Source organism: Frateuria sp. Soil773 (assembly GCF_001428405.1).
GTDB lineage: Bacteria > Pseudomonadota > Gammaproteobacteria > Xanthomonadales > Rhodanobacteraceae > LMSL01.
In genome coordinates this window covers 1-44,205 of sequence record NZ_LMSL01000040.1, presented here as the reverse complement: position 1 = coordinate 44,205, position 44,205 = coordinate 1, and the positions used below count along the sequence as shown (strand labels likewise).

Here is a 44,205-nt window from a genome sequence, read left to right as displayed (position 1 = left end):
CCACTCAGCTTGACCATACCGGACTTCGCTGCAGCAAGCCTCGAACATCGCCTCCCAAGCCCGATCATCCGCCGCTCCAAGTATGTCATCCCGGCAAAAGCCGGGATCCAGTGACTTTCGCCCCCAGTCTGTCGAAGTACCAAGACGCCGGATCCCGGCTTTCGCCGGGATGACGGTCCGGAGCGGGAACGTTCCGATGCCTCACCGAAGGCTTCACCGAATGCCCCGACCGCCGCGCGGCTTGCGTCGCATGGCGGCCATCCCCATGCTTGGGGTTCCCCAGCCCGCCGTGACGAGCGCATGAGCCTTCCCGAAATCGACGTAGCCCCGCCATCCGCGCTCGACGGCCAGCCGATCGAGCGCATCGAGCGCGATGGCGTGGAGTACGTGGTGCTGGGCACGGCGCACGTGTCGCGCGCCAGCGTGGCTGCGGTCGAGGCCCTGCTGGCACAGGAGCGGTTCGATGCGGTCGCGGTGGAGCTGTGCCCCAGCCGCGCGCAGGGCATGCGCGATCCCGAGGCGTTCAAGCAGATGGACCTGTTCCAGGTGATCCGCCAGGGCAAGGTCGGCATGGTGGCGGCGAGCCTGGTGCTGTCTTCGTTCCAACAGCGGCTGGCCGAGCAGTACGGCATCCAGCCGGGCGCCGAGATGAAGGCGGCGATGGACGGTGCCGAGCAGCGCGGCCTGCCGTTGTGGCTGGTGGACCGCGAGGTCGGCACCACCTTGCGCCGGGCCTGGCGCAGCGTCGGCTTCTGGCAGCGCTTCGGCCTGCTCGGCGGCCTGCTCGCCAGCGTGTTCGAGCGCGAGCAGATCGACGAGAAGGAGATCGAGAAACTCAAGCAGGGCGACCTGATGGAGAGCGCCTTCAGCGAGTTCGCCAGCAATTCGTCGGCGCTGTACGGCAGCCTGATCAGCGAACGCGACACGTTCATGGCCGCGCGCCTGCGCGAGGAAGCGATGCGTTCGGCCACGCCCGAACCGCGCCGCGTGCTGGTGGTGATCGGCGCCGGGCACCTGAAGGGCATGGGCGAGGCCCTGCGCAGCCAGCAGGACGACCCGGCCGCCAAGGTGGCCGAGCTGGCGCGGACGCCGGCTAAATCGCGCTGGCCGAAATGGCTGGCGCTGGCCCTGGTGCTGCTGGTGTTCGCCGCGATCGCCTACGCCTTCCACCGCGACACCACGCTGGGCACGCAGGCGCTGCGCGACTGGGTGCTGTTCACCGGCGGCTTCGCCGCGCTGGGCGCCATCGTGGCCGGCGGCCACCCGTTGAGCATCGCCGCGGCGTTCGTCGCCGCGCCGATCAAGCCGTTCCGCCCGGGCATCCCGGCCGGCGGCATCAGCGCGATGGCCGAGGCGTGGATACGCAAGCCGCGCGTGGCCGACTTCGAAACCCTGCGCAACGACATCGGCCACTGGAGCGGCTGGTGGAAGAACCGCGTGGCGCGCACCCTGCTCAACTTCATCCTGGTCAGCGTGGGCACGGTGATCGGCGAATACAGCGCCGGCATCCACATCTTCAAGAGCCTGTTCTAGGCGCCGTTCCGGGCTCCGGCCCCCGGCCGCGGCGGTGGCCGATGTTGTCCCTGCTCCGACGCAGCCACTATACTTCCGCGACTTTGCACCGTACCGACCGTCCGTGGGAATGATCTCGATGACTCGACTGCAACTGTTCGGCCTGATCGCGGCCGCAGCCCTGTTCGCCGCTGGCAGCGCGCACGCCGATGGCGACAAGGCCGCCGGGCGCAAGCTGGTTTACACCTGCAACGGCTGCCACGGCGTGACCGGTTACACCAATGCCTACCCGAACTACCCGGTTCCGAAGATCGCCGGCCAGAACGAGCAGTACATCGCCAACGCCCTGCATGGCTACAAGAGCGGCGAGCGCACGCACCCGACCATGATGGCGCAGGCGGAGAGCCTGTCCGACAAGGACATCGCCGACATCGCCGCCTATCTCTCCAGCCTCGCCAAGTAAGCCTTGAAGGACTCTCGCATGAAACGTGCGCTCACCCTGCTCTCGTTCGGCGCCGTGCTGGCGTTCGCCTCCACCCAGTCGATGGCCTCGTCGGGCAGCATCGAGAACGGTAAGACCAAGGCGGCCGCCTGCTTCGCCTGCCACGGTGCCGACGGCAACTCGGTCGATCCGCAGTACCCGCGCCTGGCCGGCCAGTACAACCTGTACCTGCAGCAGGTGCTGCACGAGTACAAGGACGGCCGCCGCAACAACGCGATCATGAAGGGCTTCGTGGCCACCCTGTCCGACCAGGACATCGAGGACGTCGCCGCCTACTTCTCCAGCCTGCCGACCAAGCTCGACACGCTCGAGGGCCACATCCAGGGCGAGAAGTAATCGTCACCGCCAGCGGTTGATCGCCCGACGAAATGCCCGCAACCTGCGTTGCGGGCATTTTCTTTTGAGGAGCGCGCGTGGGCTGCCTGCCGTTGCCATTGCTGTTCGTGTTCGGCGTCGTGGTCGGCAACGCCTTCGGCGGCGATGCCGGCGCCCTGTGGGGAGCCGGCATCGGCCTGTCGCTCGGGCTGGTCTTCACCGCCGCCTTCGTGACGCTGCTGCGCCGCCGGAAGTGACCGCCGGGCCGCCCCGTTGCGTCAACCCATCGCCGACCGGCCCTCGGGCTTGCTGTAGTAGGGGTTGCTGCCGCGCGAGTGGTCGGTGGCGTCGCGCACCTCGGTGATCTCCGGCACGCGCTCGCGCAGGGTCTTCTCCACGCCGTGCTTGAGCGTCACGTCGGCCATGCCGCAGCCGTGGCAGCCGCCGCCGAACTGCAGCACCACCACGCCGTCGGCGCTCACTTCGAGCAGGCTGATGCGGCCGCCGTGGGCGGCGATCCGGGGGTTCACCTCGGCCTCCAGCACGTAGCGCACGCGCTCGACCAACCCCGCCTCCGCGCCGGGCAGCTCGCCCTTGATCCGCGGCGCGCGGATGTTCAACTGGCCGCCGGTCTTGTTCGGCTCGTAGTCGATGCTGGCGCCTTCCAGCCACGGCGCGCTGTCGCCGTCGAGGTAGAAGTTGAAGCCGTCGCACTCGACCAGCCACTCGCTGCCGTCCAGTTCGCCCGGCTCGCAGAACTCCAGCCCGCAGTTGGCGGCGGCCGTGCCCGGCGAGGTGACCCGCAGCAGGATGCCGAAATCCTCGTTGCCCTGTTGTGCCAGCAACCGCCGGAAGTGGTGCTGCGCGCGTTCCGAAATATCGATCATGCCTCGACTCCATGCGCCGGAGGGGATGCCCGCGGGGGTGCCCGCCAAGGGTCCGGCGAAAACAGCACCATTTTAGTCCTGTTTTGCCGCGAATGCTCGGCTTTGACATTTTCGCGCGCAACTTCGACGCTTCGCATCTTTGCCCGGACAGCGGAGAGCAGCATGAGCCACACCGACCTCGCCACCCAGCACTGCCAGCCGCGCAAGGGTCCGGAACACGCGGTCGCGCCGGCCCAGATCGCGCAGTGGCTGCGGCAGTTGCCCGGCTGGCAGCTCAGCGACGACGGCAAGGCGATCGCCAAGGATTTCCGCTTCGGCGATTTCCACCGCACGCTCGGCTTCATCAACGCGGTCGGCTTCATGGCCAACCACGAGGACCATCATCCGGACATCGAGGCCGGCTACGGCCATTGCCGGCTGCTGTGGTCCACCCACGACGTCGGCGGGCTGTCGCTGAACGACTTCATCTGCGCCGCCCGCGTCGAGGCCCTGCTGGCACGCTGATTCCTCCGTGCGCACGCCGGCGCAACGCCTCGTCGCGATCCTCGGCACCGGCCTTGCCGTGGGCCTGCTCCTGCTCGGCCTGCGCCAGCTCGCCTCCACCCTCACCGCCAGCCACCTGCGCCACCGGTCGGAGCAGATGCTGGCCGCCGCGCAGGCCGGGCAACCGCTGTGGCAGTGGCGGCTGCACAAGCCCGGCGACCTGGTCGCGGGGCGCGCCTTCGGCGCCGCCGACGTGCGCGCCGGCAACGACGGGCTGCGCATCGCCAGCCGCGACGGCTCGCCGTTCGAGCTGGGCCTGCCGCTGGCGCAGACGATCGACCTGCTGCACTGGCCATTGCTGCGGGTACAAGGCCATGGCAGCGCCGCCGGAACCCTGGACCTGACGTGGCGCGACAGTGCGGAACGCGCCTGCCTGGCGACCGGGGCCACACTGCCGGCCGGCGACCTGGATCTCACCATCGACCTGCGCGCCCTGCGCGGGCATTCCGCGCAAGGCGGCTGCACGGCGCCTTCCGTCGCCACCATGCTGCGCCTGCGCCCACGGATACCGGCAGGCGCCCGCCTGGAACTGCGCCGGGTAGCCTTGCTTGCCGCACCGCCTGGACCTGCGATGGCCGCGCCCGCGCCTCCCGGCCAAGCACCCTCGATGAATGCGTCCGGCGGCAACCCGCAGGCGGACCCGGCGATGCCGCGCGTCCGCCTGCCCGGCCATGCCTCGGCGGAAAGCCTGCTGCAACGGCGCGACATGGCACGCGCCCGCTGGCCGGCGGCCCTGCTGCAACCGGGTGAGCAGCCGTTGTCGGCATCGCCGCCTGCCCCCTCGCCCGCATGGATGCCGACCACGGCCAGCGGGCTCTATCTCCTGGGCCTGCTGTGGCTGTGGCGCCGCCGGCCGCAATCGGACGGCCGGGCCGGCCGGCTGCTCGAACTTTCCGCCATCCTGGTCGGGCCGTTATGGCTGATCGCCGGCCTTCAATGGGGATCGGACCGGCCCTTGCCTGCCCTGGCGGCCTTCGTCGGCGCCCTGCTGTTCGCCTTCGCCAGGCGGGACGGCGCCCGCCCATGGCGCTGGTTCGGACGCTGGCAGGATGCGGCATGGGCGGGCTGGCCCGTGCTGGCCGCGGTCGCGCTGGTGCTGGCCTGGGGCCATTCCCTGCAGGCACCGGGGTGGCGCGGGGCCTTGGTCTACCTGCTCTGGGCGACGTTGCAGCAATGGCTGATGCTGACCGTGGTCCTGCCGCGGCTGGAGAGACTCCTGCCCTGGTCCGGGATGGCCGTACTGGCTGCGGCTACCCTGTTCGCCCTGCTGCATACCCCGAACGGCGCCCTGATGCAGCTTTGCCTGCTGGCCGAAGCCTGGTGGGCCTGGGGTTTCCTGCGCGGGCGCAGCCTGTTGTCGGTCGCCGTCGCCCACGCGGCCTGCGCCTTGCTGGTACAGGCCGGGCTGGCTGGCGGAGCCTTGCGCTCACTCGAGGTCAGCGCGCGTTTTTTCCAATAGATAGACGAGTCTTTTCCCTTTGACGGCAAGCACATCCAGGAAATTCTTCAAGTCGTCCGGCAAGGTGGCCGAAAAACTGTAGTCGCGCCCGTCCAGTTCGAAGCTGAGGTGCGAGGCATGCAGGAACATCCGCTGCAAGCCCAGCTCCCGGTAGCGCTTGTTCATCTCCTTGTTGCCGTATTTCGGGTCGCCGGCCAGTGGGTAGCCGACGTGGGCGGCGTGCACGCGGATCTGGTGGGTGCGCCCGGTGCCCAGGGTCGCCTGCATCAGCCGGGCACTCGGATACTGCTCGACCTCGCGGAAAAAAGTGAGCGATGGCTTGCCGTTATCGGACACTCTTACCATGCGTTCTCCGCCCTGAAGCACCGATTTCAGCAGCGGCGCGTTGACGTCGAACCTGGCCTTGGGCGGATGTCCGGTCATCAGGCACAGGTACTGCTTGGTGACCTGCCCCGCGCGGATCGCCGCCTGCAGCCCGACCAGCCCGGCCCGGGTCCGGGCGAACACCAGCACCCCGCTGGTATCCCGGTCCAGCCGATGGACCAGTTCCAGGTGCTCGTTGGGGCGTGCCGCCCGCAGCAGCTCGATCGCGCCGTGGCTGACACCGCTGCCGCCATGGCTGGCGATGCCGGCCGGCTTGTCGATGACCAGGAAGTGCTTGTCCTCGAAGATCACCGCCTCGGCCACCTGGGCCACCAACCCGGCGGACGGCCCCTGGCCTTCCGGCCGCTCGGCCACCCGGATCGGCGGGATGCGCAGCATATCGCCGGCCGTGAGACGCGTATCCGGCTTCGCCCGCTTGCCGTTAACGCGTACCTGGCCGGTGCGCAAAATGCGGTAGATCATGCTCTTGGGAACGCCCTTGAGCAGGGTCGCCAGGGCATTGTCGATGCGCTGTCCGTCCCGCTCCGGGCCGATCTCGACTTGACGTACACCTTGAGGTGCGTCACGGGAAGTTGCCGTCTGCATTGAAAAAAACCTGGCGAAATAGGATACTCGGCGGGCGCTACGCCCGGCCCGTCGAAGTTCTTGGAGGGGATCGGGCGCCCGCCCGTGACGTCGGCGAGGATTGCGCCGGCCGCCATCCCCGGCAGCCGGTCGCGGCTCCCTTTCATCGTAACGGTTCGGGTTGCCGTTGTCCGGTATCGAGCGATGCCGGAACGGCCGATGCGCATGCCACGAATCACCCCGGGACCGGAAACGGTACCGTTTATTTGCCGCTTTACCGCAGCGGCGCGATCCCCGGCAGGCCGCCCCCAAGGCGCCACCGCGGCACGCGACGCGCGGCAATGCCGAGGAAAACTACAATGAAGCGCATGTTGATCAACGCAACTCAGCGTGAAGAGTTGCGCGTGGCCATCGTCGATGGCCAGACCCTCTACGATCTCGATATCGAAATCCCCTCCCGCGAACAGAAGAAGGCCAACATCTACAAGGGCCGGATCACCCGCGTCGAGGCCTCGCTGGAAGCCTGCTTCGTCGACTACGGCGCCGAGCGCCACGGCTTCCTGCCGCTGAAGGAAATCTCCCGCGACTATTTCACCCCGGGCCTGGACCCGAACAAGTCGAACATCCGCGACCTGCTCAAGGAAGGCCAGGAACTGGTCGTCCAGGTCGAGAAGGAAGAGCGCGGCAACAAGGGCGCGGCGCTGACCACCTTCATCAGCCTCGCCGGCCGCTACATGGTGCTGATGCCGAACAACCCGAAGGCCGGCGGCGTCTCGCGCCGGATCGAGGGCGAGGACCGCCAGGCGCTGAAGGAAGCGCTGGACCACCTCACCGTGCCGGACGACGTCGGCCTGATCGTGCGCACCGCCGGCATGGGCCGCGACGCCGAAGAGCTGCAGTGGGACCTGGACTACCTGCTGACCCTGTGGCGCTCGATTTCCGAGGCGGCCAGCAAGCAGCGCGCGCCGTTCCTGATCTACCAGGAATCGAAGCTGTTCATCCGCGCCCTGCGCGACTACCTGCGCAACGACATCGGCGAGATCCTCATCGACGAGGAATCGCTGTACAGCGACGCCCGCGAGTTCATGCAGCAGGTGATGCCCAACGCCCTGCGCAAGCTCAAGCTCTACAAGGACGACACCCCGCTGTTCTCGCGCTACCAGATCGAGACCCAGATCGAGAGCGCGTTCGACCGCCAGGTGCGCCTGCCCTCCGGCGGCTCGATCGTGATCGACCAGACCGAGGCGCTCACCGCGATCGACATCAACTCCTCCAAGGCCACCAAGGGCTCGGACATCGAGGAGACCGCGTTCAACACCAACTGCGAGGCGGCGGTGGAGATCGCCCGCCAGTTGCGCATCCGCGACGCCGGCGGCCTGATCGTGATCGACTTCATCGACATGGACAGCCCGCGCCACCAGCGCGAGGTGGAGGAAAAACTCAAGGACGCGCTCAAGCTCGACCGCGCCCGCGTGCAGATCGGCCGCATCAGCCGCTTCGGCCTGCTGGAGATGTCGCGCCAGCGCCTGCGCCCGTCGCTCGGCGAGGCCACCCAGGTCGTCTGCCCGCGCTGCGAGGGCCACGGCCACATCCGCGGCGTGGAATCGCTGTCGCTGTCGACCCTGCGCCTGATCGAAGAGCACGCCATGAAGGACAACACCGGCCAGGTGCTGGTGCAGGCGCCGCCGACCGTCGCCAACTTCATGCTCAACGAGAAGCGCGCCAGCGTGGTCGAGATCGAGCTGCGCAACAAGGTGCACGTGGTCATCGTCGCCGACGACAAGCTGGAAACGCCGCACATCGAGATCCAGCGGATCAAGGAAGCGGACATGGGCGAGCACAGCAAGCCCAGCTACGAGCGGCTCACCGCCGTCGAGGCCTCGCCGGTCCCGAAGATGGGCCAGGCGCTGGGCAGCGGCGAGCAGCCGGCAGTCAGCGGCATCGTGCCGGCCACCCCGGCCCCGGTACGCGAGGAAACGGCCGCGCCGGTCACCACCGCGCCCCAGCGCAGCAAGCCGGCGGCGGTACCCGCCGCCGCGCCGGCCCCGCAGGGCGGCGTGATCGCGCGCCTGCTCGGCTGGTTCCGCGGCCCGGCCGAGGCTCCGGCCAAGCCGGCGGCCGCACCGCAACGCAACAACGAAGCCGGCCAGGCCGGCCGCGGCCCGCGCCGCGACGAGCGCGGCCGCCCGGGCCAGCAGCAGGCCAATGCCGCGCGCCAGTCGCGCCGCGAGCCGTCGCAGCCGCAAGGCCAGGGCCAGAGCCAGGGCAAGAACAGCCAGTCGCGGAACGACCGGAACGACCGCCAGCGCAACGCCGGCCAGGGCGCGAACCGCCAGGCGCAGGCGTCGCAATCGGCCAAGCCGGAGCGGCAGCCCAAGCCGGCGTCCGTCGCCGTCGAGCAGGCAGCGCCGGCCGAGCAACGCGTCAAGCCCGCCGCCAACAAGCCCGAACGCCAGCCGAAGCCCGCCCAGAGCGAGCGTCCCGCCAATGAACGCCCGGCGGCCGTTGTCGCGACCCCGGCCGCCGTTGCGGCGGTTCCTGCCGCCGATCCCGCCAAGGAGGCCGAGCTGGCCAAGTTGCCCGCCGCCGCAGAAGCCCCGGCCGGCGACGACGCCAAGCTCGATGGCGAAGGCGGCCAGGGCCGCCGCCGTCGCGGCCGTCGCGGCGGTCGCCGCCGCCGTCGCCACGACGAGGCCGGCGCCGTCGAGAACGGCATCGACGACCAGCAGGCGCAGGAGCTGGACGACGAGGACCGCGAGCCCGCCGGCGATGCCGTCGAAGCCAGGACCACCTCGGCCCGCGAGCCCCGCTCGCCGGCATCCGCACCGGTTGCTGCGCCCACCGTCGCCGCCGCCGCGGAGTCCAGGCAGGACGTCGCCGCTCCCGCCGAAAAACCCACGCAGCCCGTCGATCCGCTCGACGAAGCGCCCGTCGCCGCCCCGATGAGCGCGCCGGTTGCATTCAACCTGCCACCGCTGCCGCCGATTCCGGAGGCGACGACGGCGCAGGAACAGGTCGAGGCCAAGGCGCCTGCGGACGTCGAGCCGGTCTCGGCGCCGCCCGTGTCGGTGACCGTCCAGCAGCCTGCCGAACCGGCAGCGCCGCTCGTCGCGACGGCCGCGCCCGTCGAAGCGATCGCGCCAGCCGAGGAAATCGCCGAACCGGCAGCCCCGGCAACCGAACCGGCGCCCGCCACGCGCGAGGAGCCCGCTCCCGTAGCGGCCAGCGTCGTGCCGGTGGAAGCGGAGCCGGCTTCGACCCTTCCACTGCCCAAGCAGGGAGACCTGCTTGCGCAAGCCGCATCGGAGCCCTCGGTCGAGAAGAACGAGACGGCCGAGGCCGAGGAAGACAAGGTCGAACCGGCTCAGCCGTACAGGGATGCCTCGCAGGGCTGACCTGACGGCATCGCCGGACCACGAAAAAGCCGGGCGGATGCCCGGCTTTTTCGTGGCTCCTGGAACTCCTGGCTCCTGGAATGGCCGCTCAGCCGCCGACCTGGTGATTGGGCGTGTCGATCAGGCCGTGCACCGTCATCAGGTGGGCCAGCCCGATGACGTGCTCGACGTGCAGCTTTTCCATCAGCCGCTGCTTGTAGGTCGAGACCGTCTTCGGGCTTAGGTTGAGCTGCTCGCCGATCACCGTCAGCGGCTTGCCGCGCACCAGCATCATCGCCACCTCCAGCTCGCGGCTGGACAGCGCGTCGAACGGCGAGCCGTCGTTGCCGTCCAGCGTGGCCAGCGCGAGCTGCTGCGCGACCGCCGGCGCGAGATAGCGCCGCCCGCCGGCCACCTGCCGCACCGCTGCCAGCAACTCGTCCGCCGAGCATCCCTTGGTCAGGTAGCCCAAGGCGCCCGCATCCAGCAGGCGCTTGGGAAAGCGCGCGTCATCCACCACGGTGACGATGACGATGTGCGTGTTGAGCTTGGCTCGGCACACGCGTTCGGTCAGCTCGATGCCGCTCATGCCCGGCATGTGTACGTCGACCAGGGCGATGTCCGGCGCCAGCGTGCGGATCAGCCGCAGCCCCTCCTCCGCCGTCCCCGCCTCGCCGCTGATGGCGATGTCCGGCTGCTGCTGCAGGATCATCCTGAAGCCGGTACGCACCAGTTCATGGTCGTCCACCAATACGACATTGATCACTTCGTTCCCTCCTTGGATGAGAAAGAAGAAAGTAGGTGAGGCTGCCACGGCAATGCAAGATAGGACATAACACCTTTTGGCATATCGAAACGAAAAAACCCGCCATCGGCGGGTTTCTCGAACGGGCTGCGGCATGGCCGAACCCGGTATTGGTGCCCAAGGGGGGACTCGAACCCCCACGCCTCTCGGCGCTACCACCTCAAGGTAGTGCGTCTACCAATTCCGCCACCTGGGCAGGTGTCTTGCTTACTGCTTCTTCGCCGGATCCGTCGCCGCCGGCACGTCGCCCTGGCTCTTGGCCGGAGCGGTGCTGGCCGCCGGCACGTCGCCGTTCGCGGCGGCCGGCGTGGCCTGCGGCACTTCGGCGTTGGCCGGTGCCGCGGGCTGCGCATTCTGGGTTGCCGCAGGCTTGTTGGCAAGACCCGACATCACGCCGAGATCCGCATCCGAAGCCTTATGCGGCGCGCCGTGATGGCTCAGGTACATGCCCATGCCGAGGCTGAGCAGGAAGAACAGCCCGGCCAGCGTCGCCGTGGCGCGGGTCAGGAAGCTGGAGGAGCCGCGCGCGCCGAACACGGTGGCCGAGGCGCCGCCGCCGAAACCGGAGCCCGCGTCGGCGCCGGCGCCGCGCTGCATCAGGATCAGCACGATCATCGCCGCCGCGATCAGGATGTAGAACACGCTGAAGATGACGAACATGGTTTATGGGTCCGTAGCGCTTTAGTGCGCCGCGGCGCAGATTCCAAGGAAGTCGGCCGACGTCAGGGAGGCGCCGCCGATCAGCCCGCCATCCACGTCCGGCTGCGCGAACAATTCCGCGGCATTCGCCGCCTTGACACTGCCGCCGTAAAGCAGCCGGGTCAGACGGGCAATCATAGCATCTTCCTTTTCGAGTTGGCTACGAATGAAGGCATGTGCCTGCTGCGCCTGGTCCGGCGTGGCGGTGCGGCCGGTGCCGATCGCCCAGACCGGCTCGTAGGCGATTACCGCGGTGTCGAAACTGCCGATGCCGTTGGCCGCGATCACCGCCGCGAGCTGGCGCGCGATCACCGCCTCGGTCTGGCCGGCCTCGCGCTGCTCCAGCGTCTCGCCGACGCACAGGACCGGGGTCAGCCCGCCGGCGCGCGCCGCGGCGAACTTGCGCGCCACCAGCTCGTCGCTTTCGCCGTGGTACTGGCGGCGCTCCGAATGCCCGACCAGCGCCCAGCCGGCGCCGACGTCGGCCAGCATGGCCGCGGACACCTCGCCGGTATAGGCGCCCTGCCCCTCGTGCTCGCTGACGTCCTGCGCGCCGAAGCCCAGGCCGGATCCGGCGTGCTCCGCCGCCAGCGCGGCGATGTAGGGGTACGGCGGGAACACCACCACGTCCGCTTCCGTTTCCGGCAGCCGTGCGGCGATGTCGCGCACCAGCGCCTCCGCCATCGAGCGACTGCCGTGCATCTTCCAGTTACCGGCGACGAGTTTCTTGCGCATGCCCTGCTTCCCGGTGCGATCAAACGGCTAGCTTAGCGACGGCCCCATGCCCGGGCAAACGGCTGCGACTGGCGCCCCGGCCGGCGCGCCGTCAAGATGGGCCGGTCTCCGCCCCGGGAATCCAAGCATGCCGACCGATCGCCCGCTCAGCCTGGTCACCGGCGCCTCGGCCGGCATCGGCGCCGCGTTCGCACGCCAGCTGGCCGCGCTCGGCCATGACCTGGTACTGGTGGCGCGCCGCGCCGGGCGGCTGGAGTCGCTAGCGCGGGAACTGGAAAGCCGGCATGCGGCGCGCGTCCACGTGCTGCCCGCCGATCTCGCCGACCCGGCCGCCGTCCACCAGCTCTGCGACGCGCTGGAGCGACGCGGGCTGGCCGTGGACTGGCTGGTGAACAACGCCGGCTACGGCGTGCCGGGCACGTTCGAGGCGAACGCCTGGCGCAACCATGCGGACTTCATCCAGGTGCTGATGACGGCGCCCACCGAGCTGGCCTGGCGCCTGCTGCCCGGCATGCGCCGGCGCGGCTACGGACGCATCGTCAACGTCGCCTCGCTGGCCGGGCACATTCCCGGTTCGGCCGGGCATACGCTGTATGCCGCCGCCAAGGCCTACCTGATCAAGTTCTCGCAGTCGCTGGCGCTGGAGAACCGGCACCTCGGCGTGCAGGTCTGCGCGCTGTGTCCCGGCTTCACCTGGTCCGAGTTCCACGACGTCACCGGCACCCGCGAGAAGATGGACCAGATGCCCGGCTTCATGTGGCAAAGCGCCGAGGAAGTGGCGCGCCAGGGCGTGGCGGCGGTCGAGCGCGGCGAGGTGGTGCACGTCACCGGCCGGGTCAACCGCGCGATCAAGGCCGTGGCGAAGCTGCTGCCCGACCGGTGGGCGCTGTGGCTGTCGGCGCGCGAGTCGAAGCGCTACCGCAACCTGGACCCGTAGCTGCGCGACCTCGCGCCTTCCGGCACCGGCGCACGACGGCGCGCGGCGGCATGCGCTACTGTCTGCGGCCATCGCCCTGCACGAGCACGCCACGATGTCCCTGTTCCCGCAGCACCCGACGATGCGCCCGCTGCCCTATCGCAAGCCGACCGAAGGCCGCGACTACTGGGTGGTGGACGACGTGCTGCCGAATCCCGATGAAGTGCGCCAGCGCTGCCTGGCCCGGACGGACTGGGAATACGGCTATCCGCACACCGGCGAAGTGTGGCCCGGCATGCGCGCCACGCCCGCCCTGCACGAGGACGAGCTGGCCGCCCTCGATGCCCGGGTCTGCCGCCTCACCGGCGCGAAGAAGGTCTGGGTGGAACAGGCCGGTGCCGGGGCGCGGCTCAACCACAACTGCGTGCAGGTGGTCGGCTCGACCGAAGGCGCGGTGAAGCCGCACACCGATTCGCTCAACCTGTGCCGCTACGCCGCCGTGCTCTACCTGAATCCCGACGTGCCCGACCAGTGCGGCACCAGCTTCTATCGCCAGCGCCATGCGAACGGCCAGCTCGGCGGCAACATGGTGATGCCGCCGCACCGCAACCTGGTCGATGCCCTGGGCAACCGCTTCGTGGCGCCCAACGCATTCGCCGAGGACGTGCGCGTACCGCACCGCTGCAACCGCCTGCTGCTCTACAAGGCCAACATCATCCACAGCGCCAGCGCCTACTGGGGGCTGGACGGGATGGCAAGCAAGCGGATGACGGCCGTGTTCTTCTGGATGGCGTGACGGAGAGCGGCCCGGCTTCCACTCTCTCCGACAGGAAAGACTAGGCGGCGCATGCCGGCAGGAAGGCATCGGCGTGAAGCGGGTTTCGACCCGCTTGCGCCCGACGATGGCTCGGGCTGCGGCAACCCCGGCCCTGCGGAGCCCCCTCCCTTTGGCAGGGAGAGGGAATCGACCGCCTCAGATCAGCTTGATCTCGCGCAGGCGCTGCAGCAGGTACTCGTGCGAGGTGATCGAGGTGTCGTAGCGGCTGGGGTTGTCCGGCGTGACGCACTCGGGCACCGGGTCGAGCACCACGTCGGGGTTCGGATGCAGGAAGAACGGCACCGAGTAGCGCGGCTTGCGCGCGTTGTCGTTCTTCGGGTTGACCACGCGGTGCGAGGTCGACGGGTAGACGTGGTTGGTCAGCCGCTGCAGCATGTCGCCGATGTTCACCACGATGGCGTCGCCCTCGGTGGTGATCGGCAGCCACTCGCCCTCGCTCAGCACCTCCAGCCCTTCCGCGCTGGCGCCGACCAGCAGGGTGATGAAGTTGATGTCCTCGTGGGCGCCCGCGCGCACGTTCGGAATATTGTCCTGGGTGATCGGCGGGTAGTGGATCGGCCGCAGGATCGAGTTGCCCTGGTCGGTCTTGTCGTCGAAGTAATGCTCCGGCAGACCCACGTGCAGGGCCAGCGCGCGCAGCACGCGGGTGCCCAGATGGTCCAGCGCCTCGTACAGGCCGTAGCCGTACGGCTTGAACTCCGGCACCTCGCCCGGCCACAGGTTCGGCGGCATCACGTCGGCGAACTTCGAGTCGCGCGGGATCTCGCGGCCGATGTGCCAGAACTCCTTGAGGTCGGCGTACTGGCTGTCCTTGGCGGTCTCCACCTTGAACGGCGTGTAGCCGCGCGCGCCGCCGCCGCCCGGCACGTGGTACTTCATCTTGGTTTCGGTGGGCAGCGCGAAGAAGCGCTGGAAGGCGTCGTAGGAGCCGTCGATCAGTTCGCGCGCGATGCCGTGGCCGCTGATGCAGCAGAAGCCGAATTCGCGGTAGGCCGCGCCAAGCTCGGCGACGAAGGCGTCGCGGTCGGTGTCGTAGCGGCGGATGTCGAGGGTAGGAACGTTCTTCATGTCGGGTCCACAGGTTGGCGTGCGGTCGATTTGATCCGCCACCGCAGGGGCGGGGCACGTCGGGCCAATCCATGGCGACCCGGGTTCAACAGGTTCACGAGCGTTCGGCGACGGATTTTACGACGTCCGCCAGCTTCTCCGCCAACTGCCGCACCTCGCCCTCGTCGGCGGCTTCCACCGTCACCCGCACCACCGGCTCGGTGCCCGAGGCGCGCAGGAACACCCGCCCCCGGCCCTGCAGCACGCCTTCCGCCTCCGCCAGCGCGTCGCGCACCGCCGGGTGTTCCAGCATGTCGCGCGCCGAGCCGACCACGCGCACGTTGAGCATCACCTGCGGCAGCTTGCGCAGCCCCTGCCGCGCGGCGGCCAGGTCCTGTCCGGCCTGGCCCAGCGCTTCCAGCACGGCCAGCGCGGCGACGATGCCGTCGCCGGTGGTGGCGCGGTCCAGGCAGAGGATGTGGCCGGAGGTCTCGCCGCCCAGCACGCCGTCGTTGGCCTTGAGCTGCTGCAGCACGAAGCGGTCGCCGACGTTGGCGCGGATCAGCGCCACCCCGGTTTCCGCCAGCGCCTGCTGCAGGCCGTAGTTGCTCATCAGGGTGCCGACCACCGGCCCCTTCAGCACGCCCTGCGCCTGCATGCTGCGGGCGAGCACGTAGAGGATGTCGTCGCCGTCGGCCAGCATGCCGTGGCGATCGACCAGGATCACCCGGTCGCCGTCGCCGTCGAAGGCGATGCCGATGTCCGCCGCATGGTCCAGCACGGCCTGCTGCAGGGCCTGCGGATGGGTCGAGCCGACCGCGCGGTTGATGTTGAAGCCGTCCGGCTTGTCGCCGATCGCCACCACCTCGGCGCCCAGCTCGGCGAACACCTTGGGGGCGACCTGGTAGGTGGCGCCGTTGGCGCAGTCGAGCACCAGCCTGACGCCGCGCAGGCTGAATTCCTCCGGCACGGTGGCCTTGCAGAACTCGGCGTAGCGCGCCACCGCATCGCCGATGCGGGTGGCCTTGCCGAGCTGCTCGGAGGCCACGGTGACGAACTCCGCGTCCACTTCCCGCTCGATCGCCAGCTCGATCTCGTCGGAGAGCTTTTCGCCGGTGGCGGAGAAGAACTTGATGCCGTTGTCGTGGTGCGGGTTGTGCGAGGCGCTTATCACGATGCCGGCCACCGCGCGCATGGAGCGCGTGAGAAAGGCCACCGCCGGCGTCGGCATCGGCCCGAGCAGGCCCACGTCCACGCCGGCCGCGACCAGGCCGGCTTCCAGCGCCGACTCGAACATGTAGCCGGACACGCGGGTGTCCTTGCCGATCAGCACCAGCGGCCGCTGCCTGCTGCCGCGCGCCAGCACGGCGCCGGCGGCGCGGCCGAGGCGCAGCATGAAATCGGCGCTGATCGGCCACTGCCCGACCAGGCCGCGAATGCCATCGGTGCCGAAATACTTGCGTTGGGTCATCGTCGTTCCTTGTCGCGCCGCCGGTGCCGGCGGCGCATGCGTTCAGTTCACTCGTCGTCGGGCCAGCGCGGCGCCGCCGGGCGGTCGTCGCGGCGCGGTGCCGCATCGCCGGCCTTCACCGCCTGCCATACGGCAAGGGCGTCGACGGTAGCCGCCACATCATGTACGCGAACCATCCGCGCGCCGCGCTGCACGGCGATCAGCGCCGCCGCCACCGAGCCCGCCGCGCGTCCGGCCGGATCGGCGCGCCCGGTCAGCGTGCCGATCATCGACTTGCGCGACAGCCCCGCGTACACGCCGCTGCCGAGGTCGGCGAAGCGTTCGAGCGCGCGCAGCAGGGCCAGGTTGTGTTCCAGCGTCTTGCCGAAGCAGAAGCCCGGGTCGACCATCACCTTGCGCCGGTCGATGCCGGCCAGCTCGCAGGCGAACAGCCGGTCGGCGAGGAAGCGGTGCACTTCGCCGACCACGTCGTCGTAGCGCGGGTCGTCCTGCATGGTGCGCGGCTCGCCCAGCATGTGCATCAGGCACACCGGTACGCCCAGCGCGGCGGCGGCTTCCAGCGCGCCGTCGCGGCGCAGCGCGTAGACGTCGTTGACCATGCCGGCGCCGGCGGCCACCGCGGCGCGCATCACCTCCGGCTTGGAGGTATCGACCGCGATCGGCAGCGCGGTGCGCGCGGCGAGCCGCTCGATCACCGGGATCACCCGGTGCAGTTCCTCGTCCAGCGGCACCTCGCCCGCGCCGGGGCGGGTGGACTCGCCGCCGACGTCGAGCATGTCCGCGCCCTGCTCCGCCAGCGCCAGCCCGTGCGCCACGGCAGCGTCCACGCCGGCATGCGCGCCGCCGTCGGAGAACGAGTCGGGCGTGACGTTGAGGATGCCGACCACGCGCGGGCGGTCGAGCACCAGCGGACGGCCGCCGCAATCGAGCACGGTGGCGAACGGATCGGTCGTCATGTCATGTCCTCGGTGATGGCGCCCGGGTTCAGGCTTCGCCGCCCAGCGCGCCCATATGCCGGCGGTAGTAGCGCAACTCGTCGATGGAGTCGCGGATGTCGGATAGGGCCGTATGCGCCGACTCCTTGCCCAGGCCCCTGGCGATCGCCGGCGCCCAGCGCCGGGCCAGTTCCTTGAGCGTGGACACGTCCAGGTTGCGGTAGTGGAAATAGCGTTCCAGCCGCGGCATCTGGCGATGCATGAAGCGGCGGTCCTGGCAGATCGAGTTGCCGCACATCGGCGACTTGCCGGCGGGCACCCAGGCTTTGAGGAAATCCACCGTGGCCTGCTCGGCCACGGCGTGGTCGACGGTGGAGTCGAGCACCTGCTGCCACAGGCCCGAGCGGCTGTGCTGGTTGCGGTTCCAGCTATCCATCGCCTCCAGCCGGTCCACCTCGTGGCGGATCGCGAACACCGGGCCTTCGGCCAGGACGTTCAACTCCTTGTCGGTGACGATGGTGGCTATTTCCAGGATGGAATCGGCGTCCGTGTCGAGGCCGGTCATCTCCAGATCGATCCAGATCAGATTGTCGTCGTTGGCTTGGCTCATGCTTCCTCCCGGGAGCGCGCAGTTTACAGCAGCCATTGCCCGATCCTGCCCGGATAGGCCGAACGGCATGCGATGATCGCGGGCATGCAGACCTTCTTCTGGCACGACTACGAGACCTTCGGCGCCGACACCCGGCGCGACCGGCCGGTGCAGTTCGCCGGCATCCGCACCGACATGGACCTGGAGATCGTCGGCGAGCCGGTGATGTTCTTCTGCCAGCCGCCGCGCGAGATGCCGCCGCAGCCCGAAGCCTGCCTGATCACCGGCATCACGCCGCAGCAGGCCGCGCGCGAAGGCGTGCGCGAGGCCGAGTTCGCCGCCCGCGTTCACGAGGAGCTGGCCGCTCCGGGCACCTGCGGCGTGGGCTACAACTCGCTGCGCTTCGACGACGAGGTCACCCGGCAACTGCTGTACCGCAACTTCTACGAGCCCTACGGGCGCGAGTGGGAGAACGGCAACTCGCGCTGGGACCTGATCGACCTGGTGCGGATGTGCCAGGCGCTGCGCCCGGAGGGCATCGTCTGGCCGACGCGCGAGGACGGCACGCCCAGCTTCAAGCTCGAGCACCTGGCGCAGGCCAACCGCCTGCAGCAGGAGCGCGCGCACGACGCGCTGTCCGACGTGCACGCCCTGATCGACCTGGCGCGGCTGATCCGCGTACGCCAGCCGCGCCTGTGGGACTGGCACTACGAGCTGCGCCGCAAGCAGAAGGTGTTCGGCCTGCTCGACGTGGCCGGCATGACGCCGCTGGTGCACGTCTCCTCGCGCTATCCCGCCAGCCGCCACTGCGTGGCCGTGATCGCGCCGCTGGCGCCGCACCCGAGCCGGCCCGGCGAGGTGATCGTGTACGACCTCGCCACCGACCCGGCCGAGCTGCTGGCGCTGGACGAGGACGAGATCGCCGACCGCGTGTTCACCGCCCGCGCCGACCTGCCCGAAGGGGTGGAACGCATCCCCCTGCGCACCGTGCGCGCCAACCGCTCGCCGGCGCTGGCGCCGCTGTCGGCGCTCAAGGGCGTGGACCTGCAGCGGTTGCAGATCGATCTCGACCGCAGCCTGGCCCACCGCGACGTGCTGCGCGCAGCCGACGGCCTCGCGGCGAAGCTGCGGCGCGTGTTCGCGCGCGCCGCCGAGCTGCCTCCCGCGGAAGATCCGGAGCTGGCGCTGTACGGCGGGTTCCTGCCCGATGCCGACAAGCGCCTGCTCGGCGAGGTGCGCGCCACCCCGCCCGAGCAACTGGGCCTGCGCCCGTTCCCGTTCCGCGATCCGCGCTACCCGGAACTGCTGTTCCGCTACCGCGCCCGCAACTGGCCACAGACGCTGACGGACGAGGAGCGCCTGCGCTGGGAGGCCTTCCGCCGCAGGCGGCTGACCCAGCACACCGCGCTGACCGGCCTCACCCTCGACGACTACGCCGCCCGGCTGGCCGAACTGCGCAACGATCCGCTGGCGCAGGGCAAGCAGGCGGTGCTCGACCAGTTGCAGGCCTGGGGCGACGAGCTGGCCCTGGAACTTGCCCCCCTGTCCCCCTGATCCTCCCGCCGCCATGCCGAATGCCTATTTCACTCCCGCCACCTTCCGCTTCCTGCGCGCGCTCGACCGCAACAACAGCCGCGAATGGTTCGCCGCGCACAAGGCCGACTACGAGCGCCATGTGCGCGAGCCGTTCCTGGCGCTGATCGCCGACATGCAGGCGCCGCTGGCGAAGATCAGCCCGCACTACCGCGCCGACCCGCGCAAGAACGGCGGCTCGTTGTTCCGCATCTACCGCGACACGCGCTTCTCCAACAACAAGCTGCCGTACAAGCCCTGGCAGGGTTCGCGCTTCTTCCACGAGCGCCGCCACGAGATCCCGGCGCCGTCGTTCTACCTGCACATCCAGCCCGGCGACTGCTTCGCCGGCGGCGGCATGTGGCATCCGGAGCCGGATGCCTTGAAGCGCATCCGCGACTTCATCGCCGACAACCCGGCCGCATGGAAAAAGGCCACCCGCAGCAAGCCGTTCCGCGAACACTTCGCCTTCTGGGGTGAGTCGCTGAGCCGGCCGCCGCGCGGCTTCGACCCAGGGCACGAGCTGATCGACGACCTCAAGCGCAAGGATTTCGCCTGCGGCGAGAACTTCGACGAGGCGCTGGCCTGCTCGGCCGAGCTGCTGCCGTGGACGGTGGCGACGTTCAAGCGCGTCGCGCCGATGATCGACTACCTGTGCGCCGCGCAGGAACTGGAGTTCTGACCGGGACGGACGCCGCGCGCGAAGGACGAGGCGATCACGCGCGGGAACGCACCCGCCCGGTTGCGCCGTCGCGGCCTGGTTGCCGGACCAGCAACCAGGCGGCGACGCCGATCCCGATCACCGCGGTCAGCGCCACGTAGTGCGCCGGCGCCAGCGGGCCCAGGCGCTTCACCATGCCGCCGATGAGCGGCGGGGTCAGCCCGCCGAACGCCGCATAGGCGACGTTGTACGAGAACGACAGGCCGGAAAACCGCACCGCCGGCGGAAACGCCTCCACCATCAGCACCGGCACCACGCCGACCACGCCTACGCCGAAGCCGGCCAGTGCATACAGCACGACGAAATGCGCACCGCCGGCCTGCAGGTCGGCGTACAGCGCATAGCCGCACAGCAGCAGCGCGGTCGCGCCGAGCAGCAGCGCGCGCGGATAGCCGATGCGGTCGGCCAGCCAGCCATAGCCCAGGCAGCCCAGCGCCAACGCGAACGAAGCCACGTTGCTGCCGAGGAAGGCCCGCGCCGGCTCGAGATGGAACACCGACTGCGCCAGCGACGGCGTCATCAGGATCAGCACCACGATCGCGGCGGTGAGCATCCAGGTCGCCAGCATCGACAGCAGCACAGCGGGCAGGTGCCGCTCGAACACCCGCTTCAACGGCAACCCCGCGCTCAGCTCGCGGCGCGCGTGCATCGCCTCGAACACCGGCGTCTCGCTGAGCCAGCGGCGCAGCCATACGGCGAGGAAGCCGAACACGCCGCCCACCAGGAACGGCAGGCGCCAGCCCCAGGCGAGCACCTCGGCCGGCGCCAGCCGGCCGTTGATCGCCGCCGCCACCAGCGAGCCGATCAGGATGCCCACGGTAAGCCCGGAAGTGAGGCTGGCGCAGGCGAAGCCGACCCTTCGCGGCGGCACGTGCTCGGCCACGAACACCCAGGCTCCCGGCACCTCGCCGCCCACCGCGATACCCTGCACCACGCGCAGCAGCAACAGCAGCAGCGGCGCGAGCATGCCGATCTGCGCGTACACCGGCAGCAGGCCGATGCCGAGCGTCGGCAGCGCCATCAGGAACACGCTGAGGGTGAACATCTTCTTGCGGCCCAGGGTGTCGCCGTAGTGCGCCATCACGATGCCGCCCAGCGGGCGCGCCAGGTAGCCCGCCGCGAAGATGCCGTACACCTGCAACTGCGCCAGCCAGGGCGCGGTGTCCTTCGGGAAGAACAGGTGGCTCAGCGGCAGCGCGAAGAACACGAACACCACGAAGTCGTAGAACTCCAGCGCACCGCCCAGCGCGGACAACAGCAGGGTGCGTGCGTCGCGCCGGTCCAGCGCGCGGGCCGCGTGCGCTGCGGCGGACAACGTGGAGGCGTGGGCGTCGGTCATCGTGACGGTTCCGGGCGGCGGCGCGAAAGGCCCGCACGATAGCGCAAATCGTCCGGCTCCCTGCCGGTTTTGCGGAACATTCCTATGGACATCGCCCGGCGAACGCCTATGCTGCGCCTGCCCGGCCGGATGCCGGGCATCCGGCACGGCGCGGCCCGCGGGCCCGCCCTGCCCTGCGTCGTTTCGAGGGGGAGAGGAAACGTCGTGCGATCCGGTCTTCAATGCTTCACGACGCCATGCGACTGCGCCACCCATCGGGGCCGCCGTCGTCACGCCTGCATGCAACCGACAAGGAGTACCCCATGGGCAACCTGAGCAAGCGTCTGACCGCCGAGTTCTTCGGCACCTTCTGGCTGGTGCTGGGCGGCTGCGGCAGCGCCGTGCTGGCGGCGGGATTCCCGCAGCTCGGCATCGGCTTCGCCGGCGTGGCACTGGCCTTCGGCCTGACCCTGCTGACCATGTGCTATGCCATCGGCCACATCTCCGGCTGCCACATCAACCCGGCGGTGACCTGCGGCCTGGCCGCCGGCGGCCGTTTCCCGCTGAAGGACGTGGTGCCGTACATCGTGGCGCAGGTGATCGGCGGCATCGCCGCCGGCGCGGTGCTGTACGCGATCGCCTCCGGCAAGCCCGGCTTCGACGCCGCCGCCAGCGGCTTCGCCTCGAACGGCTACGGCGCGCATTCGCCGGGCGGCTACTCGATGGGCGCCGCGGCGGTGTGCGAACTGGTGATGACCGGCTTCTTCATCTTCATCATCATGGGCGCCACCCACAAGAGCGCCCCGGTGGGCTTCGCCGGCATCGCGATCGGACTGGCGCTGACCCTGATCCACCTGATCAGCATCCCGGTCACCAACACCTCGGTGAACCCCGCGCGCTCGACCGGCGTAGCCCTGTTCCAGGGCGACTGGGCGGTGCACCAGCTCTGGTTCTTCTGGGCGATGCCGATCATCGGCGGCATCGTCGGCGGCCTGGTCTACCGCTACCTGTGGAGCGACCGCCCCGCCCAGCCCGACATCAAGGGCGACCGGGCCTGAGCGGACGATGCATGACGCGCGGCCGGAAAGGCCGCGCGTCACCTACGCCTCGTAAAGCTCGATCGGCAGCCCGTCCGGATCGGCGGGGAAGGTGAAACGGCGGCCGGTGTGCCCATCCAGCCGAACCAGCTCGCAATCCACGCTGCGCGCCGCCAGCACGGCCACCGCGGCGTCCGCGTCGGCCACGGCGAACGCGAGGTGGCGCAGCCCCTGCGCTTCCGGCCAGGAAGGGCGCGGCGGCACGCCGGGAAAGGAGAACAATTCCAACTGCACGCCGGGGCCGACCTCCAGGTCGCACTTCCAGGAATCGCGTGCCTCGCGGTAGATCTCGCGTACGACGCGCAACCCCGGCGTGCCGCTGTAGAACGCCTTCGAGCGCGGGTAGTCCGAGCAGATCAGGGCGACATGGTGGATGCCGCGCAGCAAGGCCTGCGACAGGCTCAGGCTTCCGCGAACGGGAACGCCAGCACGTCGGCGATCGCGTCGGTATCGGCCAGGCACATCAGCAGGCGCTCCACCCCGAGCGCCACGCCGGCGCAATCGGGCATTGCGTCGAGCACCGCCAGCAGGCGCCCGTCGATCGGCACCTCGCGCAGCCCGCGGGCGCGGCGCACCGCGTTGTCGCGCTCGAAGCGCGCGCGCTGCTCGGCGCCGTCGTTCAGCTCGTGGTAGCCGTTGGCCAGCTCGTAGCGCCCAAGGTACAGCTCGAAACGCTCGGCCAGCGGCGGGTCGCCGGGACGGATCTTGGCCAGCGCGCACTGGCTGGCCGGGTAGTCGTGCACCACCGTGATGCGGTCGCGCGGGAACAGCGGCTGCAGCCGGTGGGTGATCAAAAGATCCAGCCAGTCGTCGCGTTCCAGGCCGGCCGGGTCGATGCCGTACTCGGCCAAGGGCCCGCGCAGCGCGTCCACCGGCGCATGCAGCGGATCGAGGCCCAGCTCGTCGAGGAACAGTTGCCGGTAGCCGACCACCCATACCTCGGTGCGGCGCGACACCATCGCCAGGGCTTCCTCCACCAGGGCGACCGTCTCCGCCATCAGCCGGCGGTGGTCCCAGCCCACGCGGTACCACTCCAGCATGGTGAACTCGGGGTTGTGCCTGCCCCCCGCCTCGCCGTTGCGGAACACCCGGCCCAGCTCGTAGCAGTCGCCCACCCCGGCGGCCAGCAGGCGCTTGAGCGGGAACTCCGGCGAGGTGCGCAGCCAGCGTTCGCGCGCGCCGGCATCGACGTGCCCGCTGAAGGCGGTGCTGAAGCTCTCGATGTTCGGATCGGTGTTGCCGGCGGCGGAGAGGACCGGCGTTTCCACCTCCAGCACGCCGCGCCCGGCGAAGAAGCCGCGCACCAGCGCATACAGGCGCGCGCGCAGGCGAAGCGCCTGCGCCAGCGACAGGCCGCCGCTCACGGCCATGCACCGTGTTCGGCGAGCAGGGCCAGCAACTGCGCCTCGTCCCACACGGCAATGCCCAACTCGTTCGCCTTGTCGAGCTTGGAGCCTGCCTCGGCGCCGGCGACCACGAACGAGGTCTTCTTCGACACCGAGCCGGACACCTTGGCGCCCAGCGACTCCAGCCGCGTCTTCGCCTCGTCGCGGCTGAGCGCCTCCAGGCTGCCGGTGAGCACCGCGGTCTGGCCTTCGAGCGGCGCGGCGTCGACCGCCGCCGCCGCGGGAATCGCCGCCAGCAGCCGCTGCATCGCGGCATCGGCGGCCTCCAGCCGGCGCACCTGCTCCGCATCCTCCAGCAGCGCCTCCAGGTTGATCGCCGCAGCCTGCGGTACGCCGGCGGTGATCCAGTGCGCGCGGCCGGCGCGGCGCAGTTGCGCCAGGGTCGGGAAATGGGCCGCCAGCAGGCCGGTACTCTTGGGACCGAGCTTGTTGACCTTGGCCATGTCCAGCAGCGCGGCCAGGCCCAGCCGCTCGCGCAGCTTCGGCGATGGCGCGCCCTCGTCGGCGAAGGTGATGCCGGCGGCGAGCAAGGCATCGACCACCTGCTGGTTGCCCGGCTGCGCGAAGAACGCGGCGATCGACTCGGCCACCTCGCTGCCGATGTCCGGCAGCACGCGCAGCACCGCGGCCGGGGTGTCGCGCACCTGCGCCAACGTGCCCAGCCAGCTCGCCAGCGTCTTCGCCGTGCTCTCGCCGATATGCATGATGCCGAGCCCGAACAGGAAGCGCGGCAAGGTGGTGCGCTTGCTCGCCGCGATGCCATCGACCAGGTTCTCGGCCCACTTGGTGGCGATCTTGCCGGCCTTCACCGTTTCCGGGGTCGTGCCGTCGCGCTCGTCGGCGCGGCGTTTCATCTCGACGAAATCCTCGACGCTGAGCCGGTACAGGTCGGCCAGCGTACGCACCATGTCGAACTCCACCAGCGCCTCGGCAAAACGCTCGCCCAGGCCCTCGATGTCCATCGCGCGCCGCGAGGCGAAGTGGATGATCGCCTCCTTGCGCTGCGCCGCGCAGATCAGCCCGCCGGAGCAGCGCCATGCCGCGGCGCCCTCCTCGCGCACCAGCGCGGAATGGCAGACCGGGCAATGCGTCGGCATCCGCCATGGCCGGGTGCCTTCGGGACGGCGATCCTCCACCACCCGCACCACTTCGGGGATCACGTCGCCGGCGCGGCGCACGATCACGGTGTCGCCCACGCGCGCGTCCAGCCGCGCGACCTGGTCGGCGTTGTGCAGGGTCGCGTAGGTCACGGTGACCCCGGCCACCTGCACCGGTTCCATCCGCGCACGCGGCGTCGCCGCGCCGGTGCGGCCGATCTGGATCTCGATGTCGAGCAGGCGGGTGGCCTGCTCCTGCGCCGGGAACTTGTGCGCGATCGCCCAGCGTGGCGCGCGCGAGACGAAGCCCATCTCGCGCTGGCCGGCGTAGTCGTCCAGCTTGTAGACCACGCCGTCGATGTCGTACGGCAGGCTGTCGCGCTTCGCCCCGATGCGACGGAAATAGGCGATCAGGCCATCGAAGCCCTTGGCCGTGGCTACCTCGGGCGACACCGGGAAACCCCATTCGCGCAGCTGCCGCAGCGTCTGCGAATGCGTCGGCGGCAGCTCGCCGCCCTCGACCGCGCCGATCGCGTAGGCGAAGAAGCTCAGGCGGCGCTTCGCGGTGATCGCCGGGTCGAGCTGGCGCAGCGAGCCGGCCGCGCCGTTGCGCGGGTTGGCCAGGGTCTTTTCGCCGTGCGCGAGGGCCTGCGCGTTGAACGCCTCGAAATCCTTGCGCAGCATGACCACCTCGCCGCGCACCTCGAGCACCGCCGGCCAGCCCTTGCCGCGCAGCCTCAGCGGGATGGCCCGCACCGTGCGCAGGTTGGCGGTGACGTCCTCGCCGGTCTCGCCGTCGCCGCGGGTGGCGCCCTGCACGAACACGCCGTCCTCGTAGCGCAGGCTGATCGCCAGCCCATCCAGCTTCGGCTCGACCGAGAACACCGGGTCGCGGCGGTCCAGGGTCTGTTCGATGCGCCGCTCGAACTCGGCGATCTCGCGGAACCGCTCGCGGTCGTCCTCGCCCTCCTGCTCGAACGCATTGCCCAGCGACAGCATCGGCAGCGCGTGGCGCACCTCGGCGAAGCCGCCCTGCGCGCGCGCGCCGACCTTGCGGGTCGGCGAGTCGGGCGCGGCCAGTTCCGGGTGCGCCGTCTCCAGCGCCTCCAGCTCGCGCATCAGGCGGTCGTACTCGGCGTCGGCGATGTCCGGGTCGTCGAGCACGTGGTAGCGGTAGTTGGCCTGCTCGATCCGCGTGCGCAGTTCGTCGATGCGCGAGGCGGCGGACTCGGCGGGCGGGCTCGTTGGACTCATGCGGGGATCCTCATCCGCCAAAGTCTAACGAGACAAGTCGCCGCGGAGTGAATTCGCGGGCTGCCGGCGGAGGGCCCGCCGGCCTGCCCACGGGCCAGTTCAGCGATGCAGGTCGCCGGCCGCCTCCGGCTGGTAGGTCACTTCCACCACGCGCAGCCGGCGCGGCTGCCCGCCCGGCATCGGCCAGTCGATCCGCTGGCCGCGGGTGAGGCCCAGCAGCGCGCTGCCCACCGGCGCCAGGATCGACACCGTGCCCGGCGCGCCGGCCGCGGCCGGGTAGACCAGGGTCAGGGTGAGGCGCTCGCCGCTGCCCTCGTCCTCGAAGCTGACCACCGAGTTCATGGTGACCACGTCGGCCGGCATCGCCGCCGGCTCGCGCACCTCCGCCCGCTCCAGCTCGTCGCGCAGGGCCGCGTGGTCCTGCGACGGCTGCCGCTCCAGCAGCGCTTCCAGGCGCTCCACATCGAGGCGGGACAGGACGATGGACGGCTTGCTCATGGTGGTCTCCTGCATGCTGCAAAAAAGCGCGCGCCGGAACGGATTCCGGCGCGCTGGATACTCTGGCGTGGGGACAAGATGAAACGGTACTGACTTTGGGGTCGGCCTGCACGAATTGCAAGCTGTCATAGCAAGTATCATGCGCCCCCATGTCTAACGCCGCCGCCCCGCCGCCTCCAGCCTCCGACGCGGCGGCCCCGGAGGTGCCCGAACTGCCTTCGCGCGAGCGCTTCCGCGGCCTGATCTGGCTGGTGTCCGCCTCGTTCTTCATGCAGGCGCTGGATTCCACCATCGTCAACACCGCCGTGCCGGCGATGGCCGAGGCGCTCGGCGTGACCCCGCTGGGCATGCGCAGCGCGCTGACCAGCTACGTGCTCACCCTCGCCGTGCTGATCCCGGCCAGCCCGTGGCTGTGCGACCGCTTCGGCACCCGCCGGGTGTTCGGCGCGGCGATCGCCACCTTCGGCATCGGCTCGCTGCTGTGCGGCATCGCGCAGACCCTGCCCGAGCTGGTCGGCGCCCGCGTGCTGCAGGGCATCGGCGGCGCCGCGCTGATGCCGGTGGGACGCTACGTGCTGGTACGCAGCATCGACAAGCGCGAATTCGTCCACGTGATGGCCACCGTGGCCACGTTCGGCCTGCTCGGCTCGGTGCTGGGCCCGCTGCTCGGCGGCGCGCTGGTGGAGTTCACCAACTGGCGGCTGATCTTCCTGATCAACGTGCCGGTGGGCATCGCCGGGCTGTGGATGAACAAGCGCGACATGCCCGAGTACCGGCTCGACCGCGCGCACCGCTTCGACCTGTTCGGCTTCCTGCTGTTCGCCGCCTCCTCGGCGCTGCTGCTGGCGGCCGCGGAAATGCTCAGCGGCGAGCGCCTCAACTGGGGCGGCATCGGCATCTGCGCGGCGCTGGCCCTGCTGTTCGGCGCCGCCTACGTATGGCACAGCCGGCGCACCGCGCACCCGGTGGCCGACCTCACCCTGCTGCGCGTGCGCAGCGTGTGGGTGTCGCTGGCCGGCAACCTGTTCACCCGGCTCGGCGTGTCGGGCATGTTCCTGCTGCTGGTGCTGTTCCTGCAGGTGGGCTGCGGCTGGTCGCCGCTGCTGGCCGGCCTGATGATGGTGCCGCAGGCGCTGGGCTCGATCAGCGCGAAATGGCTGATCAACCGGCTGCTGGTGCGGCTGGGCTACCGCCGCCTGCTGCTGGGCAACACGCTGGCGGTCGCCGTGCTGCTGGCCTCGTTCGCGCTGTTCAGCACGCACACGCCGATGTGGCTGATCGCCGCCACGGTGTTCCTCTACGGCGGCTTCATGGGCATGCAGTACACCGCGATGAACACGCTGATCTACAGCGACCTGGACATCAAGCACGCCTCGATGGCCTCCTCGATGGCCTCCACCGCGCAATACCTGTCGATGAGCTTCGGCATCGCGCTGGCGACCTTGCTGATGGAATCGCTGCTTCAGGGCCATGCGCATACCGACTACGTGGTGGCGTTCCGCTGGACGGTGGTGATCCTCGCCCTGATCACCACCGCCGCCAGCCGGGTGTTCAGCCAGTTGCGCCCGGACCGCCCGGCGAAAGGCGCCGCCGGCGCCCGCTGAGGCACGCCGGAAGCATCCCGGAAGCGGCGCCGAGCATGTAGCATCGAGGCATCGGCCCGCCCCAAGACGAGCGCATGCACCACGCCAGCGAGATCCTGTTCACCCTGTTCGTCGTCTTCGTCGCCGCCCAGCTCGGCGGCGAGATCGCGCAGCGCCTGAAGCTGCCCGGCGTGGTCGGCGAGATCGCCGCCGGCTGTGCCATCGGCCCGTCCCTGCTGGGCTGGATCACGCCCGAGCAGATCGCGGTCGGCACGCCGCTGGACGTGCTGGCCGAGATCGGCGTGGTGCTGCTGCTGTTCTCGGTGGGCCTGGAGACGCGGCTGGAGGACCTGAAGAAGGTCGGCAAGGCGGCCTTCCTGGTCGGCGTGCTCGGCGTGCTGGTGCCGTTCGGGATGGGTTCGCTGTGGGCGCACGGCAGCGGCTTCAGTTGGGACAAGTCGCTGTTCGTGGCCGCGGCCTTCGTCGCCACCTCGGCCGGCATCACCGCACGCGTGCTGCAGGAGCTGGGCGTGCTGCAGCGTACCGAGAGCAAGGTGATCCTCGGCGCCGCGGTGATCGACGACATCCTCGCCATGCTGCTGCTCGGCGTGGTGGTGTCGCTGCAGAGCGGCGGCGGCTTCGACCCGCTGCACCTGCTGCTGGTGCTGGCCGGCGCGATCGGCTTCATCGCGGTGATCGGCCTGGGCGGGGCGCGCGTGATGCGCTGGAATTCCGGCTGGCTGGACAAGCCGCGCAACGCGCATTCGCCGCTGGTGATCGTGCTGGCGCTGTGCCTGGGCCTGGCCTACGTCTCCACCCTGTTCGGCCTGGCCGCCATCATCGGCGCCTTCCTTGCCGGCATGATCGCCTCGGAGACGCGCCAGCAGCATACGCTGGAAAAGCAGACCCAGCCGCTGCTCGCCCTGCTCACCCCGTTCTTCTTCGTGGTCACCGGCAGCAAGATCGACCTGCAACAACTGGCCAGCGCCGACGCCCTGCTGGCGCTGGCCGCGGTCACCGCCATCGCGATCGTGTCCAAGCTGATCGGCGGCTTCCTGGGAGCGCTGTCGCTGGGCCGGCGCGGTGCCACCATCGTGGGCTTCGGCATGGTGCCGCGCGGCGAGGTGGGCGTGGTGATCGCCAGCCTGGGCCTGGCCGCCGGCGTGTTCAGCGACCGCGTCTACGCCATCATCGTGGCGATGTCGCTGCTCACCGCGATGGTCACCCCGCCCGTGCTGGCCTGGCTGCTGCGCCGCGCCGGCCCGGCCGAGGCATCCGCCCCCCGCGGCTGAGCCGGGCTTCCGCGTCCCGCGGCCTTCTTCCGCCCGCCGAACACGCAGCCGGCGCACGTGCATGCCTTCTTGATGCCAAATTCAGCCCCGTTGCGCGATAGTGTGCCTACCATCCCGATGGAGTTCCCCGCCATGAAAACCGCGCTCCTCCCGCTCGCCGCCGCCCTCGCCATCGCCACCGCCCCGCTGGCCCAGGCGCAGTCCTCCAGCGGCGTGCTGAAGCGGCCCGACGGCATCTACCTGCGCTGCGACCAGTGCGGCACCGTGCAGAGCATCGAGCACAACGTCACCGAGGGCCGCAACCACGGCACGGCCGGCGCCGTCATCGGCGCGATCGCCGGCGGCGTGCTCGGCAACCAGGTCGGCAAGGGCAAGGGCAGGAAGCTCGCCACCGTCGGCGGCGCCGTCGGCGGCGGCTTCGCCGGCAACGCCATTGGCAAGGGCGGCGGCGGCGAGAGCTGGACCATCCGGCTGAAGATGGGCAACGGCACCTACAGCAACATCCAGGTCGCCGACGCCAGCAGCATCCGCCAGGGCGACCTGGTGCAGGTCGACGCCAACGGCAACATCACCCGCATCCAGTGATGCGCGTGCACCGGCCGCGCCGCAACGGCGCGGCCGGTTCGCATGGGTGAAGCGCCCGGCCGTCCAGGCCGGGCGCTTCGATCCTCCATGACGTCCTGGCTACCTGCGCCCCAGGCGGCGTTGCCGCTCCAAAAAGATCAGGTGCCCGTGATGATCGGGTTGGTGGACAGGTCGCCGCTGGAGACGCCGCAAACGCCCAGCGATCCGGTGATGTGCGCATTGGTCGCAGTGGGCGTGGGATTGGTTCCGATCACGTTGATCGCCACGCTGCCCGAGCAGGTGAAGAACCCGAGCGCGGCCACGCTGACGTCGGAAACCGTCGCCGTCCACGTCGGGTTGCCGCCGGACGAACCGCGCGCCGGGGCGCTGATCGCCCACGGCAGGTTGGTCGCCTTAATCGCCTTGCAGACCGCGCTGCCGGAGAAGCTGGCGGCGATCACCGACGCCGCGCCGCCCACGTCCTGCACCGTGAAGGTCGACGTGCAGGGGAAGTTGTTGCCGGCGAAGGTCACGTTGGTCGGCCCCGGCCCCACCGTGCTGGTGCCGTTCGCGCTGCCGCCCACGAACCACTGCGTGGCAAACGACGACGACGCGCCGAGCGTGCCCGCCAGAACCAACGAACCCAGCAGAATCGATTTGATCGCTTTCATGAGTCGTTCTCCATGTTGCTGTCGACAAAGGGGACGCGGCGGCCGTCCTTCCGGGCGGTTCCGCCGTCGCCGTGCATGGCGTTCCCCGGCCCTGCCGGGACGACACCGGTCCCGCCGCGGCCGCTGCCGTTGGCAGGCGGCCTCCATGCGGGAAAGAGAGGATCGTCGGGCCATGGGCGCATCCGTGCTCATCGGGCTCAGTAGAAGCCCTTGCGGATGGACAGCCCGATGATGCGGGGATCGAGGGTGAACACGTTGGTGGTCAACCCACTGTCCGAACTGTTGAGGAAGGTGCCAGTGATCGGCGCCTTGTCGAAGACGTTCTTGACGTAGAACTGCACGCTCAGGTCGTTCTCGGGGTGCTCGTAGGTCAACGAGAGGTTGGTGTTGCTCCAGCCGCGCATGCGGTCGACGGAATCGTTGTAGACGCGCGCCCAGCTCGGCCCCTGGTGGTAGAAATCGCCGCGCAGGATCAGGTCCGAGTTGCCCCAGAAAAAGGTGTACTGCGCGCCCAGGCTGTAGGTGTCGTGGGGCGCGTTGGGCAGCTCGTTGCCGCCCACGTCGGTGGCGATGCCCGCGCCGCCGTTGGGCGCGGTGCGCGGGTCGTAGACGACGCCGGTCAGTTGCGAATACAGCGAGCCGGGCGAGTAGCCGCCCTGCACCAGCGACGAGGTGGCCGAGCACAGCGCGGCCAGGTAGACGTAGGCGGAGCTGGTCGCCGAACTGATCCCGCTGATCAGCTTGGCCACGTCGTCCCTGGGCGCGATGCACGCCTGCGCGGCCTGCACGAACGGCTTGACCACCACCCAGTCCGGGTCGCCGTTGGTCAGGTTCATCTGGTCGATCGAGTACTGGTTCTTGCTCAGGCGCGTATGCAGCAGGCCGAGCGAGGCGTCGGCGCGAAAGTTGCGGGTGGGCTGCCATGCAGCCTGCACCTCCGCACCCCAGGTCTTGGCGTCGAAATTCTCGTTGACGGTGCCGCGGTTGACGATCTGCGACACCTGGTAGTTGCGGTAGTCGTAGTAGAAGACGTCCGCGTCCAGGCTCAGCTTGCCGCCGGCCATGATGTTCTTGGTGCCCAGCTCGAACGCGTTGACGAACTCCGGCTTGAACGTCGCGGCGTTGGGCGTGTAGGCGAGCAGGGTCGGATCGATGTCCATGCCGGGCGAGTTGGTGCCGCCGGCCACGTAGCCGCGCGCATACGAGGCGTACAGCAGGGTGCTGTCGGTGAACGAGGTCTGCGGCGACCAGTCGAGCACCAGCCGGCCGGTCGGCTCGCTCCAGTGCTGGCGGATCTGCGGCGACGTGGGATAGCCGTAGTTCACATAGCCGGCACCGGTGCCCGCCTGGCCGCTGGGGCCCAGCAGCAACTGGCTCGGCGTGGGCGTGGTGATCTTGCGGTCGCGCGTGTAGCGCAGGCCCACGGTCAGCTTCAGGTCGTCGACCAGCTTCCAGTAGGTGTCGGCGAATACCGCCGTGGACAGGGTGCGGGCGTTGTTGTCGCTGCGGAAGTAGTTGTGCCCCTGCCCGTCGATCCGGCCGAGCCGGTTGGGGTCGATGTAGATGCACCCGTCCGTCGAGCCCTTGGCGCACGGCTGCGGCGGCTGGCCCGCAAAGCCGTCGCTCAGGTTGTATTGCTCCTCGGCGATCGCGGTGAACACGTTGTTGAAGACGTAGTAGTTCTCGTCGATTTTGAACTTGAGGAAGTTCGCGCCGAGGTTGAAGTTGAAGGGGCCATCGAAATCCGATTGCAGGCGGAATTCCTGGCTCCATTGGCGGCTGTATGACTGCGTGCGGTCCACCGAAAGCATTTGCCTGGATGCGGGTCCAGGTTGGCCTGTAGGTTGAACTGCACCACGTCGTTCTTGGCGTGGAACACCGGGTCGAAGGTGGTGGCGATGGTATGCAGGTTGCTCGACTGGGTGACGCCCGCATACGGGTTGCCGTTGAGCAGCGGGACCACCGCGCTGAAATCGGGCTTCAGGCCCAGTTGGGTGATCGAACTGCCGGTCAGCACCTGCGGCAGGCTGAGCCCGTTGGGCACGCCGAAGGCGTCCCTGCCGTACAGCGAGCCGTCCTTGCATCCCTGGCTCAACGTGGACTGGTCGCGCGCGTTGGGGATGTCCACCCCGCCGACCGTGGCCGGGCCGGCATCCGTGTGGCAAAGCTGCTTGCCGGTGCGCGCGCGGTTGTCGTGCTCGCTGAAGTGCTCCCACACCAGGCTGGTGCTCACGCTGTCGCTCGGCTTCCAGGCGAGGCTGGCGCGGCCGCTCCACAGGTTGTGCCCGTCGACATCGTGCCCGGTCACCGTGTTGCGGTCGTAGCCGTCCCGCTCGGTCCACGCGCCGGCGAGGCGAAAGGCCAGCGTGTCGGACAGCGGCGTGTTGAGCATGCCGCTGAAGCGCCGCCCGTCGTAGTTGCCCACCTCGGCCTTCACCCACGACTCGAAACCGTCGAAGCTCGGCAGGTTGGGGATCATGTTGACCACGCCGGCGGTGGCGTTGCGGCCGTACAGCGTGCCCTACGGGCCGCGCAGCACCTCGACGTTGTCCACGTCGAAGTACTCCTGCTCGAACAGGCGGTTGCGGATCAGCGGCGTGTCGTTGAAGCTCACCGCCACGGCCGGGTCGGTGGTGACCGACAGGGCCTGCGTGCCGATGCCGCGGATCTGGAAGTTGTAGCTGGCGAAATTGGTCTTGGTGAAGCTCACGTTGGGCGTGCTCTTGACCAGGTCGGCGCCGGTCTCGATCTTCTTGTCATCCAGGTCCTGCCCGGTGAAGGCGGAGACCGCGATGGGCACCTTCTCGATGTGCTCGCTCTTGCGCTCGGCGGTGACCGTCACCGCTTCGAGGCGTACCGCGCCGTCCGCGCCGGACGCCGCCGGAGCCTCACGCCGGGACGAGGCCGCGGGACGACTCGCGCGCTTGATCACCACGGTGTGCTCGTCGGTGAACTGGTAGCCCAGCCCGCTGCCCTTGAGCAGGCTGTCGAGGGCGGCGCGCGCCGTGGTCGTCGCGTCGAGGCCGGCCGACTGGCGGCCGGTGAGCAGCGCCGGATCGAACAGCACCTGCATGCCGCTCTGCGCGCTGAACTGGTGCAGCGCCTGGTCCAGCGCGCCCGAGCGGATATGGAAAGCCGTCGCCGCGGAAGCCGCGGGCAACGTCTGCGCGATGGCCGCCGGACTGCCGGCGATCGCCGCTCCCAGCGCCGCCGCCAGCAGCGAACGGCGCAGGCCATCCCGACAACGGAACCCACGGCAGGTCCTCGACACTCGCATGCATGCTCCCCTTTTCGTCCATGCGGTTGGACTACGGTCAGGCAAAAGAACGCAGCGGGCGGCGAATACCCCTAGAACTTTTTTTCGGGAATTTTCCTGGGCGATGCGCAACCGCCGCGGAAGGCGCGGTTGCGACCTTGCGCCGGGGCGTTCTCAGCGCCTGTAGAGGCGGGTTTCGCCGCTGGCGCGGTCGTGCCGGGCCTGGATCGGGAAGGCGCTTTGCAGCGCGCGCACCAGCGAGTCGGTCTCGCCGATGCGGAAGTCCCCGCTGATCGGCAGGCTGGCCAGCGACGGGTCGGCCACGACCAGCCGGGTACGGCCGTCGCCATAGCGGTTGGCCTGGGCCACGGCCTCGTCCAGCGGCGTCTGGCGGAACACCAGCATGCCGTGCGTCCAGCCGATCGCCACGTCGGGATCGACGTTGCGCTGGCGCCACAAATCCTCGCCCGCGGCGAGTTCCTCGCCGCGGGTCAGCATCGCCGTCCGGGCGCCGCGCGTCACGTTGACGACGCCCTCGATCACGTTGATGCGCGCCTGCGCCTGCTCCAGGCTCACGTCGAAGCGCGTGCCGATGTCGCGGATGGCGTTGCCCGCGGCATGCACCACGAAAGGCCGCCGCGCCTCGTGGGCGACGTCGAAGACGGCCTGCCCCCGCAGCAGCTTCACGTCGCGCATGCCGGCATCCATCGTCACGTTGAGCACGGTATCGCCGTTCAGGGTGAGGCGGGAGCCGTCGGCCAGGGTCACCCGGCGCAGCTCGCCGGCGGCCGTCGCGTAATGGGCGGTCGCCGCCGGGGCCGGCGCGGGCTTGCGCCACAGGGCGTAGCCTCCGAAGGCCAGCCCCAGCAGCACGCCTGCCGCCGCGCTCCATCCCCACACGGCGCGCCGGCGCCCGGCATGGCGCGCTTCGCCGGGAACCGCGCCGTTGCGCCACTGCGCCACCTCGGCGTCGTCCGCCAGCGGGGCCAGTTCGTCCCACAGCCGCGCCGTTTCGTCGTAGGCCGCGGCATGCGCCGGATCGGCCGCCTGCCACGCCTCGAACGCCAGGCGCTCGGCGGCGGAGCAGTCGCGCGAGCGCAGCCGGGCGAACCAGCGCTCGGCCTGCTCGAAAATGGAGGCGACGTCGTTTCTGCGGTCCATGATTACTTGAACGTTCTTCCGCGATATTCCCCTAGTGCGCGGCGGCACACCGCCAGCGCATGGGCGATCTGGTTCTCCACGGTGCGCTCGGAGACCCCGAAGCGCCGCGCGATGTCGCGGTAGCTCATGCCGTCGAAGCGGTGCAGCAGGAAGACCTGCCGGCAATGCGGCGGCAACTGGCGGATCGCCTCCTTGATGCAGGCCAGGTTCTGTCGGTCGGACAACACCCGGTCGGGCTGCGCCTCGGGCGAGGCTACGTCCGTGCTCTCGATGCTGCAATGACGGTCCGCCTGCTTGGTGCGCGCCTGGCGGCGGTGGTCGGCCACCACGCTGGCCGCCACCCGGAACAGCAACGCCCTCACCTCGCCGCCGTCGCTGCGCTGGCGATAGCGCAGCATGCGCAGAAAGGTCTCCTGCACCGCGTCCTCGGCCGCGTCCGCATCCGCCAGTTGCCGCCCCATGTAGCGACGCAGCCCCGGCTCCAGCTCGCGCAACAACACCACGAACAGCTCCGCGCACGCATCGCCTCCCGTATCGGAAGCGGCGGCTTCGGATCGTTGCCGGATACGCAACGGACTGAACGGCATGGACTCTCGCGGGTGGATTGAGGAATACGGTTGACCGGGAGACCCGATCCGGAAGGCACCGCACCGGTGCAAGACCCCACCCGGCACGCAGCTTGCCCGCTGCTTTTTAATCCCGATTCCAGCGGCAGTACATTTGCACTGCACCAAAAGCCACCGTTCGCCCCTAAGGCGAAGGCATCGTCCCGGCTTCGGGCAAAGGAATGCACCGCCAATCCACCGATGAATGTCATCGTCCCTGGCACCCAGGTCGTGGCCCATACCCTGCCGGGATTTCTTTCGATCGGAAATGCTTGCGTCACAGCCGAGTGGTCCATCAGGGGTATGCCCCAACCGGGCTACCGGAGTGACCTCGACGTGGTATCCAGGCACCCGGCGACTCGCAATCTTTTATAGAAAGACCCCTCTTGCCGGGAGGGGGCTTGCAGATTCAAAGATTCTTCGAACAAACATATCGACAGCGTCAGCGTTCTGTTTGCCTTTCACGGAAGCAGACTTCCCCACTCCCGAAGGATGAGGCCAACAGCATGCCGGCGGCCTATTCCTGATGATGCAGTGACCATGCAAATGATCCAATGTCAAGTGCAGGCAAGTCCCAAGCGACACAACACAGTACGATCATCGACGCTTTCAAGAACCATATCGACTGGCAGGCCCGCGAAGACGGCAGCACATGCGTCTGGCCGGCTGCCCCGGCAGCCATGCAAGCCTGCGGCGACTTCCAGATTCTTCAACGTGATGGACACGTTGCGGATACTCTGCCGCTGGATGCGTATGGTGACCATTCAAATCGGTCGTCAGCAGACAATGCCAGACAGGAATGCGACGAACACGACTGGACAAAGCCGTCGCCATTCCACGACAGTGCCGGCCTGATAGCCAGAGTTTCCTTACGGCAACGTTGCCGTCGGACTCATGCTTCATTCCCGAACACCGCCAAAGGGTGTGGCACGAGGATGGCATTACCTCAGTCCATCACGAAGAAACGGTACGGCGCCGATCCCGGCACCTATCCCGTGATTGGAAATGCCTAGGCACGCCGGCCAAGACATCCCTCGCACGAAGGTTGTTGCAGCGCCTGCCCGGCGACGGCCCGTGTCGCTGCCTCATGCATGCGTATCGGGTGTCGACTGGCTCAGCAACCACCCCGCCAGCGCAAACCAAAACAGAAAAAACAGGAAGGACAGCCGTTGCAGCAGGCCAGGCATTCCTGGAATCATTCGAAAAATCCCCGCCAACGCAAAAATGGAAAACCCAACCAGGCAAATGCCGCTGAGGATCGTCAGGTCCCTACGCCTGAAGTAATTGGCAACCCGAATCAGCTTGGATAACGCGATCAGCCATGGCAGCGGCGTCAGCATTGCGAACATGAAATGGATCCGACTGGTCACAGCGTGCATGTCCGGGTCTCCGTCGCTCCCCATTTGAATAGGAACGGCGTTCATCGCAAACAAGGCCGCGCAAGCCAACAGCAGACGGTAGTCCAGCCCGATCTCAGTCGGTAATTTCCGAGCTTGAAGCGCAAACAACGCCAACAGTACGGCAGCACCGATGAACCCCAGGAAGTTCATCCATAGCATATTCGGCGCCCCGACCGCACCCAGCTCACTGATGGCTTTGGTGGCATGATGGTAATCGGGTCGCAACGCTGCGAAGCCGACCACGCAGCCGGTGAACCACAGAAGTACGCCGAGTCCACTCCAGCGTAAGCCACGATGTTGCGGGCTTGTATTCCCAGCCATTTCGTCCTCGCAGAGCACAACAATGTACGGCCCGTATTTTTCGGAAATTACCAGTCCCCGTATCCGGTCGGCATCATCAGCGCCGGCTGGCATGTAATATTTCCAACTGCCGCACCAAGGCATTGACCAGCATACCGAGCCAATATGCGACATATATGAAGCAATGGCGTTCGGAACGTCTTCAACAAAGCAAATCGAATGCCTGGACAAACGCGTCGCGGTCGGCTTCCTCGGCACAGGCGACCGAGTACACCCAACCCGAGCATAAGGCAGCAGTAGCGCCGAAATAAGCCGACTGGGCAAGCATGCATTGCCAGCGGTCCCTCCTCCATTCCGTCGGCTTGGGCTGCAAAGGTTCCGGCATGAGTTCAAAAGTCGCCGGCTCCAGACTCAAGCCACGGCCATCCGCTTTGATTACCGCCTCCTTGCGTGTCCAGTGCGCAAAACCGGCTATCTGGATGCCCAAAGGGTCTTGATACATCCAGCGGCACTCACGCTCGCTGAACACCGAAGACATGATCTCCTGCGGGAACGGCCTGCCGCCGGTAAATTCAATGTCCACTCCAAGGTTTTCCGGCGCAATACCAATCAAAATAGCCCGGGTCGTATGCGAGAGATTGAAAGCGCAAGGCGCCGGTTTTACGCTCGAAAGCGCGAGCTTGCCGTATGCATTGCGCTCATAGCCGATTGTTTCAGGCGCCACGCCACAACGTACGCCAAGCTGGCGACGCAGCAGCGCTGCCGCCCGGATGTACTGGTGCCTGTCGCGGTCGAAAACGAAGCGTCGCGCTTTTTTCCGCTCGTCCTGGCTCAGTAGTGCCAGATCGGAGCCGATCCCGGGAACTTCGCCATGGCAATCCAGGACCAGTGCGACTCTGCTCACGCCTTGATGCCGATCGCCAAGTGGCAAAGGCCCTTGATGCCGAAGACATCGAGCATACCCTCGCCGGTAATTTCCGCTCGAGCGAAGCCATTGGCCAAAAGAAGTTCCTGCAGCTCGGAAGCGCGATAGGTCTGCAGCGTGTACTCGTCGGGAATGACCTGGGGCTCCTGACGGCCGCGCTGCACATAGGTCTTCTGAACCAGGGTCAGGCGCCCCGAATGATGTTCATACAGGCTGCGGGTAAAACGGACGTACTTCGTATCACCAACTTCCCTCACCGCGTCGATGATCTCGTACTTCGGCGACAGGCCCATCATCTCGCGATTGAAAATGTCGAATACGTATACGCCGCCTGACCGCAGATTCCGTGCGGCGTTGCGTATGGTGGCAGCAAAATCCGGCGTGGACAGGTGTCCGATTGCGTTGAACATGGATATGACGGCATCAAACTGCCCCAGCGAGACGGTTCGCATGTCGGCGTGGTGATACGAGATGGGCAGGCCCTGCGACTTTCGCACGGCAATCTCGATCATGCCCTTGCTCAAGTCCGAGCCGGTTACGTCATAGCCCAACTGGCACAGGCCGATCGTTTGCGCGCCGGTACCGCATGTCATGTCCAGGACGCGTTGCACTTGGTGACGGCGGAAGCATGTATCCAACAAACCGTTGGTGATCGGCGTCACCCCGGTACCACCCAGTTCAAAGATGTCGTAGATGGCAGCCGTGTCGTCGTAGAGCTGTACGTTGGCCATGAAAAGTATTCTCCGGGAACGGTGATCAGGCTTCGAGGCCGGCTTTAGCCGCCGGCGTCGGTGCCAGGCGGATTCGGCAGGTGCGTGGATACGCGTGGACGCACCTTGACCCATATCGCATCTGCGAACTGGGCGAGCAACAAAACCAAAATCAGCACATTTCCTGCAAATATCGGCGGCAGGACCTGAATCTTCAGGCATAGCAGTGCGAAATAGATGCAAAGCAATGGGACCAGGACCAGCAACAGCACCCGAAATCTACGCAGATCGGTGTCCGGGGCCTTCAGGCGAACGAGCCACCTCGACGAAATCACCTGCCATGCGATGGACGCAAGCACTACACCTGTAACACTGCGGCGGGCGACCGGATCGCGCCAGGGATGGTTCCATCCGACTTGGCTCATGACGTCGAGAAAGGCCAGGGCCAATCCACCCGAAACGAGTATGGCGAGCCAATCGCGCAACCGCATTTCCAAGGCATGGTCGGACCGTGAATCCGACCGGCTCATAGTGCCGACTGCGAGCCCCCACCAGATGCCGGCCAAGATGAGCGCCGTTCCGAGGTACGCCGCGTCCAGGCCAAATATAGGCCGAACGCCAAAGCTCGTCAGACCGATTCCAATCACGATCAGGCAGATCGGCGGAATCCAAGCAGAGGCACGCATCATGGGCAGATATTCTCAATGTGGAGTTGCGCGGATGCCACTGCCGGGGAGGAGGCATGCGGCGCGGGCACTACCAGATCGCGCACCCATGCCATCAACATTTCCATCGGGCCTGAACGGAAGCGCCGGGACCAGATGCCGAGTACGAGCAATTCGACCAGCCAGAATGCCGGCGCCATTGCTAGCAAGGTCAGGCGACCCAGGCGGTCATAATAGCCAAGGCCGTGTCCGTAGAACACGAACGTACCGACAATGCTCATCAGCAAGTACAAGGTCAAGGTCGAACGCCCGGCCTTGGCAAACACGCCGATCAGTCCTGCGAAGGCGTTGCGCTGGCGCATGGCATACACCAGGCCCAGGTAGCCAAACGCGAGCACGATGCTGCCCCAATAGTTGAATTGGCTGCCCAGGAACATGGAATAAGACACTTCCCAGTGGTGCGCCTCATTGCTGAGTACGCCCAGGACCGTAATCGCCACTCCCAATGGCACACCGATCATGGCCAAGCGTGAATAGGTGGCCGCCGGGCGTTCACCGGTCAACAAGCCGATCTGGCGCAACGCCATGCCAATCAACATCAGCCCTGCCGCTCGCCAAAAGAACAAGGTGGCCATGAAGAAGGTCTGCAAGGTCCAGGCGTCGTGAAGGCGTTGCGGCATCTGCGCCAGCCAGCCGCTGCGATAAGCGAGCTGCTCGCGTGCAATGGCCGTAACGGTCGGATTCCATGCTTGTGCCAGCTCGGCCTTGATGTCTGGCGGAAAACCACCGAACGAAAATCCGAGGAGAAGGGAATACAGGCTCGGCAGCGACAGCAGAAGCAATCCGGTAGCCATGAGCGTCCGTACCCGCCGTTTGCGCATCAACATGGCGACGACCCCGGCCAATGCGTAGGTCGTCAGCACGTCGCCGTACCAGACCAGGTACGCGTGCGCCATGCCAATGACCAAGAGCAGCGCCGATCGCGTCCAGAAGTCGCCCCAAGGTGATTGCCCACGCGCCTCTCTGTGTTCTGCGGCGATGGCAACCCCGGCGCCGAACAACAGCGAGAACAAAGTCATGAACTTTTGCTCGGTAAATACGTGGGTAAATGCCCAAGCCCACCAGTCAGCGCCGACGAGGCTGCCCTTCGCCATCGGGTTGACATACTCAGAGGAAAGCAACGCGTAGCCCTGGATGTTCATGAGCAGCATGCCGAACATGGCGAAGCCACGCAGCACGTCGGGAGCGCTGTAGCGGGCGTTGGAATACGGACCGGAGTGGTTGGACATATCAGATTGGGCCTCTGAGCGAATCGATGAAATGGCAAAGGTGCTCGGCAATAAGCGCCTGCTGTGGCGTCCGAAGGATCGTGTGGTGATTGCAGTCGGGAATGGCAACCTGTTCCATCACGCGGGTTGAAACGAATCCGCCGGCGGCATGGCATTCGCCGGCCCCCAAATAGAGCGCGGGTACGTCAATGACAGCCGCCTGGTGTGTCCGCCAGATGCGCAGATGCGTGCTCAGGACGGTCAACCGCTTTTCCAGGTCCTGCATGGAGGTACCTTCCGGCAGGCGTTTGAAATGCTTTCCGGCCTCCAAGAGTCGATCAGGCGCCGAAGTGCCGAACGCGTGATCGTGGATGATGCTGGTCTTGAGCCCCAACTCGCCGGCCAGGATCAACGCTGCGGCATGAAGCGGGTCCGTCACTTCTTCCGCGGCTGTGCTGAAGGAGTCAACAAAGACGATGCCGTCGCACCTTTCACCCAGCACCTGAGCCATTGCTGCGGCGATCAATCCACCTAGAGACCAACCGCCCAGGACCAGCGTTCCTTCGATCGGGGTCTCTCGCAACGCATCCGCGTATTGGACGGCAAGGGAATCGATCGAATGTGGCGCTGGCGCGTCGTGAAGCATCGGCGACTCGATAGCAAGTACGCGCACGTCGGCCGACATTCTTTCTGCCAGCTCCCGGTAAGCCTGCACGTCGCCGCCAATCGGGTGGACGAGGACCAACGTCGCCGTCGGCGCTGCCTGTTGGCGCAACGTGGTCAGCCAAGCTGCGCCAGAGCCTGACTGTAGTGCGCTCGCCAATGCGGACAGACTGGTATGGCGGAAAATGTCGACCAGGGCAAGGTCTCGCCCCAATGCTTCCTTGACCCGGCGAACCAATCGCACTGCCGANGCGCCTGCAACTGCTCGCGCACCCGCGCCACCAGTTGCATCGCCAGCAGCGAGTGGCCGCCCAAGGCAAAGAAGCTGTCCCGGCGACCCACCCTCGGCACCCGCAACACCTCCTGCCACACACCCGCCAGCGCCGTCTCCAGACCCGCTTCCGGAGCTTCGTATTCGCCATCGGCATGGCCGATCACATCAGGTATCGGCAAGGCAGCCCGGTCGAGCTTGCCATGCGCATTCGAGGGCAGCGCATCGAGCGCCACAAATGCGTCAGGCACCATGTAGTCTGGCAGGCCTTCACGCAACCGTTGGAGCGTTGCCTCGATGACGGTCTGCTCCCAGGACGTTGGCAGACGGGATAACGGCCGCTCGGGGCGATGGACCAGATCCAGGATCGCTGGCAGCGAAAGGCTTCCCACCGATCGATCTGGCGTTTCGACCAGGACAGCCAATACTGAAATCAAACCGTGAAGCAATCCATCGGCCGCTTGCCGGCTGTACAGGTCTTGGCGGTATTCGATTCCACAGTTCGCCTCCCGGCCGTCCTCGTTGACGAAGAAGGTCAAATCGAACTTCGCAAATTGCGCTCCTGTTCCTGCCACACCTTCAATGTCCAGCCCTGGCAGGCCCAGTGCATCGTCAGAGCCTTGCACACCAGTACTGGCCAGATAGTTGAACAACACCTGGAACAGCGGCGAGTAGCCATGTGTGCGCCGGCATTCGGACAATTCGACGATCTTGTCGAACGGTACCTGCGCATGACTTTGTGCAGAGGCACTGAACTGGTGCACCTGATTCAGCACCTCGCCCAGGCGCATGTCCGTTTCGATTCGGGCCCGCAGCACCATGGTGTTCGCAAAGAAGCCGATCACGCCCTCCAGATCCACATGGTCGCGGTTACTGACCGGCGTACCGATCAGCACATCTGGAAACTGCGCGACGCGATTCAGCAGGACCATCAGGCTGGATGCCAATACCACGTTCGCGGTGGTGCGGTTCTGGCTGGCGAAACGGCGCACGCGCTGCATCATTTCGGCATCGAGACGGCATTTGACCGTACCTCCGCGATGCTGCGCCCGTGATGGTCGTGGCCAGGTCGTTGGCAAAGGCAGATAACGGGGCACCTGTTTCAATGCTTCGCCCCAGAACGCCATCGATGCATCCAGATCGCCACGTTCCAATGCCCGGTTCTGCCACTCGGCGTAATCCACGTATTGCAGCACCGGGGCAAACGACCGAGCCAGGCCAGACTCGTGGAAATTGCGATAGGCCGCCGCCAGCTCCATCATCAGCACATTCATGGACCAGGCATCCGAAGCCAGATGCGGCATGCTGATGGCCAACACGTGCTCGTGAAGATGCAGGCGGACCAGGTGGACGCGCAGGAAGCGCTCCAGCATCAGGTCGAATGGGCGCGCACCAAATTCGGCCAGCCATGATGGCAACACATGGTTGGCTTCGGTGCCGGACAAGTCCAACAGCGGTATGTTCAACGCCGAAATCGGATCGGCGCATTGCCAAGCCTCGCCGTCCACGATCTCGACCCGGCTGCGCAGGATCTGGTGGCGCTCGATCAGCGACTGGAACGCCCGCCGAAGTGCGACCAGGTTCAGCTGGCCACGAAGCCGCAAAGCCATGGGCATCGCATAGACCGCGCCACCGCCGCCCAGTTGCTCGATCAACCACAGTCGCCGCTGGCCAAACGACAACGGTGCCCGCGTACGCCGGCTGATCGCAATCCGCTCGCCTGCCTGGCGTTCGGCCAAGTTGATCATGGCGCGCGGAGCCAGCAACCCGGCTTGCGCCATCAGCGTCGGTGCCGTGAACATTTCCATTGGACTGAGCTGGCATTGCAGCCGATCCTTGACGCGGGCGACAACGCGCATGGCGAGNNCAAGGAGTGCCCTCCCAGGTCGAAGAAATTGTCCTGCCGGCCGATGGTGCCGACGCCCAATACTTCCGACCAGATGGCTGCAAGCTCGGCCTCCAGGCCCTGGCGCGGCGGCTCCTGCATCTCCGTCGGCAAGGTGCCCGGCTGCGGCAACGGCAACGCCGAACGATCGATCTTGCCGTTCGGGGTGGTCGGCAGCTTGTCCAGCACCATTACCGCCGACGGCAGCATGTATCCCGGCAAGGCCTCGCGGCAGGCACGCATCAGTGCCGGCTCCAGATCCGCCGGCAACCGCTCCGATTCCACATGCGCCAGCAAACGCGGCTCGTCAGCGAGCGTATGTACCCCGACCACGACATCCCGCACACCCGGCTGCGCCCGCAGGCATGCGTCGATCTCGCCCAGTTCGATGCGGAAACCACGCAGCTTGACCTGATGGTCGAGCCGCCCCAGGAACTCCAGCTCCCCA

Annotated in this window: 40 protein-coding genes and 1 tRNA gene; 15 read left to right on the top strand and 26 right to left on the bottom strand. The window is 67.9% G+C overall.

Annotation, left to right across the window (positions count from 1 at the left end; genetic code table 11):
- Positions 1-300 precede the first annotated feature (300 nt).
- The 4 genes from ASG87_RS14535 (at position 301) to ASG87_RS20675 (ending at position 2,586) form a co-directional block, all read left to right on the top strand.
- On the top strand, positions 301-1,533 hold the full coding sequence (locus ASG87_RS14535; RefSeq protein WP_056006665.1) for a TraB/GumN family protein: 1,233 nt from the start codon (positions 301-303) through the stop codon (positions 1,531-1,533).
- A gap of 118 nt (positions 1,534-1,651) precedes the next feature.
- Complete coding sequence (locus tag ASG87_RS14530) at positions 1,652-1,975, top strand: cytochrome c (protein WP_056007316.1); 324 nt, start codon at positions 1,652-1,654, stop codon at positions 1,973-1,975.
- Between the two features lie 18 nt (positions 1,976-1,993).
- Positions 1,994-2,350 (top strand): cytochrome c, encoded by a 357-nt coding sequence (locus ASG87_RS14525; protein ID WP_056006661.1) that lies wholly within the window; start codon positions 1,994-1,996, stop codon positions 2,348-2,350.
- 77 nt (positions 2,351-2,427) lie between these two features.
- Positions 2,428-2,586, top strand: a complete 159-nt coding sequence (locus ASG87_RS20675) for a hypothetical protein (protein WP_200949122.1) — start codon at positions 2,428-2,430, stop codon at positions 2,584-2,586.
- Positions 2,587-2,607: 21 nt separating this feature from the next.
- Here the strand turns inward: ASG87_RS20675 and ASG87_RS14520 are convergent, their stop codons facing one another.
- A complete protein-coding gene (locus tag ASG87_RS14520) occupies positions 2,608-3,216 on the bottom strand; it encodes an NfuA family Fe-S biogenesis protein (protein ID WP_056006658.1) in 609 nt (202 codons plus the stop codon).
- A 162-nt stretch (positions 3,217-3,378) separates the two neighbouring features.
- Between ASG87_RS14520 and ASG87_RS14515 the strand changes: the two genes are divergently transcribed.
- Both ASG87_RS14515 and ASG87_RS14510 read left to right on the top strand, forming a co-directional pair.
- A complete protein-coding gene (locus ASG87_RS14515; RefSeq protein ID WP_056006655.1) occupies positions 3,379-3,720 on the top strand; it encodes a 4a-hydroxytetrahydrobiopterin dehydratase in 342 nt (113 codons plus the stop codon).
- A gap of 7 nt (positions 3,721-3,727) precedes the next feature.
- Complete coding sequence (locus ASG87_RS14510) at positions 3,728-5,218, top strand: CPBP family glutamic-type intramembrane protease (protein ID WP_056006653.1); 1,491 nt, start codon at positions 3,728-3,730, stop codon at positions 5,216-5,218.
- Here ASG87_RS14510 and ASG87_RS14505 read toward each other — a convergent pair.
- Entirely contained in the window at positions 5,186-6,187 is a 1,002-nt protein-coding gene (locus ASG87_RS14505) for an RluA family pseudouridine synthase (RefSeq protein ID WP_082583006.1), read from the bottom strand. The two genes, ASG87_RS14510 and ASG87_RS14505, sit on opposite strands and share 33 nt — an antisense overlap.
- A gap of 338 nt (positions 6,188-6,525) precedes the next feature.
- Here ASG87_RS14505 and ASG87_RS14500 point away from each other — a divergent pair, with 338 nt between their 5' ends.
- A complete protein-coding gene (locus ASG87_RS14500) occupies positions 6,526-9,561 on the top strand; it encodes an Rne/Rng family ribonuclease (protein WP_056006647.1) in 3,036 nt (1,011 codons plus the stop codon).
- A gap of 88 nt (positions 9,562-9,649) precedes the next feature.
- Here the strand turns inward: ASG87_RS14500 and ASG87_RS14495 are convergent, their stop codons facing one another.
- The 4 genes from ASG87_RS14495 to tpiA all read right to left on the bottom strand — a co-directional run bounded on the left by ASG87_RS14495 (position 9,650) and on the right by tpiA (position 11,779).
- Entirely contained in the window at positions 9,650-10,306 is a 657-nt protein-coding gene (locus ASG87_RS14495) for a response regulator (RefSeq protein ID WP_056006645.1), read from the bottom strand.
- Positions 10,307-10,456: 150 nt separating this feature from the next.
- Positions 10,457-10,541 (bottom strand) — tRNA-Leu (locus ASG87_RS14490).
- Positions 10,542-10,552: 11 nt separating this feature from the next.
- On the bottom strand, positions 10,553-11,005 hold the full coding sequence (gene secG, locus ASG87_RS14485) for a preprotein translocase subunit SecG (RefSeq protein WP_056006642.1): 453 nt from the start codon (positions 11,003-11,005) through the stop codon (positions 10,553-10,555).
- Positions 11,006-11,026: 21 nt separating this feature from the next.
- Positions 11,027-11,779 (bottom strand): triose-phosphate isomerase, encoded by a 753-nt coding sequence (gene tpiA, locus ASG87_RS14480; protein WP_056006639.1) that lies wholly within the window; start codon positions 11,777-11,779, stop codon positions 11,027-11,029.
- A gap of 127 nt (positions 11,780-11,906) precedes the next feature.
- Here tpiA and ASG87_RS14475 point away from each other — a divergent pair, with 127 nt between their 5' ends.
- Together ASG87_RS14475 and ASG87_RS14470 are read left to right on the top strand one after the other, a co-directional pair.
- Entirely contained in the window at positions 11,907-12,716 is an 810-nt protein-coding gene (locus ASG87_RS14475; protein ID WP_056006636.1) for an SDR family oxidoreductase, read from the top strand.
- 94 nt (positions 12,717-12,810) lie between these two features.
- A complete protein-coding gene (locus tag ASG87_RS14470) occupies positions 12,811-13,491 on the top strand; it encodes a DUF6445 family protein (protein ID WP_056006633.1) in 681 nt (226 codons plus the stop codon).
- Positions 13,492-13,668: 177 nt separating this feature from the next.
- On the opposite strand, the gene ASG87_RS14465 is transcribed toward ASG87_RS14470, so the two are convergent.
- The 4 genes from ASG87_RS14465 to orn all read right to left on the bottom strand — a co-directional run bounded on the left by ASG87_RS14465 (position 13,669) and on the right by orn (position 17,596).
- The gene (locus ASG87_RS14465; protein ID WP_056006630.1) at positions 13,669-14,601 is read right to left on the bottom strand and encodes a 2-oxoglutarate and iron-dependent oxygenase domain-containing protein; all 933 of its coding nucleotides are present in this window, start codon (positions 14,599-14,601) and stop codon (positions 13,669-13,671) included.
- Between the two features lie 94 nt (positions 14,602-14,695).
- Positions 14,696-16,051: a phosphoglucosamine mutase gene (gene glmM, locus ASG87_RS14460; protein WP_056006627.1), complete on the bottom strand. Its 1,356-nt coding sequence runs from the start codon at positions 16,049-16,051 to the stop codon at positions 14,696-14,698.
- Positions 16,052-16,098: 47 nt separating this feature from the next.
- On the bottom strand, positions 16,099-17,007 hold the full coding sequence (gene folP, locus ASG87_RS14455; RefSeq protein WP_056006624.1) for a dihydropteroate synthase: 909 nt from the start codon (positions 17,005-17,007) through the stop codon (positions 16,099-16,101).
- A gap of 28 nt (positions 17,008-17,035) precedes the next feature.
- Positions 17,036-17,596 (bottom strand): oligoribonuclease, encoded by a 561-nt coding sequence (gene orn, locus ASG87_RS14450; RefSeq protein WP_056006620.1) that lies wholly within the window; start codon positions 17,594-17,596, stop codon positions 17,036-17,038.
- An 84-nt stretch (positions 17,597-17,680) separates the two neighbouring features.
- On the opposite strand from orn, the gene sbcB reads away from it, so the two are divergent.
- Both sbcB and ASG87_RS14440 read left to right on the top strand, forming a co-directional pair.
- Positions 17,681-19,129 (top strand): exodeoxyribonuclease I, encoded by a 1,449-nt coding sequence (gene sbcB, locus ASG87_RS14445; protein ID WP_056007313.1) that lies wholly within the window; start codon positions 17,681-17,683, stop codon positions 19,127-19,129.
- A 13-nt stretch (positions 19,130-19,142) separates the two neighbouring features.
- Positions 19,143-19,829, top strand: coding sequence for a DUF2461 domain-containing protein (locus ASG87_RS14440; protein ID WP_056006617.1), 687 nt, complete (start codon positions 19,143-19,145; stop codon positions 19,827-19,829).
- A gap of 34 nt (positions 19,830-19,863) precedes the next feature.
- Here the strand turns inward: ASG87_RS14440 and ASG87_RS14435 are convergent, their stop codons facing one another.
- On the bottom strand, positions 19,864-21,207 hold the full coding sequence (locus tag ASG87_RS14435) for an MFS transporter (protein WP_056006613.1): 1,344 nt from the start codon (positions 21,205-21,207) through the stop codon (positions 19,864-19,866).
- 302 nt (positions 21,208-21,509) lie between these two features.
- Between ASG87_RS14435 and aqpZ the strand changes: the two genes are divergently transcribed.
- Entirely contained in the window at positions 21,510-22,244 is a 735-nt protein-coding gene (gene aqpZ / locus ASG87_RS14430) for an aquaporin Z (protein ID WP_056006611.1), read from the top strand.
- Between the two features lie 42 nt (positions 22,245-22,286).
- On the opposite strand, the gene ASG87_RS14425 is transcribed toward aqpZ, so the two are convergent.
- The 4 genes from ASG87_RS14425 to rnk all read right to left on the bottom strand — a co-directional run bounded on the left by ASG87_RS14425 (position 22,287) and on the right by rnk (position 26,538).
- Complete coding sequence (locus ASG87_RS14425; protein ID WP_056006608.1) at positions 22,287-22,670, bottom strand: VOC family protein; 384 nt, start codon at positions 22,668-22,670, stop codon at positions 22,287-22,289.
- Between the two features lie 14 nt (positions 22,671-22,684).
- Positions 22,685-23,653: an EF-P lysine aminoacylase EpmA gene (gene epmA / locus ASG87_RS14420; protein ID WP_056006605.1), complete on the bottom strand. Its 969-nt coding sequence runs from the start codon at positions 23,651-23,653 to the stop codon at positions 22,685-22,687.
- The gene (gene ligA / locus ASG87_RS14415) at positions 23,644-26,040 is read right to left on the bottom strand and encodes an NAD-dependent DNA ligase LigA (RefSeq protein ID WP_056006602.1); all 2,397 of its coding nucleotides are present in this window, start codon (positions 26,038-26,040) and stop codon (positions 23,644-23,646) included. Before ligA ends, epmA begins: the two co-directional genes overlap by 10 nt.
- A gap of 99 nt (positions 26,041-26,139) precedes the next feature.
- Positions 26,140-26,538 carry a nucleoside diphosphate kinase regulator gene (rnk, locus tag ASG87_RS14410; protein WP_056007310.1) on the bottom strand — a complete coding sequence of 133 codons (399 nt, stop codon included), beginning with the start codon at positions 26,536-26,538 and terminating at the stop codon, positions 26,140-26,142.
- A gap of 149 nt (positions 26,539-26,687) precedes the next feature.
- Between rnk and ASG87_RS14405 the strand changes: the two genes are divergently transcribed.
- The 3 genes from ASG87_RS14405 (at position 26,688) to ASG87_RS21250 (ending at position 29,998) form a co-directional block, all read left to right on the top strand.
- Positions 26,688-28,142 (top strand): MFS transporter, encoded by a 1,455-nt coding sequence (locus tag ASG87_RS14405; protein WP_056006598.1) that lies wholly within the window; start codon positions 26,688-26,690, stop codon positions 28,140-28,142.
- 74 nt (positions 28,143-28,216) lie between these two features.
- The gene (locus ASG87_RS14400) at positions 28,217-29,413 is read left to right on the top strand and encodes a cation:proton antiporter (protein WP_056006595.1); all 1,197 of its coding nucleotides are present in this window, start codon (positions 28,217-28,219) and stop codon (positions 29,411-29,413) included.
- A 132-nt stretch (positions 29,414-29,545) separates the two neighbouring features.
- Entirely contained in the window at positions 29,546-29,998 is a 453-nt protein-coding gene (locus tag ASG87_RS21250; RefSeq protein ID WP_157511108.1) for a glycine zipper 2TM domain-containing protein, read from the top strand.
- Between the two features lie 137 nt (positions 29,999-30,135).
- Here the strand turns inward: ASG87_RS21250 and ASG87_RS14390 are convergent, their stop codons facing one another.
- From ASG87_RS14390 to ASG87_RS14325, 11 genes are all read right to left on the bottom strand, one after another.
- Positions 30,136-30,648 carry a hypothetical protein gene (locus ASG87_RS14390; RefSeq protein WP_056006590.1) on the bottom strand — a complete coding sequence of 171 codons (513 nt, stop codon included), beginning with the start codon at positions 30,646-30,648 and terminating at the stop codon, positions 30,136-30,138.
- Positions 30,649-30,845: 197 nt separating this feature from the next.
- Entirely contained in the window at positions 30,846-32,459 is a 1,614-nt protein-coding gene (locus ASG87_RS20670) for a TonB-dependent receptor (RefSeq protein ID WP_056006588.1), read from the bottom strand.
- 710 nt (positions 32,460-33,169) lie between these two features.
- Positions 33,170-33,925: a secretin and TonB N-terminal domain-containing protein gene (locus tag ASG87_RS20665; RefSeq protein WP_200949121.1), complete on the bottom strand. Its 756-nt coding sequence runs from the start codon at positions 33,923-33,925 to the stop codon at positions 33,170-33,172.
- Positions 33,926-34,078: 153 nt separating this feature from the next.
- On the bottom strand, positions 34,079-35,065 hold the full coding sequence (locus ASG87_RS14370; protein WP_056006578.1) for a FecR domain-containing protein: 987 nt from the start codon (positions 35,063-35,065) through the stop codon (positions 34,079-34,081).
- A gap of 2 nt (positions 35,066-35,067) precedes the next feature.
- Positions 35,068-35,652: an RNA polymerase sigma factor gene (locus ASG87_RS20525; RefSeq protein WP_056006575.1), complete on the bottom strand. Its 585-nt coding sequence runs from the start codon at positions 35,650-35,652 to the stop codon at positions 35,068-35,070.
- 1,103 nt (positions 35,653-36,755) lie between these two features.
- Entirely contained in the window at positions 36,756-37,484 is a 729-nt protein-coding gene (locus ASG87_RS19585) for a DUF998 domain-containing protein (protein WP_162258376.1), read from the bottom strand.
- A gap of 88 nt (positions 37,485-37,572) precedes the next feature.
- Positions 37,573-38,274, bottom strand: coding sequence for a 4'-phosphopantetheinyl transferase superfamily protein (locus tag ASG87_RS19580; protein ID WP_162258375.1), 702 nt, complete (start codon positions 38,272-38,274; stop codon positions 37,573-37,575).
- Complete coding sequence (locus ASG87_RS14350; protein WP_056006566.1) at positions 38,271-39,026, bottom strand: class I SAM-dependent methyltransferase; 756 nt, start codon at positions 39,024-39,026, stop codon at positions 38,271-38,273. The genes ASG87_RS19580 and ASG87_RS14350 overlap by 4 nt, the downstream gene beginning before the upstream one ends.
- A 44-nt stretch (positions 39,027-39,070) precedes the next feature.
- The gene (locus ASG87_RS20520) at positions 39,071-39,694 is read right to left on the bottom strand and encodes a hypothetical protein (protein ID WP_056006563.1); all 624 of its coding nucleotides are present in this window, start codon (positions 39,692-39,694) and stop codon (positions 39,071-39,073) included.
- Positions 39,691-40,959 carry a DUF418 domain-containing protein gene (locus tag ASG87_RS14340; protein WP_056006561.1) on the bottom strand — a complete coding sequence of 423 codons (1,269 nt, stop codon included), beginning with the start codon at positions 40,957-40,959 and terminating at the stop codon, positions 39,691-39,693. The genes ASG87_RS20520 and ASG87_RS14340 overlap by 4 nt, the downstream gene beginning before the upstream one ends.
- Positions 40,960-43,739: 2,780 nt before the next feature.
- On the bottom strand, positions 43,740-44,205 hold a 466-nt coding region (locus ASG87_RS14325), incomplete at both ends, for a phosphopantetheine-binding protein (protein WP_235499662.1).

Coding starts and splice junctions, on each gene's coding strand:
- ASG87_RS14535 (WP_056006665.1), top strand. CDS start 301: ATGAGCCTTCCCGAAATCGACGTAGCCCCGCCATCCGCGCTCGACGGC.
- ASG87_RS20520 (WP_056006563.1), bottom strand. CDS start 39,694: ATGATGCGTGCCTCTGCTTGGATTCCGCCGATCTGCCTGATCGTGATT.
- ASG87_RS21250 (WP_157511108.1), top strand. CDS start 29,546: ATGAAAACCGCGCTCCTCCCGCTCGCCGCCGCCCTCGCCATCGCCACC.
- folP (WP_056006624.1), bottom strand. CDS start 17,007: ATGACGACCGATCCGTTCGCCACCGTGCTCGATTGCGGCGGCCGTCCG.
- ASG87_RS14530 (WP_056007316.1), top strand. CDS start 1,652: ATGACTCGACTGCAACTGTTCGGCCTGATCGCGGCCGCAGCCCTGTTC.
- ASG87_RS20670 (WP_056006588.1), bottom strand. CDS start 32,459: ATGCTTTCGGTGGACCGCACGCAGTCATACAGCCGCCAATGGAGCCAG.
- tpiA (WP_056006639.1), bottom strand. CDS start 11,779: ATGCGCAAGAAACTCGTCGCCGGTAACTGGAAGATGCACGGCAGTCGC.
- rnk (WP_056007310.1), bottom strand. CDS start 26,538: ATGAGCAAGCCGTCCATCGTCCTGTCCCGCCTCGATGTGGAGCGCCTG.
- ASG87_RS20525 (WP_056006575.1), bottom strand. CDS start 35,652: ATGCCGTTCAGTCCGTTGCGTATCCGGCAACGATCCGAAGCCGCCGCT.
- sbcB (WP_056007313.1), top strand. CDS start 17,681: ATGCAGACCTTCTTCTGGCACGACTACGAGACCTTCGGCGCCGACACC.
- ASG87_RS14340 (WP_056006561.1), bottom strand. CDS start 40,959: ATGTCCAACCACTCCGGTCCGTATTCCAACGCCCGCTACAGCGCTCCC.
- ASG87_RS14505 (WP_082583006.1), bottom strand. CDS start 6,187: ATGCAGACGGCAACTTCCCGTGACGCACCTCAAGGTGTACGTCAAGTC.
- ASG87_RS14440 (WP_056006617.1), top strand. CDS start 19,143: ATGCCGAATGCCTATTTCACTCCCGCCACCTTCCGCTTCCTGCGCGCG.
- ASG87_RS14370 (WP_056006578.1), bottom strand. CDS start 35,065: ATGGACCGCAGAAACGACGTCGCCTCCATTTTCGAGCAGGCCGAGCGC.
- ASG87_RS14405 (WP_056006598.1), top strand. CDS start 26,688: ATGTCTAACGCCGCCGCCCCGCCGCCTCCAGCCTCCGACGCGGCGGCC.
- ASG87_RS14515 (WP_056006655.1), top strand. CDS start 3,379: ATGAGCCACACCGACCTCGCCACCCAGCACTGCCAGCCGCGCAAGGGT.
- ASG87_RS14470 (WP_056006633.1), top strand. CDS start 12,811: ATGTCCCTGTTCCCGCAGCACCCGACGATGCGCCCGCTGCCCTATCGC.
- ASG87_RS14390 (WP_056006590.1), bottom strand. CDS start 30,648: ATGAAAGCGATCAAATCGATTCTGCTGGGTTCGTTGGTTCTGGCGGGC.
- glmM (WP_056006627.1), bottom strand. CDS start 16,051: ATGACCCAACGCAAGTATTTCGGCACCGATGGCATTCGCGGCCTGGTC.
- ASG87_RS14500 (WP_056006647.1), top strand. CDS start 6,526: ATGAAGCGCATGTTGATCAACGCAACTCAGCGTGAAGAGTTGCGCGTG.
- aqpZ (WP_056006611.1), top strand. CDS start 21,510: ATGGGCAACCTGAGCAAGCGTCTGACCGCCGAGTTCTTCGGCACCTTC.
- ASG87_RS14465 (WP_056006630.1), bottom strand. CDS start 14,601: ATGAAGAACGTTCCTACCCTCGACATCCGCCGCTACGACACCGACCGC.
- ASG87_RS14400 (WP_056006595.1), top strand. CDS start 28,217: ATGCACCACGCCAGCGAGATCCTGTTCACCCTGTTCGTCGTCTTCGTC.
- epmA (WP_056006605.1), bottom strand. CDS start 23,653: ATGGCCGTGAGCGGCGGCCTGTCGCTGGCGCAGGCGCTTCGCCTGCGC.
- orn (WP_056006620.1), bottom strand. CDS start 17,596: ATGAGCCAAGCCAACGACGACAATCTGATCTGGATCGATCTGGAGATG.
- ligA (WP_056006602.1), bottom strand. CDS start 26,040: ATGAGTCCAACGAGCCCGCCCGCCGAGTCCGCCGCCTCGCGCATCGAC.
- ASG87_RS14520 (WP_056006658.1), bottom strand. CDS start 3,216: ATGATCGATATTTCGGAACGCGCGCAGCACCACTTCCGGCGGTTGCTG.
- ASG87_RS14350 (WP_056006566.1), bottom strand. CDS start 39,026: ATGGCCAACGTACAGCTCTACGACGACACGGCTGCCATCTACGACATC.
- secG (WP_056006642.1), bottom strand. CDS start 11,005: ATGTTCGTCATCTTCAGCGTGTTCTACATCCTGATCGCGGCGGCGATG.
- ASG87_RS14435 (WP_056006613.1), bottom strand. CDS start 21,207: ATGACCGACGCCCACGCCTCCACGTTGTCCGCCGCAGCGCACGCGGCC.
- ASG87_RS20665 (WP_200949121.1), bottom strand. CDS start 33,925: ATGCGAGTGTCGAGGACCTGCCGTGGGTTCCGTTGTCGGGATGGCCTG.
- ASG87_RS14475 (WP_056006636.1), top strand. CDS start 11,907: ATGCCGACCGATCGCCCGCTCAGCCTGGTCACCGGCGCCTCGGCCGGC.
- ASG87_RS14525 (WP_056006661.1), top strand. CDS start 1,994: ATGAAACGTGCGCTCACCCTGCTCTCGTTCGGCGCCGTGCTGGCGTTC.
- ASG87_RS19585 (WP_162258376.1), bottom strand. CDS start 37,484: ATGCCAGCCGGCGCTGATGATGCCGACCGGATACGGGGACTGGTAATT.